Annotated in this window: 52 protein-coding genes (2 of these 52 cut by a window edge); 43 read left to right on the forward strand and 9 right to left on the reverse strand. The window is 70.8% G+C overall.

Translation table 11 applies throughout. The features are described 5' to 3' along the window. From ABZ635_RS13230 to ABZ635_RS13280, 11 genes are all read left to right on the forward strand, one after another. Positions 1-390, forward strand: the final stretch of a protein-coding gene (locus tag ABZ635_RS13230) for a DUF2520 domain-containing protein (protein ID WP_357763581.1). 495 nt of this gene lie to the left of the window's left edge; 390 of the gene's 885 nt are visible here — the last part of the coding sequence; the start codon falls outside the window, past its left edge; its stop codon occupies positions 388-390. 35 nt (positions 391-425) lie between these two features. Continuing rightward, a complete protein-coding gene (gene panC / locus ABZ635_RS13235; RefSeq protein WP_357763584.1) occupies positions 426-1,307 on the forward strand; it encodes a pantoate--beta-alanine ligase in 882 nt (293 codons plus the stop codon). Between the two features lie 58 nt (positions 1,308-1,365). Continuing rightward, positions 1,366-3,999, forward strand: a complete 2,634-nt coding sequence (locus tag ABZ635_RS13240) for an L-aspartate oxidase (protein WP_357763587.1) — start codon at positions 1,366-1,368, stop codon at positions 3,997-3,999. A 61-nt stretch (positions 4,000-4,060) separates the two neighbouring features. Further along, a complete protein-coding gene (locus ABZ635_RS13245; RefSeq protein ID WP_357763590.1) occupies positions 4,061-4,843 on the forward strand; it encodes a type III pantothenate kinase in 783 nt (260 codons plus the stop codon). A gap of 110 nt (positions 4,844-4,953) precedes the next feature. Beyond that, positions 4,954-6,453, forward strand: coding sequence for a bifunctional lysylphosphatidylglycerol synthetase/lysine--tRNA ligase LysX (gene lysX / locus ABZ635_RS13250; protein ID WP_357763593.1), 1,500 nt, complete (start codon positions 4,954-4,956; stop codon positions 6,451-6,453). Positions 6,454-7,153: 700 nt separating this feature from the next. Further along, a complete protein-coding gene (locus tag ABZ635_RS13255) occupies positions 7,154-7,477 on the forward strand; it encodes a LuxR C-terminal-related transcriptional regulator (RefSeq protein ID WP_357763595.1) in 324 nt (107 codons plus the stop codon). A 122-nt stretch (positions 7,478-7,599) separates the two neighbouring features. After that, complete coding sequence (locus ABZ635_RS13260; protein ID WP_357763598.1) at positions 7,600-8,178, forward strand: amino-acid N-acetyltransferase; 579 nt, start codon at positions 7,600-7,602, stop codon at positions 8,176-8,178. Positions 8,179-8,629: 451 nt separating this feature from the next. Continuing rightward, the gene (locus tag ABZ635_RS13265; RefSeq protein WP_357763601.1) at positions 8,630-8,911 is read left to right on the forward strand and encodes a hypothetical protein; all 282 of its coding nucleotides are present in this window, start codon (positions 8,630-8,632) and stop codon (positions 8,909-8,911) included. A 217-nt stretch (positions 8,912-9,128) separates the two neighbouring features. Then, the gene (locus tag ABZ635_RS13270) at positions 9,129-9,467 is read left to right on the forward strand and encodes an Lsr2 family protein (protein ID WP_357763604.1); all 339 of its coding nucleotides are present in this window, start codon (positions 9,129-9,131) and stop codon (positions 9,465-9,467) included. Positions 9,468-10,272: 805 nt separating this feature from the next. Then, positions 10,273-12,777, forward strand: a complete 2,505-nt coding sequence (locus tag ABZ635_RS13275) for an ATP-dependent Clp protease ATP-binding subunit (protein WP_357763607.1) — start codon at positions 10,273-10,275, stop codon at positions 12,775-12,777. A gap of 551 nt (positions 12,778-13,328) precedes the next feature. Next, a complete protein-coding gene (locus ABZ635_RS13280; RefSeq protein ID WP_357763610.1) occupies positions 13,329-13,868 on the forward strand; it encodes a DUF3105 domain-containing protein in 540 nt (179 codons plus the stop codon). A 40-nt stretch (positions 13,869-13,908) separates the two neighbouring features. On the opposite strand, the gene ABZ635_RS13285 is transcribed toward ABZ635_RS13280, so the two are convergent. Continuing rightward, on the reverse strand, positions 13,909-14,784 hold the full coding sequence (locus ABZ635_RS13285) for an A/G-specific adenine glycosylase (protein WP_357763613.1): 876 nt from the start codon (positions 14,782-14,784) through the stop codon (positions 13,909-13,911). A 144-nt stretch (positions 14,785-14,928) separates the two neighbouring features. Between ABZ635_RS13285 and ABZ635_RS13290 the strand changes: the two genes are divergently transcribed. Beyond that, positions 14,929-15,612, forward strand: a complete 684-nt coding sequence (locus tag ABZ635_RS13290; protein WP_357763734.1) for a hypothetical protein — start codon at positions 14,929-14,931, stop codon at positions 15,610-15,612. Between the two features lie 133 nt (positions 15,613-15,745). Further along, positions 15,746-16,129: an SSI family serine proteinase inhibitor gene (locus ABZ635_RS13295; protein ID WP_357763616.1), complete on the forward strand. Its 384-nt coding sequence runs from the start codon at positions 15,746-15,748 to the stop codon at positions 16,127-16,129. Here the strand turns inward: ABZ635_RS13295 and radA are convergent. Further along, positions 16,126-17,514 (reverse strand): DNA repair protein RadA, encoded by a 1,389-nt coding sequence (gene radA / locus ABZ635_RS13300; protein ID WP_357763618.1) that lies wholly within the window; start codon positions 17,512-17,514, stop codon positions 16,126-16,128. The two genes, ABZ635_RS13295 and radA, sit on opposite strands and share 4 nt — an antisense overlap. Before the next feature lie 191 nt (positions 17,515-17,705). Between radA and ABZ635_RS13305 the strand changes: the two genes are divergently transcribed. The 12 genes from ABZ635_RS13305 to ccsB all read left to right on the forward strand — a co-directional run bounded on the left by ABZ635_RS13305 (position 17,706) and on the right by ccsB (position 30,895). Continuing rightward, positions 17,706-18,650, forward strand: a complete 945-nt coding sequence (locus tag ABZ635_RS13305) for an SGNH/GDSL hydrolase family protein (protein WP_357763620.1) — start codon at positions 17,706-17,708, stop codon at positions 18,648-18,650. 231 nt (positions 18,651-18,881) lie between these two features. Next, positions 18,882-19,496 (forward strand): C40 family peptidase, encoded by a 615-nt coding sequence (locus tag ABZ635_RS13310; RefSeq protein ID WP_357763623.1) that lies wholly within the window; start codon positions 18,882-18,884, stop codon positions 19,494-19,496. A gap of 185 nt (positions 19,497-19,681) precedes the next feature. Next, entirely contained in the window at positions 19,682-20,617 is a 936-nt protein-coding gene (locus ABZ635_RS13315; RefSeq protein WP_357763626.1) for a sugar phosphate isomerase/epimerase, read from the forward strand. Positions 20,618-20,706: 89 nt separating this feature from the next. After that, entirely contained in the window at positions 20,707-21,525 is an 819-nt protein-coding gene (proC, locus tag ABZ635_RS13320; RefSeq protein ID WP_357763629.1) for a pyrroline-5-carboxylate reductase, read from the forward strand. Positions 21,526-22,092: 567 nt separating this feature from the next. Beyond that, positions 22,093-23,640 carry a DUF1109 domain-containing protein gene (locus tag ABZ635_RS13325; protein WP_357763632.1) on the forward strand — a complete coding sequence of 516 codons (1,548 nt, stop codon included), beginning with the start codon at positions 22,093-22,095 and terminating at the stop codon, positions 23,638-23,640. 227 nt (positions 23,641-23,867) lie between these two features. Further along, positions 23,868-25,028, forward strand: coding sequence for an acetoin utilization protein AcuC (locus ABZ635_RS13330; RefSeq protein ID WP_357763635.1), 1,161 nt, complete (start codon positions 23,868-23,870; stop codon positions 25,026-25,028). Between the two features lie 183 nt (positions 25,029-25,211). Then, positions 25,212-26,009 carry a phosphatase gene (locus ABZ635_RS13335; protein WP_357763638.1) on the forward strand — a complete coding sequence of 266 codons (798 nt, stop codon included), beginning with the start codon at positions 25,212-25,214 and terminating at the stop codon, positions 26,007-26,009. A gap of 258 nt (positions 26,010-26,267) precedes the next feature. Further along, on the forward strand, positions 26,268-26,471 hold the full coding sequence (locus tag ABZ635_RS13340; protein WP_013155995.1) for a helix-turn-helix domain-containing protein: 204 nt from the start codon (positions 26,268-26,270) through the stop codon (positions 26,469-26,471). Positions 26,472-26,672: 201 nt separating this feature from the next. Next, the gene (locus ABZ635_RS13345) at positions 26,673-27,446 is read left to right on the forward strand and encodes a TlpA disulfide reductase family protein (RefSeq protein WP_357763641.1); all 774 of its coding nucleotides are present in this window, start codon (positions 26,673-26,675) and stop codon (positions 27,444-27,446) included. Next, a complete protein-coding gene (locus ABZ635_RS13350; RefSeq protein WP_357763643.1) occupies positions 27,446-28,264 on the forward strand; it encodes a cytochrome c biogenesis protein CcdA in 819 nt (272 codons plus the stop codon). Before ABZ635_RS13345 ends, ABZ635_RS13350 begins: the two co-directional genes overlap by 1 nt. 136 nt (positions 28,265-28,400) lie before the next feature. Then, on the forward strand, positions 28,401-29,906 hold the full coding sequence (locus tag ABZ635_RS13355; RefSeq protein WP_357763737.1) for a cytochrome c biogenesis protein ResB: 1,506 nt from the start codon (positions 28,401-28,403) through the stop codon (positions 29,904-29,906). Further along, complete coding sequence (gene ccsB, locus ABZ635_RS13360; protein WP_357763646.1) at positions 29,903-30,895, forward strand: c-type cytochrome biogenesis protein CcsB; 993 nt, start codon at positions 29,903-29,905, stop codon at positions 30,893-30,895. Before ABZ635_RS13355 ends, ccsB begins: the two co-directional genes overlap by 4 nt. 113 nt (positions 30,896-31,008) lie before the next feature. Here the strand turns inward: ccsB and ABZ635_RS13365 are convergent, their stop codons facing one another. Continuing rightward, positions 31,009-31,365: a PLD nuclease N-terminal domain-containing protein gene (locus tag ABZ635_RS13365; protein WP_357763648.1), complete on the reverse strand. Its 357-nt coding sequence runs from the start codon at positions 31,363-31,365 to the stop codon at positions 31,009-31,011. A gap of 100 nt (positions 31,366-31,465) precedes the next feature. Next, positions 31,466-31,666, reverse strand: coding sequence for a BldC family transcriptional regulator (locus ABZ635_RS13370; protein WP_026116196.1), 201 nt, complete (start codon positions 31,664-31,666; stop codon positions 31,466-31,468). 406 nt (positions 31,667-32,072) lie between these two features. Between ABZ635_RS13370 and ABZ635_RS13375 the strand changes: the two genes are divergently transcribed. Continuing rightward, on the forward strand, positions 32,073-32,381 hold the full coding sequence (locus tag ABZ635_RS13375) for a DUF4229 domain-containing protein (protein WP_357763652.1): 309 nt from the start codon (positions 32,073-32,075) through the stop codon (positions 32,379-32,381). 60 nt (positions 32,382-32,441) lie between these two features. On the opposite strand, the gene ABZ635_RS13380 is transcribed toward ABZ635_RS13375, so the two are convergent. Then, entirely contained in the window at positions 32,442-33,710 is a 1,269-nt protein-coding gene (locus tag ABZ635_RS13380) for a hypothetical protein (protein ID WP_357763654.1), read from the reverse strand. A 162-nt stretch (positions 33,711-33,872) separates the two neighbouring features. Between ABZ635_RS13380 and ABZ635_RS13385 the strand changes: the two genes are divergently transcribed. From ABZ635_RS13385 to ABZ635_RS13465, 17 genes are all read left to right on the forward strand, one after another. Next, positions 33,873-34,583, forward strand: a complete 711-nt coding sequence (locus ABZ635_RS13385; protein ID WP_357763657.1) for a demethylmenaquinone methyltransferase — start codon at positions 33,873-33,875, stop codon at positions 34,581-34,583. A 420-nt stretch (positions 34,584-35,003) separates the two neighbouring features. After that, positions 35,004-36,308, forward strand: a complete 1,305-nt coding sequence (locus tag ABZ635_RS13390; RefSeq protein ID WP_357763660.1) for a geranylgeranyl reductase family protein — start codon at positions 35,004-35,006, stop codon at positions 36,306-36,308. A gap of 159 nt (positions 36,309-36,467) precedes the next feature. Continuing rightward, positions 36,468-36,827 (forward strand): NADH-quinone oxidoreductase subunit A, encoded by a 360-nt coding sequence (locus ABZ635_RS13395; RefSeq protein ID WP_017543079.1) that lies wholly within the window; start codon positions 36,468-36,470, stop codon positions 36,825-36,827. Positions 36,828-36,888: 61 nt separating this feature from the next. Continuing rightward, complete coding sequence (locus ABZ635_RS13400; protein ID WP_357763664.1) at positions 36,889-37,434, forward strand: NADH-quinone oxidoreductase subunit B family protein; 546 nt, start codon at positions 36,889-36,891, stop codon at positions 37,432-37,434. A gap of 1 nt (position 37,435) precedes the next feature. Next, positions 37,436-38,176: an NADH-quinone oxidoreductase subunit C gene (locus ABZ635_RS13405; RefSeq protein WP_357763666.1), complete on the forward strand. Its 741-nt coding sequence runs from the start codon at positions 37,436-37,438 to the stop codon at positions 38,174-38,176. A 55-nt stretch (positions 38,177-38,231) separates the two neighbouring features. Beyond that, the gene (locus ABZ635_RS13410; protein WP_357763670.1) at positions 38,232-39,527 is read left to right on the forward strand and encodes an NADH-quinone oxidoreductase subunit D; all 1,296 of its coding nucleotides are present in this window, start codon (positions 38,232-38,234) and stop codon (positions 39,525-39,527) included. Then, on the forward strand, positions 39,524-40,264 hold the full coding sequence (nuoE, locus tag ABZ635_RS13415) for an NADH-quinone oxidoreductase subunit NuoE (RefSeq protein WP_357763673.1): 741 nt from the start codon (positions 39,524-39,526) through the stop codon (positions 40,262-40,264). Before ABZ635_RS13410 ends, nuoE begins: the two co-directional genes overlap by 4 nt. After that, a complete protein-coding gene (nuoF, locus tag ABZ635_RS13420) occupies positions 40,261-41,583 on the forward strand; it encodes an NADH-quinone oxidoreductase subunit NuoF (RefSeq protein ID WP_357763675.1) in 1,323 nt (440 codons plus the stop codon). Before nuoE ends, nuoF begins: the two co-directional genes overlap by 4 nt. Then, complete coding sequence (locus ABZ635_RS13425) at positions 41,580-44,039, forward strand: NADH-quinone oxidoreductase subunit G (protein ID WP_357763678.1); 2,460 nt, start codon at positions 41,580-41,582, stop codon at positions 44,037-44,039. Before nuoF ends, ABZ635_RS13425 begins: the two co-directional genes overlap by 4 nt. Continuing rightward, positions 44,036-45,409 carry an NADH-quinone oxidoreductase subunit NuoH gene (gene nuoH / locus ABZ635_RS13430; RefSeq protein ID WP_357763680.1) on the forward strand — a complete coding sequence of 458 codons (1,374 nt, stop codon included), beginning with the start codon at positions 44,036-44,038 and terminating at the stop codon, positions 45,407-45,409. The genes ABZ635_RS13425 and nuoH overlap by 4 nt, the downstream gene beginning before the upstream one ends. After that, positions 45,402-45,950, forward strand: a complete 549-nt coding sequence (nuoI, locus tag ABZ635_RS13435) for an NADH-quinone oxidoreductase subunit NuoI (RefSeq protein ID WP_357763683.1) — start codon at positions 45,402-45,404, stop codon at positions 45,948-45,950. The genes nuoH and nuoI overlap by 8 nt, the downstream gene beginning before the upstream one ends. Then, positions 45,947-46,906, forward strand: a complete 960-nt coding sequence (locus ABZ635_RS13440) for an NADH-quinone oxidoreductase subunit J (protein ID WP_357763686.1) — start codon at positions 45,947-45,949, stop codon at positions 46,904-46,906. Before nuoI ends, ABZ635_RS13440 begins: the two co-directional genes overlap by 4 nt. Continuing rightward, positions 46,894-47,193, forward strand: coding sequence for an NADH-quinone oxidoreductase subunit NuoK (gene nuoK, locus ABZ635_RS13445; protein ID WP_017543069.1), 300 nt, complete (start codon positions 46,894-46,896; stop codon positions 47,191-47,193). Before ABZ635_RS13440 ends, nuoK begins: the two co-directional genes overlap by 13 nt. 14 nt (positions 47,194-47,207) lie before the next feature. Then, positions 47,208-49,151 carry an NADH-quinone oxidoreductase subunit L gene (gene nuoL / locus ABZ635_RS13450; protein WP_357763739.1) on the forward strand — a complete coding sequence of 648 codons (1,944 nt, stop codon included), beginning with the start codon at positions 47,208-47,210 and terminating at the stop codon, positions 49,149-49,151. After that, positions 49,152-50,795, forward strand: coding sequence for an NADH-quinone oxidoreductase subunit M (locus ABZ635_RS13455; protein ID WP_357763689.1), 1,644 nt, complete (start codon positions 49,152-49,154; stop codon positions 50,793-50,795). It abuts the gene before it with no gap. Beyond that, entirely contained in the window at positions 50,792-52,453 is a 1,662-nt protein-coding gene (gene nuoN, locus ABZ635_RS13460) for an NADH-quinone oxidoreductase subunit NuoN (RefSeq protein WP_357763692.1), read from the forward strand. Before ABZ635_RS13455 ends, nuoN begins: the two co-directional genes overlap by 4 nt. A gap of 140 nt (positions 52,454-52,593) precedes the next feature. After that, positions 52,594-53,598 carry a polyprenyl synthetase family protein gene (locus ABZ635_RS13465; protein WP_357763694.1) on the forward strand — a complete coding sequence of 335 codons (1,005 nt, stop codon included), beginning with the start codon at positions 52,594-52,596 and terminating at the stop codon, positions 53,596-53,598. A gap of 150 nt (positions 53,599-53,748) precedes the next feature. Here ABZ635_RS13465 and ABZ635_RS13470 read toward each other — a convergent pair whose 3' ends face one another. The 4 genes from ABZ635_RS13470 to rarD all read right to left on the reverse strand — a co-directional run. Next, positions 53,749-54,771, reverse strand: a complete 1,023-nt coding sequence (locus ABZ635_RS13470) for a hypothetical protein (RefSeq protein WP_357763697.1) — start codon at positions 54,769-54,771, stop codon at positions 53,749-53,751. A 132-nt stretch (positions 54,772-54,903) separates the two neighbouring features. Continuing rightward, on the reverse strand, positions 54,904-56,220 hold the full coding sequence (locus tag ABZ635_RS13475; RefSeq protein WP_357763699.1) for a hypothetical protein: 1,317 nt from the start codon (positions 56,218-56,220) through the stop codon (positions 54,904-54,906). A 199-nt stretch (positions 56,221-56,419) separates the two neighbouring features. Further along, complete coding sequence (locus ABZ635_RS13480; RefSeq protein WP_357763702.1) at positions 56,420-57,289, reverse strand: hypothetical protein; 870 nt, start codon at positions 57,287-57,289, stop codon at positions 56,420-56,422. Between the two features lie 124 nt (positions 57,290-57,413). Beyond that, positions 57,414-57,671, reverse strand: the final stretch of a protein-coding gene (gene rarD / locus ABZ635_RS13485) for an EamA family transporter RarD (protein ID WP_357763705.1). Its footprint extends 669 nt past the window's final position; 258 of the gene's 927 nt are visible here — the last part of the coding sequence; its start codon lies beyond the right edge, outside the window; its stop codon occupies positions 57,414-57,416.

Here is a 57,671-nt window from a genome sequence, read left to right on the forward strand (position 1 = left end):
GGCGCCGAACCGGTGTGGATCGCCGAGGACAAGCGCACCCTCTACCACGCGGCCCTGGCCGGCGGGGCGAACCACCTGGTCACGCTGGTCGCCGACAGCGCGTCCCTGCTCAGCGCCGCCGGGGTCCCCGAACCCGGACGGATGCTCGCCCCCATGCTGAGCGCGGCCCTGGACAACGCCCTGCGCCTGGGAATCCACGGTCTCAGCGGGCCGGTCCTGCGCGGCGACGCGGGGACCGTGGCCGGTCACGTCGAGCAGCTGCGCGAGCACGCCCCCGAGAGCGTGGCCAGCTACGTCGAGCTGGCCCGCCTCACCGCCGACCGCGCCATCAACGCCGGGATGCTCAGGCCCGAGGACGCCGTCCGACTGCTGGACGTCCTGCGCCGCTGACCCGTCGCGGCACCGGCACACCACGAAGGAGAAGCATGACCGACCCCGCTCCGCGCGCACGCGTCGGCGGCCCGCTCGTCGTTCGCACCCCCGAAGAGCTCCGCCGCGCCCTGGCCGACGCGGGCCGGGTGGGGCTGGTCCCCACCATGGGGGCCCTCCACGGCGGCCACCGCAGCCTCATGCGCCTGGCCCGCGAACGCGTCGACACCCTCGTGGTCAGCGTCTTCGTCAACCCGCTCCAGTTCGGTCCGGACGAGGACCTGGACCGGTACCCGCGCGACCTGCCCGGCGACACCCGCCTGTGCGGCGAGGAGGGCGTGGACGTGGTCTTCGCCCCCGAGACCGCCACCATGTACCCGCGCCCGCAGATGGTCACCGTGGACGCCGGGGCCATGGGCGACCGCCTGGAGGGCGCCTCCCGCCCCGGCCACTTCACCGGCGTCCTCACCGTGGTCACCAAGCTCTTCCAGCTGGTCCGCCCGGACCTCGCGGTCTTCGGGGCCAAGGACGCCCAGCAGATCGCCCTGGTCCGGCGCATGGTCGCCGATCTCGACCTCCCCGTGGAGATCGTCGGAGCCCCCACCCTGCGCGACCCCGACGGTCTGGCCTCCTCCAGCCGCAACGTCTACCTCTCGGAGCGGGACCGCGTCAGCGCCCTCTCCCTGTCGCGCGCGCTCGCGGCGGGAGCCGACGCGGCCCCCGAGGGAGCCGAAGCGGTCCGCGCGGCCGCCCAAGCCGTCCTGGACAAGGCCGCGGGGGCCGTCCCGCCGGTCGAGCTCGACTACCTCGCCCTGGTCGACCCGGCGACCTTCGCCGACGCCGCCGACGACCACCGGGGCGAGGCGGTCCTGGCCGTCGCCGCCCGGGTGGGCCCGACCCGGCTCATCGACAACGTGACGGTCACCCTCCGGCCGTGACCGCCCCCTCCCCGCCACGGTCCTCCCGGCCGTCCGCCGCCCTCGGAAGAGAAACCCGATGACTCCTGCCAGACAGACCCGGATCGAGGCCCCCGAACCGGGGTGGACCGTGCACGCCGACGTGGCCGTGGTGGGCTCGGGTATCGCCGGACTGAGCACCGCCCTGCGCTACGTGCGCGCGACCTCGGCGGGCCGGGTCGTCCTGGTCACCAAGGACCGGCTCTCCACCGGTTCCACGGCCTACGCCCAGGGCGGCATCGCCGCGGCCATGGCACCCGAGGACGGGCCGGTCGCCCACATGGTCGACACCCTCCTGGCCGGGGCGGGGATGTGCGACCCGCACGCGGTGCACGTCCTGGCCACCGAGGGGCCCGACGCGCTGCGCTGGCTCATCTCCCTCGGAGCCGAGTTCGACCGGGAGGACGACGGCGCTCTGTCCCTCACCCGTGAGGGCGGCCACCGGGCCGACCGGGTGGCCCACGCGGGCGGCGACGCCACCGGAGCCGAGATCCAGCGGGCGCTGGTCCAGGCGGTGCTGTCGGAGGAGCGGATCGAGGTCGTCGAACACGCCGTGGCACTGGACGCGCTGCGCGATCCGGTCGGCGGCGCGGTGTGCGGTGCCACCCTCCACGTCATGGGCGAGGGGGAGCGCGACGGGGTCGGCGCGGTCCTGGCCCCCGCCCTCGTGCTGGCCACCGGCGGCATGGGCCAGGTGTTCGCGGCCACCACCAACCCGACGGTGTCCACCGGTGACGGGCTCGCGCTGGCCGCCCGGGCCGGGGCCCGCCTGCGCGACCTGGAGTTCATCCAGTTCCACCCGACCGTCCTCTGGCTCGGCCCGCACGCGCGCGGCCGCCAGCCCCTGGTCTCCGAGGCCCTCAGGGGCGAGGGCGCCTACCTCGTGGACGCCGAGGGCCGACGGATCATGGAGGGCGTCCACGAGCTCGGCGACCTCGCCCCCCGCGACGTCGTCGCACGCACCATCGCCCGGACCATGGCCGAACAGGGCACCGACCACGTGTACCTGGAGACCCGCCACTTCGGCCGTAGCACCTGGGAACGCCGCTTCCCGACCATCCTGGCCTCCTGCCGCGACCACGGCATCGACCCGCTCTCCGAGGTCATCCCGGTGGCCCCGGCCGCGCACTACGCCTCCGGCGGGGTCGAGACCGACATCGACGGGCGCACCGGGGTCCCCGGCCTGTGGGCGGTGGGTGAGGTCGCCCGCACCGGCGTGCACGGCGCCAACCGCCTGGCCTCCAACTCCCTCCTGGAGGGGCTGGTCTACGCCGACCGGATCGCCGCCCGCCTGGCCGACCAGACCCGGGACCGCGAACAGACGCGGGCCGGCGAACAGACGCGGGCCGGACGGTCCGTCGCGGGGGCCATGACCACGGGTGCCACCGCGCCCCTGGCCGACCCGGACACCACCGCCACCGTCCGCGCCCTGATGTCCCGCGACGCCGGGGTCCTGCGCACCGGCGAGGGCCTGGCCGCGCTCGTCGACTGGCTCGACGCCCTGGCGGTGCCCGCCGAACCGGTCGCCCCCGGTGTCGCCGCCTGGGAGGCCACCAACCTGCTCACCGTGGCCCGCCTCGTGGCCGCGGCGGCGCTGCGCCGTACCGAGAGCCGCGGCGCGCACCAGCGCGCCGACACACCCGAACCCCGACCCGAGCTGCGTGTGCGGCCCGTGGTCGTCCGACTGGAAGGGGACACGATCGTGACCACCGACGAGATCCGGGAGCCCTCCCTGCCGCCCGCCCTCGTGTCCGAGCTCGACGCCATCGTCTTCCCGCTCGCCCAGCCCGACCCCTCTCCGGAGGCGCGCGCCGAGTTCGCGCTCCCGTGGACCGCCCCCCACCAGTCCCACGTCGACACCGTCCGCCGAGCCCTCGCCGAGGACCTCACCGCCGGTCCCCGGATCGACGTCACCACCGTGGCCACCATCCCCGCCGACCAGGTCCGCACCGCCCACGTCGTGGCCCGCGCGGACGGCACGGTCAGCGGGCTCGCGCTCGCCGAACTCGTGTTCTGGACGGTGGCCGAGGGCGCTGTGGAGGTCAGCCGGCAGGCCGAGGACGGGGACTCCGTCAAGCGCGGCGACGTGCTCATGACCGTCACCGCCCGCACCCGCGACCTGCTCACCGCCGAGCGCACCGCGCTCAACCTGCTCACCCACATGTCCGGTATCGCGACCGCCACCCGCGCCTGGGTGGACGCCGTCGCCGGTACCGGGGCGCGGATCAGGGACAGCCGCAAGACCACACCGGGGCTGCGCGCGCTCGACAAGTACGCGGTCCGCTGCGGGGGCGGGGTGAACCACCGCTACTGCCTCAGCGACGCCGGACTGGTCAAGGACAACCACGTGGTCGCCGCCGGGGGTGTGGGCGAGGCGGTCCGCGCCATCCGCTCGCGCTTCCCGGACCTGCCCCTGGAGGTCGAGGTCGACCGGGTCGACCAGATCGAGGACGCGCTGGCCGCGGGTGCGGAGGAGATCCTGCTGGACAACTTCTCCGTGGAGCGGCTGACCGAGGCCGTGGCCCTCGTGGACGGCCGGGCCCGCCTGGAGTCCAGCGGCGGCCTCACCCTCGACACGGCGGCCGACGTCGCCGCCACCGGGGTCGACTACCTGGCGGTGGGCGCGCTCACCCACTCCAGCCCCGCACTGGATATCGCGCTCGACCTGTCGTGAGGGGCGCGCTTGGTGGAAGATTCCTTGGGTACACACCAATTCGACCAGTGAGGCCCCCAGAATGCTGCTCGCGATCGACGTCGGCAACTCCGAGACGGTCTTCGGTCTGTTCGACTCCGAGGACCTCGTCGAACACTGGAGGGTGGGCACCGACACCCGGCGCACGGCCGACGAGTGGGCGGTGGTCCTGCGCGGGCTCATCGACGGCAGCTCCCTGAGAGACCCGGGCGAGGTCGACGGCATCGCGATGTGCTGCACGGTGCCGTCCGTCCAGCACGAGATGCGGGACATGTTCCGGCGCCACTTCGGCGACCTGCCCGCCGTGATCGTCGAGCCCGGGGTGAAGACGGGCGTCCCCATCCGCACGGACAACCCCAAGGAGGTCGGCAGCGACCGGATCATCAACACGCTGGCCGCCAGCCACCTCTACGGGGGTCCCAGTGTGGTGGTGGACTTCGGTACCGCGACCACCTTCGACGCGGTCAGCGTCAAGGGCGAGTACGTGGGCGGGGCGATCGCACCGGGCATCGACATCTCGGTGGACGCCCTCTCCCGGCGCGGGGCACAGCTGCACATGGTCGAGATCGTGCGGCCGCGCTCGGCCATCGCCAAGAACACCACCGAGGCGCTGCGCTCGGGCATCGTCTTCGGGTTCGCCGGACAGGTCGACGGGATCGTGGACCGCATGGTCACGGAGCTCACGGACCGCCCCGACGACGTGACGGTGGTGGCCACCGGCGGCCTGGCCCCGACGGTGGTCGGCGAGTGCGAGACGGTCGACGTCCACGAACCCTGGCTCACCCTCACCGGGCTGCGCCTGGTCTTCGAGCGCAACGCGGGCTGACCCCCGGGGTGGGCGGCCCCCGCGCCCACCCCGCCGAGCGGAGTCCGTACGTCGCGGGGGCGCCCGCTCGCGGTGCTTCCGGGCGCCCCGGCGCCGGTAGGATCGGGGCCGTGAATGACACGCACGACGACTATGACGACCTGCCCGAACAGATGCGGGTCCGGCGGCAGAAGCTGGACCGTCTCCGGGAGGAGGGCACCGACCCCTTCCCCGCGAACTACCCGCGGACGACGTCGATCGGTCCCGTGCGTGAGAAACACCAGGGACTCGAACCCGACACCCACACGGGGGCGCGGGTCGCCATCGCGGGCCGCGTCATGCTCTACCGCTCCGGCGGCAAGCTGTGCTTCGCGACCCTGCGCGACGAGACCGGTGACGTGCAGGTCATGCTGTCCCTGGACCAGGTGGGCAAGGAGAGCCTGGACGCCTGGAAGGCCGACGTCGACCTCGGCGACCACGTGGGCGTGGAGGGCGAGGTCATCACCTCCCGCCGGGGCGAGCTGTCCATCCTGGTGAGCGACTGGACGCTGACGGCCAAGTGCCTGCGTCCGCTCCCGGAGAAGCACAAGGGCCTCACCGACCCCGAGGCCCGGGTGCGCCAGCGCTACGTGGACCTCATCGTCAACCCCGAGTCGCAGCAGATGGTGCGCAGCCGTTCGGCCGCCATCCGGGCGATCCGGGAGGGGCTGAGCGCCCGCGACTACATCGAGGTCGAGACCCCGATGCTCATGCGCGTGCACGGCGGCGCCACCGCGCGCCCGTTCGTCACGCACATCAACGCCTACGACATGGACCTGTACCTGCGCATCGCGCCCGAGCTGTCGCTGAAGCGCCTGGTCGTGGGCGGCCTGGAGAAGGTCTTCGAGGTCAACCGGAACTTCCGGAACGAGGGCGCGGACTCCACGCACAACCCCGAGTTCACGATGCTGGAGTTCTACCAGGCCTACGCCGACTACGACGACGTGGCCCAGGTGACCCGCGAGCTCATCCAGGAGGCCGCCCGCGCGGTCTTCGGCTCCACCACGATCGAGCGCGACGGGGAGACCTTCGACCTCGGTGGCGAGTGGCCGCGGATCACCCTGTACGGCGCGGTCTCCGAGGCCCTTGGGGCCGAGGTGACCCCGAGGACGCCGGTCGAGGAGGTCCGTCTCCTGGCCGAGGCCAAGGGGGTCGAGTACAGCCACGAGTGGGGCCCGGGCAAGCTGGTCGAGCACGTCTTCGAGGAGCTGGTGGAGCACACGCTCGTCCAGCCCACGTTCGTGTGCGACTTCCCGCTGGAGACCAGCCCGCTCACCCGTCAGCATCGCGAGGACCCGCTGCTCACCGAGAAGTGGGACCTGATCGGATTCGGGATGGAGCTCGGCACGGGCTTCTCCGAGCTGGTGGACCCGGTCGAGCAGCGCCGTCGCCTGACCGAGCAGTCGCTGATGGCCGCCGACGGCGACCCCGAGGCGATGCAGCTCGACGAGGACTTCCTGCGGGCCCTGGAGTACGGGATGCCGCCGACCGGCGGTGTGGGGATCGGCATCGACCGCCTCCTGATGGCCTTCACGGGTAAGAACATTCGGGAAACGGTGCTCTTCCCCATCGTGAAGCCCTCCGGCGCGTAGCCGGAGGCCTCTGCGGAGGCGGTATCGGCTTCGGCCAGAATTTGACGATGGCATGACCGGAAGACCGGTTCGGGGGCCGTCGCACCACAGGTGCGGCGGCCCCGTCTCATGGGACCACCCGGGGCGGAAATGTGGCGGAGACCACGAGATTCGCCTCACTTAACGGTCAGACGACACAAACCGCCCGACAGGACGGGATGTCCCGCGAGGTAGAGACCAGTTTTTCCCGAGGAAGTCGAGTTACCGACGACCGGCCATTGTTGAAGATTGTTTACGCAGGTCAGGATGGGGAGGATATTTCCCGACCCGCGAAGGAGTGACTCTGGGGCTTTGCCTCATCACACATGGTCATTTATTGGGCCTTGACGGTATCATCCGCTCCGCCTAGCGTGCTGAGGGCGGACTTCGGTCCGCGAGTTTGCCGAAGTGTTCGAGAACGACGGTGAGCCGGGGCCCGGGTCGAGACACGATCCGCGGACCCGCCGCACGCGTACCCATGACGTGGCCTGTCCGTCCCAGGCCGCGACGCCCCCGGGTCCGTGCGTCTCGTGCTCCCCTCCGACCCCCACCCCTGTGCCAGAGGGGCCGCCGGGGGACGGTCGGGGTGTCTGGGACTCGCCCGCGCCGACAGCCAGTCGACGCACTCGACCCCTCGGTGACGAGTTGATGTTCCGCACTCACATGGATGAGGGAGGACGGAGTGGAACAGGCCACACTCGTACGACGTACCGTTGAGGACCCGAACACCCACGCGCCGCGGGAGCACAGGGAGAACGTGGTTCCCCTTCAGGCCCGGTCGAGGGAGAACGCGTTCAACGGTTCCTACACCCCGGTCGAGCTGAGCCACGAGGAACTCGAGCTGCTCGCCGAGATCGCCACCGGTGTCACCACCGAGGTGGCGGCACGGCACCTCGAACTCAGCGCCCGGACCCTACGGCGTCGCATCCGCAACATCTGCGACGTGCTGGGAGTGAACACACCCATCGAGGCGGTCGTGTGGGCCGCGCGGCGCCAGCTCATCTGATCTGACGCCACCCGGCCGACACCGGGAGACACCGCGGGCATACCGGCCCGGCAGGGCCCTGCCCTCCCACCCGACGAGGAGCGTTTCGGGGGGAGGCCGCATGGGCGTAGTCTGGTCCGGCTATGCCCGTTCGTCATGTCCGGGTACGTCGCGCCAGGACGCGCGACGTGACCCACATCCGCCGCCTCGTCGACACCTACTCCGTCGACCGCCGCGTGCTCTCCAAGAGCACCGTCAACCTCTACGAGGACATCCAGGAGTTCCGGGTGGCCGAGGCGGAGGACGTCCCCGACCCGCAGGCGGGCGACCCCGCTCCGGTGGGCGGTCCCCGCGTGGTCGGCTGCGGCGCCCTGCACGTCCTCTGGGAGGACCTGGCGGAGGTGCGCACCGTCGCCGTGGACCCCTCCCTGCGCGGTTTCGGCGTCGGACACCGAATCGTGACCGAACTGCTGGACACCGCCCGCGAGTTGGGCGTACGCCGTGTGTTCTGTCTGACATTCGAGACCGGTTTCTTCGCCAAACACGGCTTTGCCCCGATCCAGGGCACCCCGGTCCCGTTCCGCGTCTACGAGGAACTCCTGCGTTCCTATGACGAGGGCGTGGCCGAATTCCTCGACCTGGAGCGGGTCAAACCCAACACCCTGGGGAACACCCGGATGCTTGTGCACCTGGACGAGGCCCCGGCCGGCGCGCCCGGCTAAAGCTTTTGGGAGGCGGCTTAGGGTGGGCCTCGCCTTCGTAACGGATCTCCACATCGTCGCTGATGGTCGTAGGTCCTTAACCGCACCGGGTGGTATGGATGTGGAACAAGGCAGGTAATGTGTACCTGCGCCCGTCGGGATCACCGGTTCCCCGGTGAAGTGACGACGGGACGTTCGGCGCCCCGGATTAGTGGGACGCCGTCTGCGATGGGCCGACTCCGTGACGGAGGCCTTCCGCGCGGCGACGGAACAGTCGATCGGACATTGGCCACCATCCGGCTTTGCGGGGCCGTCTTCGGTACATCCGGTGTCATGCCGGGGGCAAACGATGTCTATGATGTCTGGTATGCGTTTGCCCGGCGGTGCCGGAGCGCCATCCCCCAGGGCAGTCCCGACACTGAGTCGGGTATTTGCTGCAATAAGTAACAACCAGGAAGGGTAGGCCGCTTCGATGGGTGACTTTTTGTCATCGGTGCTTCCCCCTGGACTGATCGACGTATTGTCCGCGCTCATCCCGCCCGTAGTTGTCGCGACCGTGTTCTGTGCCTTCGTCATCAAGCTGCTGCGCAAGGAGATGGCGCCGCGCAGGATGGACGGAAGCCTGGTCAGCGACGAGGCGAAGGATGAGGAGGCCGGGGCCGACAACGGCGCGGCCGGGGTCGACCAGACCAAAGCGGCGAACGAGACGCCGATTGCCCAGGGTGGGGAACGCGCCGAATCCGACGTTCGTTAGATACGGTGCCCCGCTGAACCCGGTCCCCGGTACCAACAGTGCTGGGGGGCCAGCGTGTGCGGGCCGACTCACAGGCCCCGCGCTGCTCCGGCGACCCCGAATCCGGCCGCCCCGGGCCGAGGTGATTTCTGGCACGCCGGGAATTGTCTTTCGCGTTCGCGCGAGATAGCTTTATATTCAGGTGTGGAGACACCGCTCTGCTGAAAGGTTTGATTCCATGGCACAGAAGGTCCAGGTTTTCCTGGTCGATGACCTCGACGGCGGCGAGGCCGAGGAGACGGTGACGTTCGGTCTCGATGGATCGACGTACGAAATCGACCTCAGCGCGGGTAATGCCGCCAAGCTCCGCGAGGCCCTTACTCCGTTCGTCGAGGCCTCCCGCAAGGCCCCCGCGAAGCAGGCTCGCGGTACCGCTCGTCGTGGTACCCGGAATGCTCCCAGCCGCGAGCGCAGCGCCGAGATTCGCGCCTGGGCGAAGGCCGCCGGGAAGCCCGTCAATGAGCGTGGCCGTATCCCCGCTGCCATCGTCGCCGAATACGAGGCCATCAAGGGTTAGGTTTACGCCGTCCGACCCGCCGGAATAGGGGTGGGTCCAGATCGACATTTCGCCCCGCGCGGCGCCGTATCGGCGTCCGCATCCCGTTCGTCCCGAGGCCCGTTCTCCGGGCCTGTGACACCGGGGCGGCAAGGGCAACCCCGGGGGCGTGAGGCCCTGCGGGGCGGACCCCGGCCCGACGCCGGGGAGGTGTCCGACCCGGATTCGCGATCCCCACCGCTGACGGCGAGGGGCGGTGCGGGTGGAGTGACACGCCCGGGACCCGCGTCCCGCGAGACGTTCGCGGTCGCGCCGGTGCGACGGCGCGCGGCACGGTCCGCGTCGCCGAGTGAGGGGCCCGCGAGCGCGAGGAGCCGACCCCGGCCCAACCGTCGGGGTGGGGCGCCCACGGGCCGACCCGGGAAGACCGGGTCACTCCGGGAGATGGTCCGGTCCATTTCCGCTTGAAGAACAACACGGCTTCCGCTTGTTCGCTAAGAGCCGATAATCGGGCTTACGCACGTGCGGCCCGGGCACTCTCGTGATGGAGGGGAGTCCCGGGCCGTTCGCCTTCGGCGTACAGGGAAATCTGACGCCCCAATTGGTAGTTGGATGTTGGGTGAACGCCCTATCGTCGGGGAAAGTCTCTGGCACGGACGGCTGCGGTCGGCCGTACGGAGACGTCCACCTTGTCGGCATCCGCCGTCGGGTGGGCGGGTGCGACAGTGCTCCCCGGGGCGGTTAATCCCTGTGGGGCCTATATGCGGAAGAGTCGGGTCGGTCGTCACCGTCCCTGCCTGACCGCTCTGTAGAGGAGCGACGAGACATGTTCGAGAGGTTTACCGACCGCGCGCGGCGAGTGGTGGTTCTGGCTCAGGAAGAGGCCAGGATGCTCAACCACAACTACATCGGTACGGAGCACATCCTGCTCGGCCTCATCCACGAGGGTGAGGGTGTCGCCGCCAAGGCTCTCGAGAGCCTTGGTATCAGCCTCGAAGCGGTTCGGCAGCAGGTCGAGGAGATCATCGGTCAGGGCCAGCAGGCGCCGTCGGGACACATTCCCTTCACCCCGCGCGCCAAGAAGGTCCTTGAGCTGTCGCTGCGCGAGGCGCTTCAGCTCGGCCACAACTACATCGGTACCGAGCACATACTGCTGGGCCTGATCCGCGAGGGCGAGGGCGTCGCCGCCCAGGTCCTCGTGAAGCTCGGGGCGGACCTCAACCGCGTCCGCCAGCAGGTCATCCAGCTGCTGCACGGGTACCAGGGCAAGGAGCCGCAGGCCACCGGCGCCTCCTCCGAGTCCACCCCCTCCACCTCGCTGGTGCTGGACCAGTTCGGCCGCAACCTGACGCAGGCCGCGCGCGAGTCCAAGCTCGACCCGGTCATCGGCCGGGACAAGGAAATCGAGCGCGTCATGCAGGTGCTCTCACGGCGCACCAAGAACAACCCGGTGCTCATCGGTGAGCCCGGTGTCGGTAAGACCGCCGTGGTCGAGGGCCTGGCCCAGAAGATCGTCAAGGGCGAGATCCCCGAGACGCTCAAGGACAAGCAGCTGTACACGCTGGACCTGGGCGCCCTGGTCGCGGGCAGCCGCTACCGCGGTGACTTCGAGGAGCGCCTGAAGAAGGTGCTCAAGGAGATCCGCACCCGCGGCGACATCATCCTGTTCATCGACGAGCTGCACACGCTGGTCGGAGCGGGCGCGGCGGAGGGTGCCATAGACGCCGCCTCCATCCTGAAGCCCATGCTGGCCCGGGGTGAGCTCCAGACCATCGGCGCGACCACGCTCGACGAGTACCGCAAGTACCTGGAGAAGGACGCCGCGCTGGAGCGCCGCTTCCAGCCGATCCAGGTGGACGAGCCGACGATCACGCACGCCATCGAGATCCTCAAGGGCCTGCGCGACCGTTACGAGGCGCACCACCGCGTGTCCATCACCGACAGCGCCCTGGTGGCCGCCGCGCAGTTGGCGGACCGCTACATCAGCGACCGCTTCCTGCCGGACAAGGCGATCGACCTCATCGACGAGGCCGGTTCGCGGATGCGCATCCGCCGGATGACCGCGCCGCCGGACCTGCGCGAGTTCGACGAGAAGATCGCCGGTGTGCGCCGCGACAAGGAGTCGGCGATCGACGAGCAGGACTTCGAGAAGGCCGCGTCCCTGCGCGACGACGAGAAGCAACTGCTCAACAAGAAGGCGCAGCGGGAGAAGGAGTGGAAGGCCGGCGACATGGACGTCGTGGCCGAGGTCGACGAGGAGCTCATCGCCGAGGTCCTGGCCGCCTCCACCGGTATCCCGGTCTTCAAGCTGACCGAGGAGGAGAGCTCGCGCCTGCTGCGCATGGAGGACGAGCTGCACCGCCGGGTCATCGGCCAGGAGGACGCCATCAAGGCGCTCTCCCAGGCGATCCGCCGTACCCGCGCCGGTCTGAAGGACCCCAAGCGCCCCGGCGGTTCGTTCATCTTCGCCGGCCCGTCCGGTGTGGGTAAGACCGAGCTGTCCAAGACCCTGGCCGAGTTCCTGTTCGGGGACGAGGACGCGCTGATCCAGCTCGACATGTCCGAGTTCATGGAGAAGCACACGGTCTCGCGGCTGTTCGGCTCGCCTCCCGGCTACGTCGGCTACGAGGAGGGCGGCCAGCTCACCGAGAAGGTGCGCCGCAAGCCGTTCTCCGTGGTCCTGTTCGACGAGATCGAGAAGGCCCACAACGACATCTTCAACTCCCTGCTCCAGGTGCTGGAGGAGGGTCGTCTCACCGACGCCCAGGGTCGCAACGTCGACTTCAAGAACACGGTCATCATCATGACGACCAACCTGGGTACGCGGGACATCTCCAAGGGCCAGGCCATGGGCTTCGCTAAGGAGGACGACGCCAACACCAACTACGAGCGGATGAAGGCCAAGGTCAGCGAGGAGCTCAAGACCAACTTCCGGCCGGAGTTCCTCAACCGTGTGGACGACGTCATCGTCTTCCACCAGCTGACGGAGAAGGAGATCTTCCAGATCGTCGACCTGATGATCACGAGCCTGGACAACCGGCTCAAGGAGAAGGACATGGGCATCGAGCTCCGCCCCAAGGCGAAGCAGATCCTGTCCGAGCGCGGGTTCGACCCGGTCCTGGGTGCGCGGCCGCTGCGTCGCACGATCCAGCGGGAGATCGAGGACCAGCTCTCCGAGAAGATCCTCTTCGGCGACCTCAAGGCGGGCCAGATCGTCGTGATCGACGCCGAGGGAGAGGGCACGGACGCCAAGTTCACCTTCAAGGGTGTGCCGAAGCCCTCCGCGGTGCCGGACACCCCCGAGGTGGAGTCCGCCGCCAAGGGCGAGTAGTGACGCCGACCGGTCGCCTGCCGGTGCCGGTCTGAGGACGGGGGCATCCCTTCGGGGGTGCCCCCGTCGTCGTCTCCGGAGGCGAGGGGAGGGGCCCGGGCGTTAGGGTGCCGTCCGTGGCCACTCCAAACGAACCCCGCCCGGACGGCTTTCCGCCGCCTCAGCCGGTGCCTCCCGGCGCCCCGACCCCTCAGGGCTCCCCGGGGCCCTACGACGCCCCTCAGGGGCCTCCGGCGGGCCACGTGCCGCCGGGGCCGCCCCCGGGCCAGGCCCCTCAGGGGCCGCCGCCCGGCTACGCGCCACCGGGGTGGTCTCACCCGGGGGCCCACGGACAGGGTCCGCCCCCCGGTGCCGGGTACCCGCACCAGGCGCCCCCGCCCGGAACCCCGTACCAGGGCCCGCCCCACCAGGGGCCCCCTCCCGGATATCCGCCGCAGGGCTACCCGGGTGCGCCCGGACCCCCTCCGGGGCCGCCGTCCGGCGGAGGGTCGGCCGCCCCGTGGCTGGTCGCGGGCGGTGTCGCCCTGGCGCTGGTCCTCGTGGGCGGAGCGGTGCTCGGTGGCGTCTGGTTGTACGGCGGGTTCGGGGGAGGCCAGCCCGCCTCCGGCGGGGTCGAGACCTTCGACGACCTGTCCAAGAACCACGTCGACACCGGCGTGAGCGTCGACTACGAGCAGCACCCGCCGGTGGGCGGCGAGCACTACGAGTTCTGGCAGAACTGCGGGGTGTACGACGAGCCGGTCCTCACCGAGGCGGCCGTGCACTCCCTGGAGCACGGGGCGGTGTGGATCACCCACGACCCGGGGCTGTCCCCGGACGAGGTGGCCGTGCTGGCCGCACACCACTCACCGGGTTCCTACGTGCTGCTCAGCCCGATGGACGACCTGCCCGCGCCGGTGGTGGCCTCGGCCTGGGGAGCCCGGATCGCCCTGGAGGACCCGGCCGACCCGCGACTGTCCGACTTCCTGCTGGAGTACGAGCAGAGCCCCGCCGCGCCCGAGCCGGGCGCGCCGTGCAGCGGAGCCTTCGGTGGCACCCAGGCGGAGTTCGACGCCGAGGGGGCCGGGGCGCTCGACGCCCGGACGAACTGAGCACGGCGGGACCGGGCGCTCCTCGGGGGAGGGCGCCCGGCTACCCGGGAAGGGCGTACCGGCCGTCGTCCAGGGGATCGACGAGGCCGTCGGAGACCAGGGCGTCGAGGGCGCGCTCGCGTTGGACGCCGTCGTCCCAGACCGCGTCGAGGGCGTCCTTGACCACCGGTTCACGCGAGGCGCGCAGCACGGCGAGGAGCTTGCCGCGCACCTGCCGGTCGGTGCCCGCGTAGGTCTGTCCCCGCCGGGGAGGGCCGTCGTGGGCGGGCTTCCCGGCGGCCTTCCAGGCGCACTGTCCGGCGATGGGGCAGTCGGCGCAGCGCGGTGAGCGGGCCGTGCAGACCAGGGCGCCCAGCTCCATCACGGCCACGCCCCAACGGGCCGCCACGGACGGGGTCGGGGGAAGGAGCCGTTCGGCCAGGGCGGTCTCCGCCTTGGTCTGGGCTTTCGGGGGGTACTGAATCCCGGTTTCGGTCCTGGCCAGGACCCGGCGCACGTTGGTGTCCAGAATGGCGTGCCGCTGTCCGTAGGCGAAGCTCGCGACCGCCGCCGCCGTGTAGGCGCCGACACCCGGGAGCGACAGCAGGGTCGCGTGGTCGTCGGGGACCTCGCCCCCGTGCTCCTCGGTGATGGCCACGGCGCAGGCGTGCAGGCGCAGCGCCCGGCGCGGGTAACCGAGCCGGTTCCACATGCGCACGGCTTCGCCCGACGGCTCCTTGGCCAGGTGGGCGGGGGTGGGCCAGCGCTCCATCCAGGCCTCCCACGCGGGCAGGACCCGCACGACGGGGGTCTGCTGGAGCATGATCTCGCTGACCAGGACGGACCACGCGGAAGCGTCGGGGTGGCGCCAGGGCAGATCCCTGGCGTTGGTCTCGTACCACGCCAGAACGGCGGTGCTGTAAGGGTTATCGCTCATCTTTAACGGGAAATCGGCGGGTTGAGTAGGTGGCTGGCACGCGGAACCGCAATACTACGGCCCATGGCGTCAAGTACCGGACAACCAGCACCTGTCAGCCGCGAGACCTACTGGAAGCGACGCGCCTTCGTGCTGGCCGGCGTGATGCTGGTACTCACCCTGGTGGCGCTCGCCTTCCGCAACACCTCCGACGGCGGTGAGACGACGGGCTCCCAGGCGGCCGTCGAGGAGCCCGAGGCCTCCGCCAGCGCCCCCGAGGACGAGCCCTCCGACGCCGCGAGCGACGAGGACGCGGACCCCTCGCCCTCACCCTCCCCGTCGGCCTCCGCCTCCGCCTCGCCGTCCGAGGGCGAGGAGGACGGGGACGACTCCGAGGACGGCTCCGGAGGGGGGTCGGCCGACGCCGCGGCGCCCGAGCGCCCCGAGGACCACTGCCGCCCCCAGGACGTCTTCGTCACCTTCGAGTTCGCGGAGAAGGAGCGGGAGGTCTACGGAGGCGGCGCCAAGCCCGAGTTCAAGGTGACCGTGGTCAACGTGGCCGAGCAGACCTGCACCGTGGACGTGGGCCCCGAGGCGATGGAGCTCCGGTTGGACTCCGGTGACGACCGCATCTACTCCTCCGCCGACTGCGTGGAGGGCAACAGCAAGGAGGAGCGCCAGCTCGCCCAGGGGCGTCCGCACGAGTACACCCTGACGTGGGACCTGGAGCGTTCCTTCACCGACTGCCGAAGCGGCGGGACCAAGGCCCAGCCCGGCTGGTACAAGGCCAACCTGCGCGGCGACCACGTCGGAAGCGTCGACCAGCTCGTGTTTCAGCTCAAGGCCTGACCCGCGCCGCCGGGGCCCGATCGGGCCCCGGACGGTATCGGTTCGCACAAAAAGCACCACTCTTGGTCACTAGGTGGCTACCATTCGTGTCGAAACGTCTTCTCGTCTCGTCTCGGGAGTTCCAGTGAATCGTATGGCCACCGCCCTGACCTGTGCCGCCGCCGTCGCCCTCTCCGTGGTCGCGGCCGCGCCCGCCTCCGCCGACGAGCGGAGCACCCGGTACACCCTGGAGGTCCTCGGCGGCGTCGAGCACCGGGGCGAGACCGCCATGAGCTGGGCCCGCGCGGCCACCCTAGAGTGCGACCCGGCCGGCGGCGACCACCCGCGCGCCGAGGAGGCCTGCGGCCTCATCGCGCAACACGGTGACATCGCCAGCGTGATGGCCAACCCCAACGGCGCCTGCACGATGGAGTACCGCCCGGTCACCGTCCGGGTCACCGGGGCCGAGGACTACGAGGAGACCTTCGGCAACGCGTGCCAGATGGCCAACGCCAAGGGCGCCATCTTCGACTTCTAGTCGTCCGAGGAGTCGGACGGGGAGTCCCGGCGGCGGCCGCGCCGCCGCACCCAGGACAGTGCCTCGCTGAGCTCCTCGACCTCGTGCACGCGGATGCCCCGCACCGGGTCGCCGAAGTTCTTGGGTACCACCGCCTGCGTGAAGCCCAGGCGCTGCGCCTCGGCGACCCGGCGGCGCACACCGTTCACACTGCGCACGTCACCGGCCAACCCCACCTCCCCGACCGCGATGAACCCGCTCGGAAGCGCGACGTCGTTGTTGGAGCTGGCGGCGGCCAGCGCCAGCGCCAGGTCCACGGACGGCTCGCCCAGCTTCACTCCGCCCACGGTGGAGGCGTACACGTCCATGCTCGCCAGCTTCATGCCGGTGCGCTTCTCCAACACGGCGAGGATCATGTTCACCCGTGAGGTGTCCAGGCCGGAGGTGGCGCGTCGGGGCGCGGGCAGAGGCGTCGGGGCGACCAGCGCCTGGACCTCGGTGATGAGGGGGCGCCGCCCCTCCAGGGTGACGGTCACACAGGTGCCCGGTACCGGATCGGTCCGTTCGGTGAGGAAGAGGCCGCTGGGGTCGGGCAGCCCGTGGATGCCCTTCTCGGTGAGCTCGAAGACGCCGATCTCGTCGGTCGGCCCGTAGCGGTTCTTGACCGCGCGCAGCAGGCGCAGCTGGGAGTGGCGTTCGCCCTCGAAGTGCAGGACGACGTCCACCAGGTGCTCCAGGAGGCGGGGACCGGCGATGGAACCGTCCTTGGTGACGTGGCCGACCAGCACGGTCGCGATGCCGCGCTCCTTGGCGATCTGGATGAGGGCGCCGGTGACCTGTCGGATCTGGGTGACGCCGCCCGGGACGCCGGCGGCCTCCGGGGAGACCATGGTCTGCACCGAGTCCACGATCAGCAGCTGGGGGGCCACCGCGTCGACGTGGCTGGCGAGCGTGGCGACCGAGGTCTCGGCGGCGAGGAACAGCTGGTCGGAGAGGGCGCCGAGGCGTTCGGCGCGCAGGCGCACCTGCCCCGCCGACTCCTCGCCGGTCACGTAGAGGACGGGCGCCTTGGCCGCGCGCATGGCCGCGACCTCCAGGAGGAGGGTCGACTTGCCCACGCCGGGCTCACCCGCGAGCAGGACGACGCCGCCGGGGACCGCGCCGCCGCCCAGGACCCGGTCGAGCTCGTCGACCCCGGTGGGAACCGCCTCGGCGCTCTCCACGCTGATCTCGGTGATGGGGCGGGCCCGGGAGGTCACCGGCGCGGCCGCGACCGCCATGGGGGCGGGTGCCCCGGCCTCCTCCACGGTGCCCCACGCCTGGCACTCGCCGCAGCGACCCACCCACTTGAGGGTGGTCCACCCGCACTCGGCGCACCGGAACGTCGTCTTCGCTGCTTTCGCCATGGTCGACACGCTAACGGCTGGGGGTGACAGGACCGCCTGGAACCGGAGCGGCCGCCGCGACACAAGAAAGTTACCTACCGGTTAGGTCAAGGGTTTCGTCAGTCATGTTAGAGAATGTGTGGGGAGAGTCACTCTCTCCCCACGGTCCGAACACTCCTGTGCCCCCGCTCCTTGGAGAGAGGAATCCCCTCGTGTTCCGTACGAACCGCACCCCCGCCGCCCCCCGCGCGGCCCGGGACGCCCACCGTCCCGGTACGCTGCGACGCCTCGCCCGGCTCACCGCCCCGCTGGCCCTGGCCACGCTGGGCCTGTCGCTGGCCACCGCGCCCGTCGCCGCCGAGACCGAGGCGGCCGAGACCGTCGAGGCGGCCGCCTTCGAGCACTACGTCGCCATCGGCGACTCCTTCGTCGCCGGGCCGCTGGTCCAGGCCCAGGCCAACATGCCGCTCCTGGGCTGCATGCAGTCCTCGGTCAACTACCCCAAGCGCCTCGCCGACGAGCTCGGGATCGCCGACCTCACCGACGTCAGCTGTTCCGGCGCCGTCATGCGCCACCTGTACGAGGCGCAGTTCGACGACACCCCGGCGCAGCTGGAGGCGCTCCGTCCGGAGACCGACCTGGTCACGGTGGGTATCGCCGGGAACGACTTCGGTTTCTCCGAGGTGCTCCTCGAGTGCGCCAAGCGCAGTCTGACCAACCCGCTGGGCAGCCCGTGCTCCGACTACTACGGTGACGAACTCGACCACCGGATCGAGGGGCTTCGGGGCGAGGTCTCGGGCGTGTACGCGGACATCGCGGAGCGCAGCCCGAACGCCACGGTGCTCAGCGTCGGCTACCTCCAGATCCTGCCGGCGAGCGGCGGATGCTGGCCCAGCACCCCGATCTCCCGGGGAGACGTCCCGTTCCTGGACGAGGCCCAGACCGCGCTGAACGCGATGCTCAAGGAGGAGGCCGAGGCGCAGGGCGCGGTCTTCGTCGACACCTTCGAGCGCGGGCACGACGTCTGCCAGGGCTCCAGCACCCGTTGGGTGGAGGGGCTGATCCCCGAGGACGGCGCGCCGATCCACCCGAACAACCTCGGCATGGCGGCGACGACCGACTTCGTCCGTTCCGCCCTGAACGTCCCGCAGCCGTAGCGGTTCGTCACTCGTGGTGACTGGCCTCGGCGGCAGTCGGTCGTTTGTTCGCACGACGACCGGTTTGCCCGCCGAGGTCAAGTGGTCTTTACCCTCTTTGGATGCTGATTAGGCTACGGAGAGTGATTTTCCCTGGGGTCTGTGTGACCAATGGTGGTGAGTCGTTGGCGACGAGACCCGCGTCACAGCGGTGCGGGCGGCCTCCGGCGCACCTTCAGGGAGCATCACGTCATGCGAGAACCCCGACACCACGAGCCAGCGCGGGCCTGTCGTTCCACCGCCAACCCGGGATGCCAGGCCGCAGCCGTCCAGGCGCGGCGCACGCCGCGCGCACTCGTCGTCACCGTCCTCGCGGCCGCCCTCGCCGCGGGGGGAGCCCCCGCGCTGGCCCAGCCCGCCGACCATCCCGCGTCCGGAGCCGCGGCCGCGGTCCCCCGGCAGAGCGCCGAGAGCGCCCCGGAACCCGAACGCGTCCACCAGTCCCTGTCTGCCAGCGCCGTGGACAAGGCCATCGCCGCGGCGGAGGAGCAGAAGGGCAAGCCCTACGCCTGGGGCGGGACCGGCCCGAACTCCTTCGACTGCTCCGGGCTCGTGCAGCACTCCTTCAAGCAGGCCGGGGTGAGCCTGCCCCGCGTGGCCCACGACCAGGTCCGGTCCGGGACCCGGGTGAGCTACTCCAAGGCCCGGCGCGGCGACGTCCTGTACTGGACCGACGGGGGCGGATACGCCTACCACGTCGCCATCTACCTCGGCGGCGATCGCATGATCGACGCCCCGAGCTCCGGCGGGAAGATCGCCGAGCGGGACGTGACCCGCTACAACCTGGCGGGCGCCGTGCGGCTGTGAGCCCGACCGCCGCGCCACCGCGCCACCGCGCGCGCCACTGAATCCGCCACGGCCGCTCCCGGTATCCCGGGGGCGGCCGTCCGCCGCGCACGACCTCCCCTTCCGCCGCCCGCGGGCGTCCTCGCCACGCCGGATTCGGGAGGCCGCACGCGCCAGATCGCCGCGAAGCGCATACCCTGGAACGCGTGAGCCCTATCCAGGTCCCAGACGCGCCCGTGGTCCTCTCGTCGGCGTCGGTCTACCCGGAGAAGACCCCGGCCGCGTTCGAGATCGCCGCGAAGCTGGGGTACGACGGCGTGGAGGTCCTCGTGTCCTCCGACCCGGCCAGCCAGGACACCGAACTCCTCCGGCGCCTCTCGGACTACCACCAGATGCCCGTGACCGCGATCCACTCGCCCTGTCTCGTGCTGACACAGCGCGTGTGGGGCCGCGAACCCTGGGGCAAGCTCGTCCGGTCCAAGGAGATGGCGGAGGCACTCGGGGCCAAGGCGATCGTGGTGCACCCGGCCTTCCGCTGGCAGCGCGAGTACGCCCGCGACTTCGAGAACGGCGTGGCCCGCATGCAGCAGGAGACCGACGTGGTCTTCGCCGTCGAGAACATGTACCCGGTGCGGGTGCGCGACCGCGAGGTCGTTCCGTACGCGCCGAGCTGGAACCCGCTGGACCGGGACTACCCGGACGTCACCCTCGACCTGTCGCACACCGCCATGTCCGGCTCCGACGCCATGGACATGGCCAGACGGCTGGGCGACCGGCTCTCCCACGTACACGTCGCGGACGGTTTCGGCGGCCAGAACCTGGACGAGCACCTGATCCCCGGGCGCGGGAGCCAGCCCGTCGCCGAACTGCTCGAACACCTCGCGGGCAGCGGCTACGAGGGGCAGCTGGTGCTGGAGGTCAGCACCCGCAAGGCCGTGGACCGGCAGGCGCGCCTGCGCGAGCTGGCCGAGGCGCTGGCCTTCACCCGGCTGCACTTCGCCCAGGGGCCGCCCGAGCCCGAACCCGCGCTGGGCCGCCGTGAGCGCATCGCACTGTTGCGCCGACGCCCGCAGACCCCGCCCCGGCGCTTCTCGGTGGACCAGGGCGGCACGGCCGACGACGAGGGCACGGCAGGGGGCTGAGACCGGCCGGTCGGCCGCCCCTCGGAGTGTGACCGTCCACCCTGTGGGACGACGGGTCCTCGCGGAGCCCTCCCAGGGGCTAGCGTGGAGTGAACGCGCAGAGAGGACCCCTAATGATCGCGATCATCGGTGCAGGGAAGATGGGCGAGGCGCTGCTCGCGGGTCTGCTGGCCCGCGGTCACGCACCGGCGGACGTGCTCGTCACGGAGCCGCGCGAGGAGCACGCGGCCGAGCTGCGCGCCCGTCACGGGGTCGAGACGGTCCCGGCGGTGGACGCGGCCAAGCGCGCGGACACCCTGCTGCTCGCCCTCAAACCGCAGGACATGTCGGCCCTGCTGGAGGAGCTGTCCCCGCACGTGTCGGACGGGCACCTGGTCATCTCGGTGGCGGCGGGGCTGACCACCGCCGTGATGGAGAACCACCTGGCCCCGGGGGTCCCCGTCGTGCGCGCGATGCCCAACACCCCCGCGCTCATGGGGCGGGGCATGACGGCCGTCTCCGGTGGTTCCTACGCCGGGGCCGGGCACCTGGACCGGGCCGAGGAGCTGCTCGGCGCGGTCGGCGAGGTGCTCCGGGTGGGGGAGCGGCACATGGACACGGTGACCGCCATCTCCGGCAGCGGACCGGCCTACTTCTACTTCATCGCCGAGACCATGATCGAGGCCGGAGTGGCCATGGGGATGCCCAGGGCCACGGCCCAGCGCCTCGTGGGGCAGACGATCACCGGGGCGGCGGCGATGCTCGACGGGTCGGGCGAACACCCCGTGGTCCTGCGCGAGGCCGTCACGTCTCCGGGTGGCACCACCGCCGCCGCCCTGCGCGAGCTGGAACGACACGGGGTGCGGACGGCGTTCACGGACGCGATCGAGGCGGCACGGGACCGCAGCAGGGACCTCTCGGAGAGCTGAGCGGGAGGGAACGTGACGCGAATCACTACGTGAAATGCTGGCTCTTCTGGTCATGAGGTGTCGGACATTGCGTCCTACCGGACGAATAAAGTCGGGATAAGAGGGCGCGCCCCTCTGCGATTCCGATCGCGTACGTCTTCCCCTCACTGATTTCGGGGCCCCATGACCACTCCTCCACCCCCTTCGGATTCGTCCAACTTCCCGGGTCAGCCCGGGTCCGTCCCCCCGCCCCCGGTCCCCGGCGGCGGTCCCGGGGGCGGTAACCCCGCGGCCCGGAACCCGTCCGGCGGTCAGCCGCCACCCGGCGGCCAACCGCCCGGCGGACCACCCTCCGGGCCGCCCTCCGGGGGCCAGCGCCCCCTGGGCTCCGGCCCGGGAGGACCTCCCCCCGGCGGCCCGGCGGGCCCCGGAGCCCCCAGCGGCCCCCAGCCCCCCGCGGGCCCGGGCGGCCCCGGCGGACCGGTCGGGCCCCCGCCCGGTCAGTTCGGCGGGCCCCCGCCCGCCGGAGCGCCCTCCGGCGGCAACCCGCCCCTCGGTCCGCCCCCGGGAGGACCGCCGCCCGGCGGGATGCCCCCCGGCGCGATGCCGCCCGGCGGACAGTTCGGCGGACCTCCACCGCCCCCGCCGCCCCTGCCCCCGCTGGGCCTCTTCAAGTCCAAGGCGGGCCTGCGCGCCGCGCTGCTGAACCTGTCCGGTGTCGGCGCGGGCTACTTCTACCTGCGCAGCTGGGTGTTCTTCGGGATCAACCTGGCCGTCACCATCGGCCTGCTGGTCACGGCCGCCCTCATGGGCGCCGCCGACAACCTGCTGACCTGGGCGCCCAGCCTGCTGGTCTGGATTCTGGTCACCGTCGTGCACGGTCTCTTCGCCGGGCGCAAGCACGACCGGAGGCTCATGGCCCGGGGCGAAGAGCCCACGGCCGGGTCCAAGCCGGTCGTCCTGGCAGCCTGCCTCGTGGTGGTCATGGCACTGTCCCTGGTGGGTGTCTGGCAGACCGGTGAGTGGCGGCTCCGGGTCGCCGACGCCGCCCACGCCAAGGGCGACTGCGACACCGCGATCGACGTCTACGGCCAGGTCGAGGGCGGGTTCCAGCTGTCCATGTCGCCGTCCCTCATGAACAGGGCGCGCGAGGGCAGTGAGGCCTGCCAGATCCTGCGCCGTGCGCAGTCCGACGTGAACAACGAGGCCTACGACCAGGCTCTGGAGTCCTACACCGACTACTTCGCGCACGCGGGCTCCCAGTGGGAGGACACGGACGGCAGCATCGCGGAGATCCACTTCGACTACGCCACCCAGCTCGCCGCCGAAGCGGACGAGATGTACGGCGGGACCGTCACCGAGGAGGTCAGCGAGGCCTTCCGGCAGGCGCAGGAGACCTACGCCTTCGTCGCCGAGGACTTCGCGGACACTCCGTCCGCCTCCCAGGTGCCCGACGCCCTCGTCGAGTTGTACGACCTGGCCACCGGCGACTACGAGGCGGAGAACTGGTGCTCGGCCTTCGACCAGATCGGGATGTTCGACGACCTCTCGTGGGACTCCGCCCCGGCGGTCGCCGAACGTATCGAGGAGGAGCGCCCCGACGCCGCCCTCAACTGCGGCTGGGCACAGGTCGACTCCGGTGACCTCGACGACGCCGACGAGACCGTCGAGTACCTGGAGGCCAGCTACCCCGACTACGAGACCGACGACGTCGAGAAGCTCACCAGGCACATCGGCGCAGGCCGCGTCGAACAGAAGATGGACGTCAAGACCCTCTTCGGCGACTCCCCGATCTCGGACATGAGCCCCACCAGCACCGGGAACGGCGACAAGGTCGTCATCGAGTTCACCAACAACTCGCCGGAGGAGATGCACTTCCTGTACGTGGGCCCGGACGGGGTCCACGGCGAGGAGTTCACCGACGCCTGTGACGACTGCAAGATCTACACGTCGCCGCCCACCGGCAACTCGTGCTTCGACGACGGCGACGTCATGAAGATCGAGCTCGACCCGGGCGAGTACCGGCTCATGATCACCTCCACCGAGGGCGGACTGAGCAAGCCACTCCACGGCACCAAGAACCTGAAGGCCGGGGAGACGTACCAGTCCTGCTACTACAAGATGGAGAACGACTAGGAGCGCGCGGCGGCGGAACCGCCGTCATGGGCCCCGCGGCCCCGGAGGGGACTCACCCCTTCCGGGGCCGTTCACGTTCCCGGCGTCCGCTCGCGCTGCCACGGCCCGGAAGCCGAGGCCGCCCCGGGGTTCAGCCCGAGCCGGTCCTTGCGTACTGTGTGCTTCGGAGCACGCACACCTGAAACGGGGGTCACCACATGGGAGGGCGCACGTCCTGCTCGCTTCGGGTGGCATGGGACGAGGGACTCACCACCTACGACTTCGGGCCGCAGCACCCGATGGCGCCGATCCGGGTCGAGCTGACCATGGCGCTCAGCCGGGCGTTCGGGGTCTTCGACGGAGCCGGGGTGGACCTCCTGGACGTGGAGCCCGCCTCGGACGAGCTTCTCTCCCTGGTGCACGATCCCGCCTACGTCGAGGCGGTCAAACGGGCGGGCCGGACCCTGGAACCCGACGACACCCACATGCTCGGCACCACCGACAACCCCGTGTTCCCGCACATGCACGAGGCCTCCGCGCTGATCGCCGGGGCCTCGGTGGCCGCCGCCAAGGCCGTGTGGACCGGGCAGAGCGCGCACGCCGCCAACATCGCGGGCGGCCTCCACCACGCCATGCACGGCAACGCGTGGGGGTTCTGCGTCTACAACGACCCCGCCCTGGCCATCGCCTGGCTCCTTGAGCAGGGCGCCAAGCGCGTGGCCTACGTCGATGTGGACGTGCACCACGGCGACGGCGTCCAGAACGCGTTCTACGACGACCCCCGGGTTCTCACGATCAGCCTGCACGAGTCCCCCGCGACCCTGTTCCCCGGCACGGGGCACGCCTCTGAGGTCGGCGGACCCCACGCGGAGGGGTACGCGGTCAACGTCGCCCTGCCCGCGGGCACCGGCGACACCGGCTGGCACCGCGCCTTCGACGCCGTGGTCCCGCCGCTGCTGCACGAGTTCCAGCCCGAGATCCTGGTGACCCAGCAGGGGTGCGACACCCACGCCCTCGACCCCCTGGCCAACCTCACCCTCAGTGTGGACGGCCAGCGCCGGGCCTACGAGGAGCTGCACAAGCTGGCCCGCAAGACCGCGGGCGGCCGCTGGCTGCTCTTCGGCGGCGGCGGCTACGGCCTGGTCCACGTCGTACCCAGGGCCTGGACCCACCTGCTCGCCGAGGCGGCGGGATCGCCCATCGACCCGGACCTCGAGACACCGCAGGGGTGGCGCGACTTCGTGCGCCAGCGCACCGGCGAGCTGGCTCCGCTCTACATGACGGACGGCCGGGGGGTCTCCTTCGCCCCCTTCGAGCAGGGGTACGACCCGGGTGACCCGGTCGACCGGGCCATCCACGCCACCCGCACCGCCGTCTTCCCCAGCCACGGGATCGATCCCACCCTCTGAACCCCGGCCCCCGCCGACCCCGTCGCGTCCTCGGGTCACACCACGGTGAAATCTGCTCGATCGCCGCGTGGCTGGCGTTCAGCGGGTAGGAAGGGGATGAATACCGGGCGAACAGGAGCCGACGCCGTGGTGGTCGCGCGGCGTTTCACCGTCTCGCCGCGCAGACGAGGAAGGGGAACGCAGGTGACGCCGCCGACACGCGCCGAACTCATCACCTATCTGGTTCGCACGGGGATCGCGGGGCACGTCGACACCCCACGGCAGAACAACCTGCGCCACTACCGGAGACTCGTGCAGAAGGACCCGTACCACCAGTTCGGGTTGACCTTCTCGCACGACTGGACCTACTCCGAGGTCCTGGCCCTGATGAACAAGCGCTGCGGTGTGGTGGGCGACGAGGAGTACGTGTGGGGGATCGACACGATCGACCCCGACCTGACGATCGACGCCCTGGAGGCCCTCGCCGACCGCCTGGCCCTGGCGGCCGAACGCCAGGAGAACGTGCTGTTCGCGACCGGGCATCCGCGCAACCTCCGGGAGACCTACCAGGCGTGGAAGGACGCGCTGGTCGGACGCGGCTGCAAGGTCCTCTCGGCGGCGGGCGGCTACTCCTACGAGGTCACCACCGAACGTCCGCCCCACCGCCGGATCGTGGTCTGGCGGGACGACGTGGCGCTGGTGACGGACGGGCACCTGCCCCGGCACAGCCACCACCCCTTCGCGATGCGGGCGATCCTGACGGAGCTCGCGGACCGGGGTGAGCCTTGGCCGCAGTTGGTCATCGCCGACCACGGGTTCGCGGGTGCCGCGGGGGAGGCGGGGGTGCCGACGGTGGGCTTCGCCGACTGCAACGACCCCGCGCTGTTCCTCGCCGAACACGAGGGGAAACTCCTGGTCACCGTGCCCCTCGACGACGGATATCTGCCCGAGGACTACGCGCCGTTGCGCGACTACGTGTTGGCGAGAGCGGGTCTGCTTTGAGCGGGGTCGGCCATTTATACCCACCGTTAAACCTCAACTGCCCCCCGGTCAACGCGTGGCTCCGAAGAGGGCACGAACGACCTTCCGCAGAGGGGAACTCGGCTCTACTCTGAAAACGGACGTGTCAGTAGTGACAGCATGACACGCTGGCGTGTCGGTGGGACGGGCACGAACGTGCCGGATCTCCCGACCACCGTCGGACACGCCAGGGCTGAACGGTAGACAAGTGCTCACGTCCGGGAATGAGGGCGGCGGAAGATGAACGGGAGCAAACCACCTCTCGAAGAGGTCAGGTTCCTGACCGTGGCGGAGGTCGCCACGATCATGCGTGTGTCCAAGATGACCGTTTACCGAATGGTGCATTCGGGAGTTCTCCCCGCGATTCGCGTGGGGCGTTCCTACCGGGTCCCCGAACGGGCCGTGCACGACTACCTCCGCGAGGCTTTCGTGGAGGCTGGTTGACAGGCCGGACCGGACCCGGGTGCGGGGCCCTGTGGCCCGGCGCCCGATCCGCAGACCGCTCAGGGGCGATGTTTCCCCAGCATCGCCCCTGACGTGTGTCCTCACTCCGGTCGGGGCGGCTGAGCGGGCCCCAGGGCATCTACTACACTTTGTCGTTGTTGTAGTCCGCCCTGTTCACACCCGGTTCGCGAGGTCCCCTCGATGCCCAGTACCAGCACAGGTACGCGACGCCGTCGTGCCGTGCCGTCCCTGTCGGCCGTAGCGCTGTCGGCTGTTCTCGTCCTGTCCGGTTGTGCCGGGGGAACGGAGATCGAGGCGGGGGGTGAGGAGGACCGGTTCATCTCGGGTGACGGTAGCGCGACGGTGTTCGAGGCCGGTGACCGCGCGGCGGCGCCGGAGGTGTCGGGGACCACGTTCGAGGGCGACGAGCTGTCGTTGTCGGAGTTCGAGGGTCGCATCCTGGTGGTGAACGTCTGGGCGAGCTGGTGTGGCCCGTGTCGGGCGGAGCAGCCGGTGTTGGACGAGGTGCACGCCGAGTACGGGGATCTGGGCGTGGACTTCCTGGGTGTGAACATCAAGGACAACGAGACGGCGGCCGCGGCCTACACCGAGAACAAGGGTGTGGAGTATCCGAGCCTGTTCGACCAGCCGGGCGAGGTGCCGCAGGCCTTTCGGGAGACGGTGCCGCCGCGGGCGATCCCGAGCACGCTGGTGATCGATCCGGACGGGAACATCGCGGCTCGGGTGATCGGTCCCACGACGTACGGGCAGTTGACGGGGCTGTTGAATCCGTTGGTGGTGGAGTTCGGCCTGGGTGATCCCGAGGAGCGGGTGCGGATCTCGGAGCTGGAGGGGTACGGCGAGGGCGCCGACTCCTCCGAGGAGCCCGGGGAGCCCGAACCCTCCGACGACGACTCCGCGGCCGACACCGACCAGGGCGCCGAAGAGGCCGACGCGGACGGGGACGGCACCTGATGGACGCGATCGTCCCCACCGTCCTGAGCGGCTCCCTCCTCCTGGCCGCCCCACTGGCCCTCGCCGCCGGACTGGTCTCCTTCCTCTCCCCCTGCGTGCTCCCGCTGGTCCCCGGCTACCTGTCGTACGTGTCCGGCATGAGCGGTTCGCACGTGCGCGAACGCCGGGCCGGGGCTGCCGCGTCCGGAGGCGAGGGGGCCACCGCCACCATCGTCGACGTCGACGCCGAACTCGCGCGGCGCCGTTGGACGATGGTCACCGGCAGCGTCCTGTTCATCGCCGGGTTCAGCCTGGTGTTCGTCGCCGTGGGCGGGTTCATCGGGTGGCTCGGCGACATCCTCATGGACTACACCGACCCGATCACCCGTGTGCTCGGCGCGCTCACGATCGTGCTCGGCCTGGCCTTCATGGGCGTTCTCCCCGGGATGGGGCGCGAGTTCCGCTTCCACCACCTGCCCCGTGCCGGGCTCGCGGGCGCTCCGCTGCTGGGCGTCCTGTTCGGCCTCGGCTGGACCCCCTGCATCGGCCCGACCCTGGCCGCCGTGCAGACCCTGGCCTTCGTCGAGGGCGGGGCCGGCCGCGGCATGCTCCTGTCCCTGATCTACTGCGTCGGCCTCGGCCTGCCGTTCATCGTGGCGTCGCTGCTCTACCGCCGGGCGCTCAACGCGTTCGGCTGGCTCAAGCGCCACACCCGAACCGTCACCGTGGTGGGCGGTGTCATGCTCGTCCTGGTCGGCCTGGCGATGGTGACGGGTCTGTGGACCCAGATGACCATCGCCATGCAGGGCTGGGCCGCCAACTTCCAGACGGTGATCTGACGTGAGTACACGTACTTCCGAGACGTCCGAACGGCCCGACGGGGCCGGGCCCCCGGAGGGCGGGACGGACCAGCCCGCCCCGAAGGGGTTGGGTCTGTCCGGGTGGGGCCGGTGGGTGTGGCGCACGCTCACCTCGATGCGGACCGCGCTGATCCTGCTGTTCCTGCTGGCGGTGGGCGCGATCCCGGGGTCGATCCTGCCGCAGAACGTGGTGAGCGTCGACGAGGTCGCCACCTACATGCGGGAGAACCCCGAGCTGTCGGTGTGGCTCGACCGTCTCTACCTGTTCGACGTGTTCTCCTCGCCCTGGTACGCGGCGATCTACCTGTTGCTGTTCGTGTCCTTGGCCGGGTGCGTGATCCCCAGGGCGCTGGTGCACGCCCGTGCGGTGCGGGCGAGGCCGGTGGCCACCCCGCGTCACCTGGGACGGATGCCGTACGTGGCCCGGTTCGACACCGGCGCCTCCCCGGAGACCGCCCTGGAGCAGGCCCGGTCGGTGTTGAAGGGGTACCGGGTCGAGCGGTACGGGGACTCGGTCTCGGCCGAGACCGGTTACCTGCGCGAGGCGGGCAACGTGCTGTTCCACTTCGCGCTGCTGGCCCTGCTGTTGGCGTTGGCGGCGGGCTCGTTCTTCGGTTACCGGGGCAACATGCTGCTGGTCGAGGGTGACGGGTTCGCCAACACGCTGCCCTCCTACGACGCGATCTACCCGGGTCACTGGACCGACACCGACGCCTTCGAGCCCTTCACCATCTACCTCGACAGCTTCGACGCCACCTTCATCGACGAGGGCGACCTGCGGGGACAGGCGGAGTCCTACGTGGCGGAGCTGACCTACAGGGAGTCCCCGGAGTCGGAGGACCGGCAGCACACCCTGGAGGTCAACCACCCGCTGAGTGTGGACGGGGTGCAGGTGTACCTGTTGGGGCACGGGTACGCGCCGCGGTTCGAGGTGCGCAACTCCGAGGGCGACCTGGTCTTCGACCAGGCGGTGCCCTTCCTGCACCGCGAGACCATGACCTACACCTCCGACGGTGTGGTGAAGGTGCCCGACACCGGTGGTGAGGAGCTCGGTTTCGTCGGGGTCTTCCTGCCCACCGCGGCCGAGGACTCCGAGGGCGAACTGGTCTCCACGTTCCCCGGAGCGGAGAACCCGATGGTGACCCTGGAGGGGTACCGGGGCGATCTCGGCATGGTCGATCCGCAGTCGGTCTACCAGCTCCAGACCGCCGGGATGGAGTCCCTGGGCGAGTCGCCCGTCCTCGGGGTCGGCGACACCTGGGAACTGCCGGACGAGGCGGGGTCGATCACCTTCACCGGTTACCAGGAGTACGCCACGCTCCAGAGCAACCGGGACGGCGCCCGCCTCCCGGCACTGGGGGCGGCCACGGCCGCCGTGGCGGGGCTGCTGCTCACCCTGTTCGTGCGCCCCCGCCGGGTGTGGGTGCGCGCCACCAGGGGCGCGGACGGCACCACCCGGGTGGAGCTGGCCGGGCTCGGCAAGACCGAGGTCGCCGGAGACAACGCCGAGTTCCACGAGATCACCAAACGACTTGCCGGACGACTCAGGAGCGAGTCCGACGACAACCCCCACACGACATCCGACCCGTCAGAGTCGACGACAAGAGGGAGTGACCGGTGACGTACACACTCGCCGGACCGGTGGACGAGACGATGGCGTCGGCCAGTGACACGTTGATCATCGCGATGATCGTCACGTACGCTGCCGCGCTGTTCCTCTTCGCCATCGAGGCCGCCTACGGACGACGCATCAAGCTCAGGGCGGGACGCCTCATGCCCGTGGGAGCGGGCTCCGTCGAGGGCGCCGACGACGACATCGAGGTCAGCGTCCGCACGCACGAGGGCGAGGCCGCGGCCTCCCAGAGCGTGCTCGGCCGGATCGCCCTGGGCGTGACGGCGCTGGGCTTCGTGTTCGGCCTCGCCCAGATCATCACCCGGGGACTGGCGGCGGGACGCTGGCCGTGGGGCAACATGTTCGAGTTCGTCGTGGCGATGTGCCTGGTGGCCGTCGGCGCGCTGCTCTACGCCGCCTGGCGGTACCAGGCCCGCTTCCTCGGCGCGTTCGTGCTGGTCCCCGTCCTGCTCCTGCTCGGTATCGGGGTGCGGTGGCTGTACGTGGACCCGGGCCCGCTCATTCCCGCCCTCCAGTCCTACTGGGTGCCGATCCACGTCTCCGCGGTCATCATCGCGGGCGGCGCGTTCATGGTCTCCGGCGCGGCGGGCATCACCTACCTGGTGGCGCACCGGGCCGAGGCCAAGCGGGCCCTGGGGGAGAAGGTGGTCGGGATCGCCGGTCGCCTGCCCAGCCCGGAGCTGCTGGACCGGATCTCGCACCGGTTCATCCTCTTCGCGTTCCCGCTGTGGACGTTCGGCGTCATCGCCGGTTCGGTGTGGGCGGACGAGGCCTGGGGCCGGTTCTGGGGGTGGGACCCCAAGGAGGTGTGGTCGTTCATCTCCTGGGTGATCTACGCCGCCTACCTGCACGCCCGCGCCACCGGCGGCTGGCGCGGCCCCAAGGCGACCTGGATCAATGTGATCGGGTTCCTCACCGTCATGTTCAACTTCTTCGCCGTGAACTACATGTTCAGCGGGCTCCACTCCTACGCCTGATCCGGGCCGGAGCGAGACGAAGGCGGGGCCGTACCCGGACGGGTACGGCCCCGCCTTCGTGGTGACGAGGACGCGCGGTGCGCGGTGGTGCTGGGTGCCGGTCCCGCGGAGCCTCAGTCCTCCGGGTCGATCCGACGGTTCAGGTTCCTGAGGAACTCCGGGTCGTCGTCGGGTCCGAGGGGGTGCGGGCTGTCCGAGGGCCGGGCGAAGTCTGACGGGTCAAGGTCGTCCACGGACTTGACGGCCTGCGCCGGGGAGGCCGCGTTGCCCAGGACGGAGACGGGTTTGGGCGGTCGGCCGAGGAAGAGCCACAGGATCGATCCCACCGGTAGGAACAGCGCGATGACGACCAGCCACAGGACCTTCGGGAGGTTGCGGACCTCCTGGGCAGGGGTGGTCAGCGCGTCGAAGAACGCGTACACCCATAGAACGATCGACACGAGCGTGATCAGGCCACCGAGCCACACCATGGTTCCAGCCTACTCGCGCTGTCGACCCCTCCCGGTCGGGGACACCGTCCGGGTGCGGGGAGGACCGCGTGGGTCGTCGGGGGAGTGCCTCGAACGTCGCTCAGGTGGTGCTCTCGCTCGGTTCGCCGAGCAGGAGGGCGCGTACCTCGGACTCCCGGAAGCGGCGGTGGCCGCCGGGGGTCCGGATGCTGCTGATGCGCCCGGAGGCGGCCCAGCGAGTCACGGTCTTGGGATCAACCCGGAAGAGTGAGGCCACTTCCCCGGGGGTCAACAGGCGTTCGCTTGCTCGTTCCACCTTCACATTCCCCCAATCGTGCCCGCCTGGACTGAGGGGGCGGCGGGCGTTTGATCCCCTAGTGTGCACGAGTTGGTCCGTTTCCTCCCTAGTTTTCGGAGAAATTGCGGCGTTCGGGGGAGAAGCAGGGGATATGTGATCGGAACGTGATGTTCCGACCCGGCTGTCGGGATTGGAAACATCCCATGACTATCTGAATCCAGCGCCGACCGCGTGCGGCCTGCGACGGGACACACCCCGCCCTGGTGCACGCCGGTGAAGACCCGCCCTTAACCTGGAGGCAGGGCTGCCTGATCCGGGACACCACCCCTTCGGCCTCGGTCGCATGACTCGGCCGTCCGCGTGTGTGATCTGCGCGGATGGGTGCGATGCCCAATGTAGCGAAGGCAAACGTCTGTTGTGAGGCTTTTTGATGCGTAGCTGGCTGACCTATACCGCCGCCCGCGTGGCGCTGTTCGCGGGCGCCTTCGGTGTCGTCTACCTCTTCGGCGCCCGTTCCTGGATCGCCCTGGTTCTCGCGTGGGTGATCAGCGGCTTCGCGTCCTACGTCCTCCTGTCCAAGTGGCGCGACCAGATGTCGGCCTCGGTCGACGCGTGGTCGCGCAGGCGCCGGGAGCAGGACAAGGCCGTGGGGGACCGCCTGGAGGGCGGAGCCGCCCGTGAGGACGAGATCCAGGACGAGATCCTGCGCGCCCAGGAAGCGGAGAAGACCCAGAAGTGACGGACGGGGCGGACCTCCGAGTTCTCGGAGACCACCCCGCGCGTTCGTCCCGGCCGTTCCTCAGGCGACCGGGAACATGCCCAGCCTGGCGTGGTACTCGTCGGCCAGGCGCTCGGTGTCGCTGCCGACGTACAGACCGTCGGTGGTCGCGTGCAGCGCCTCCACGCCGTGGCCCCGGGAGCGGCCCGGGTTCCAGGGCAGTGCCCGGCCCGTGGCGGGGTCGACCGCTGCGATGCCCTCGCGCGCGACCGAGCCCGGCCCGGGGTTCAGGGCCCCCTGCTCGTTGTCCATCCACCTCTGGTGGCCGCCCACGTAGACGGCGGACGAGGTGACCTCGACCGAGTACAGGGAGTCGCCGCCCGTCAGGTTGGTCCAGGTCGGCTCGGCGTTCGCGGTGTCGGTGTTCTCGAACCGCGCGGTGGACTTGCACAGCCCCGGCTTCATCTTCGGGCCGCCCGCCGTCACCACCGCGAAGTAGGAGCCGTCCGGGGCGAAGTCCATCTGCCGCATGTAGGTGTGGATGGAGGCGTAGTCGCACTCCGCCTCGTAGGCCGCCGTCGACCACGCGGTGGGCGTGCCCGAGCCGGTGTCGATCATGGCGATCTGGTAGCGGTCCAGCCCGTCCACCTTGGTGAAGGTCCCGTTGATGGCGAGCCTGCGCCCGTCCGGGCTCAGGGCCAGCTCCTGCACGCGGAGCCTGCCCCGGCGCTGGTCGGAGATGGTGGGGGTGAAGCCCGCGTCCGCCTTCCCAGTCGACGCGTCGATCCGGGCCAGCCCGGTGCGCTCCTCTCCGTTCACGGCGGTGAAGTTCCCGCCGAGGTAGACGCGGTTCCCGTCGCTGGCGATCCGGTAGACGCTGCCGTCGTCGACCGCGGCGCCGAACCCGGAGACGCTCCGGCCGGTGGCCAGGTCGACGCGCGCGACGCCTCGGCGGTCGGTTCCGTTGACCCTCGTGAACTGGCCTCCGATGATGACTGACCCGCCCGGGCCCTCCGCGAGGGAGGTGACGGTGTCGTCCACCTGCGGGGCGAAGCCGGACAGGACCTCGCCGGTGCCGTGCCGGAAGGCGAACAGGTTGCTCCGGTTGTGGGTGCGGCCGCCGTCGGCGTCCGAGACGCGGCCGAACTCCCCGGCCACCACGACGGTGTCGCCGATCCGGAGGATGTCCTTGATCGCGCCGTCCAGCACGTGCGGGGTCCACTGGACGGGCTGTTCGCTGACCACGCCCTGGTGGGGCGCGGCGAGGGCGGGCGCGGCGGTCGCGACCCCCAGGGGGAACAAGAGCAGGGTGCTCATCGTCAGGGCGACGAAGGAACGGGCCGGTTTCACGGGACTCCTCGGGCGCGCGTTAGGCGGTTTCGGCACCCTCATCATTGCACGTAGTAGAGGTTTAATTACTCGGAGTGACTGAATGTCCGCTTGTCCCGCGTCGTCCCCGGCTCCCGCCGCACCCGGTCCGCTCCGCTCGCCGGACCCCCTTAGTCTGGTGCCATGACCCGCGCGAAGCTCGACAAGAAGCCCCAGGACGTCGCCGCGATGTTCGACGGCATCGCTGAGAACTACGACCTCGTCAACGACGTCATCTCGCTCGGCCAGGACCGCGTCTGGCGACGCGCGGTGGTCGACGCGGTGGACGCCCACAGCGGCGAGCTGGTGCTGGACCTGGCCGCGGGTACCGGAACCTCCTCGGAGTCCTTCATCAAGAAGGGCGCCCGCGTGGTCGCCTGCGACTTCTCGCTGGGCATGCTCCAGAACGGGGCCCGGCGCCGTGGCGGCGCCTCGCGCGGCGGGGTCACCTTCGTGGCCGGGGACGCGCTCTCGCTGCCCTTCGCCGACGAGACCTTCGACGCGGTGACGATCTCCTTCGGGCTGCGCAACGTCGCCGACGTCGACCAGGCGCTGCGGGAGCTGCACCGGGTGACCAGGGTCGGCGGGCGGCTGGTCATCTGCGAGTTCAGCCACATCCCGGTGGAGTTCGTGGACCGGCTGTACTCGACGTACCTGATGGCGGCGCTGCCGAAGATCGCCGGGGCGTTCTCGGGCCGCAGCGAGGCCTACGACTACCTGTCCGAGTCGATCATGGCCTGGCCCGACCAGGCGGAGCTGTCCGCCTACCTCCAGGGCGCGGGGTGGTCGAGGGTCGCGTGGCGCAACCTCACGCTGGGCACCGTGGCCCTGCACCGCGGTTTCCGAGAGAAGTAAAAACAGACATAGCGCCCATAGGGTCGAAGTCTTCTCGTATAACACAAAAAGTCCGCACAACCCCAAGGAATGATCTGTTCCTTGGGGTTGTGTCGTGTCTCGAGGGGCCCTTGTTGGGAAGCGAGTATTGCTAGCTGCACTTTTGACGGCTTGTGACTGCTTTGGTGGGTGTGTGGAGTCTTGTGGGCCCAATATCCGATTTCCCGAAGAATGCCCCCCGGGGGTCGCCTCCTGGCTCCGGAGGGTCTAGACTGCGGAAAAGTGGCTTGTGAAGTGCTTCACAAGGCCACGAGGCTAAAGACACAAGTCCCATGTCAGACATGTCGGAAGTCCCAAGCATCCCCACAGCACCCCCCGTGAGCGGGTCGGACCCGCACTGACCCGCCACGGTGTACCGCGCGAGTAGTCGAGGACACATCCGTGAGCGAGACAGCCACCTCCACTCCGAGAGGCCGGGAGCGGATCGAGTACGACGCCGACGTCATCGTCGTCGGCGCTGGCCCTTCTGGCTCCACCACCGCCTACTACCTGGCCCAGGCCGGGCTCGACGTCCTCCTCCTGGAGAAGACCGCCTTCCCCCGGGAGAAGGTCTGCGGCGACGGCCTGACCCCGAGGGCGGTGAAACAGCTCACCGCCATGGGGATCACCTTCGAGGACGAGGGGTGGATCAGGAACCACGGGCTCCGCATCGTCGGCGCCGGCGTGCGCCTCGAACTGCCCTGGCCCGACCTGGCCGCCTACCCCGGTTTCGGTCTCGTGCGCACCCGCTTCGACTTCGACCAGATCCTGGTCAACCGGGCCGTGGCGGCCGGAGCCAAGCTCCTGGAGCGCACCAACGTCACCGGCCCGCTCATGGACGAGCGCAGCAACCGCATCATCGGAGTGCACGCGAAGAACGCCGACCGCGAACCCGTGACCTTCCGGGCGCCGCTGGTCGTGGCCGCCGACGGCAACTCCTCCCGCCTCTCCGTCGCCATGGGCGTCCGCAAGCGCGACGACCGCCCGCTGGGTGTGGCCGTGCGCACCTACTTCGAGAGCCCCCGCCACGAGGACGACTACCTGGAGTCCTGGCTGGAGCTGTGGGACCGCAGCGGCGACAAGGACGTCCTCCTGCCCGGCTACGGCTGGGTCTTCGGCGTCGGCGACGGCACCAGCAACGTCGGCCTCGGCATCCTCAACTCCACCTCCGCCTTCCAGGACGTGGACTACCGCAAGCTCCTGCGCCGGTGGACCGAGTCGATGCCCGAGGAGTGGGGCTTCACCGAGGAGAACCAGAAGGGCAAGATCCTCGGCGCGGCGCTGCCCATGGGCTTCAACCGGGTCCCCCACTACGCGCGCGGGCTGATGCTCGTCGGCGACGCGGGCGGCATGGTCAACCCCTTCAACGGGGAGGGCATCGCCTACGCGATGGAGGCCGGGCAGATCGCCGCCGACGTGATCGTGCAGGCGCACGGACGCCCCACCCAGCAGACGCGCGAGCGCGCGTTGCTGCGGTACCCGGAGGTCCTCGCCGACACCTACGGCGGCTACTACACGCTGGGCCGTTACTTCGTGAAGGTCATCGGCCAGCCCGAGTTCATGAAGTACGCGACCAAGTACGGGCTGCGTCAGCGCACGCTCATGAAGTTCGTACTGAAGATGCTCGCCAACCTCACCGAGCCCAGCAAGGGCGACGCCATGGACCGGGTCATCAACGGCCTGTCCAAGATGGCGCCCGCCGCCTAGCGGTCGACGGCGCGCACGCACGTACGGCCGGACCGCGGTGGTCCGTGGTCCGGCCCCACCACACGACATGTCGGGAAGAGCCGAGAGAAGCACGTGAAAACGTTCACAAGTCAGCCGGTCGCGCGCTCCGACCAGCCATTCAGCGGAGGAGGGTGAGCCGTGGAGCTGTACACACCGATATTCGTGCTCGGTGGGATCGGCGCCGCTTTCGTCGTCCTGTCGATGGTCGCCGGTGCGGTCATGGGACCCAAGCGGTACAACCGGGCCAAGATGCAGGCGTACGAGTGCGGAATCGAGCCCACTCCGCAGCCCGCGGGCGGTGGCCGCTTCACCGTCAAGTACTACATGACGGCGATGATGTTCATCGTCTTCGACATCGAGATCATCTTCCTCATCCCGTGGGCTGTGCACTTCGACGCCCTCGGCTGGTTCGGCGTCATCGCGATCATCCTCTTCCTGGTGAACGTCTCCATCGCCTACGCCTACGAATGGCGCCGCGGAGGCCTCGAATGGGACTGATCCCGAGCCCCCGCACCCCCGACCAGACCCAGCCGCCCACCCCGGAGGAGGTCCTCAGCTGATGGGTATCGAAGAGAAACTGCCGGCCGGAGTCGCGCTCACCACCGTCGAACAGGTCGTCGGCCTGGCCCGCAAGTCGTCGATGTGGCCCGCCACGTTCGGTCTGGCCTGCTGCGCCATCGAGATGATGGCCGTCGGCGGCCCCCACTACGACCTCGCCCGGTTCGGCATGGAGAAGTTCGGCGCCACCCCGCGCCAGGCCGACCTCATGGTCGTGGCCGGGCGGGTCAGCCAGAAGATGGCACCGGTCCTGCGCCAGATCTACGACCAGATGCCCGAACCCAAGTGGGTCATCGCCATGGGCGTCTGCGCCTCCAGCGGCGGCATGTTCAACAACTACGCGATCGTCCAGGGCGTGGACCACATCGTCCCGGTCGACATCTACCTGCCGGGCTGCCCGCCCAGGCCGGAGATGTTCCTGGACGCCGTGCTCAAGCTCCACGACAAGGTGCAGAACACCAAGCTCGGCGCCCACCGGGAGCAGGAGATCACCGAGACCGAGGAGCGCATGCTCCGCCGATCGCTCCCCCTGGTGACCAAGGACTGACATGAGCAACGAGAACGAGCGCGACGAGGCGGCGGAGAACCTTCCCGACCAGCTCGGACGCGAGCGCTTGGCCGCACCGGTCAGGCGCACCGGCATGTTCGGCGCCACCACCACGGGTGACACCTCCGGGTTCGGCGGCCTCCAGGTGCGGGGGAGCGCTCCCGTCCGGAGCCAGCGCCCCTTCACCGACCCCGACGACCCCCGCACCGCCGACTTCGACCGGGTCGCCGACGACCTGGAGGCGGCGCTCACGGCGGTCGGCCGGGAGTCCGACGTCGAGCGGGTCGAGGTCGGCCGGGGCGAGATCACCTTCCACGTGCGCCGCGAGGCGCTGCTGGATCTGGTCCGGCTCCTGCGCGACGACCCCGCGCTGCGCTACGAGCTGTGCACGGGTGTGGTCGGGGTCCACTACCCGGAGGACATCGGGCGCGAGCTGCACGCGGTCTACCACTTCAGGTCGATCACGCACAACAGCGAGATCCGGGTCGAGACCACCTGCCCCGACGCCGACCCGCACATCCCGTCGATCGTGTCGGCCTACCCGACCAACGACTGGCACGAGCGCGAGGCCTGGGACTTCTTCGGGATCGTCTTCGACGGCCACCCGGCGCTGACCCGCATCCAGATGCCCGACGACTGGCACGGCCACCCCCAGCGCAAGGACTACCCGCTGGGCGGGGTCCCGGTCGAGTACCGGGGTGCCACGGTGCCCCCGCCGGACGAGCGGCGGTCCTACACGTGATCCGCGCGGCCACCACACCAGCCACACGAAGGCCCCTCCGGAAGGGAGGCACGGCATGACCGTCACCGAGGACTACATCGACGCCTCCGGTGGGGACTGGGACGACGTCATCGAGAAGGCCCAGGGCACCAGCGCCGAGCGCCTGGTCGTCAACATGGGTCCGCAGCACCCGTCCACGCACGGCGTGCTCCGTCTGATCCTCACCCTCGACGGCGAGACCTGTACCGAGGCCCGCGTGGGCATCGGCTACCTGCACACCGGTATCGAGAAGAACATGGAGTACCGGACGTGGACGCAGGGCACCACGTTCGTGACCCGCATGGACTACCTCACGCCGCTCTTCAACGAGACGGCGTACTGCCTGGCGGTCGAGAAGCTGCTCGACATCACCGACCGGGTCCCCGAGCGCGCCAGCGTCATCCGCGTGATGCTCATGGAGCTCAACCGGATGGCCTCGCACTTCGTGGCCATGGCGACGTTCGGCATGGAGCTGGGCGCCACCACGGTCATGACCAACGGCTTCCGTGAGCGCGAGATGATCCTGGACATCTTCGAGCTCGTCACGGGCCTGAGGATGAACCACGCCTACGTCCGGCCCGGCGGGGTGGCGCAGGACCTGCCGCCCGGTGCCGTGGGCAAGGTGCGCGAGCTGCTCAAGGAGATGCCCAAGCGCATCCAGACCATGCGCAAGCTCCTCGACGAGAACCCCGTCTACCTGGCCCGCACCAGGGACGTCGCGTACCTGAACCTGCCCGGCTGCATGGCGCTCGGCGTCACCGGTCCGCTCGTGCGCGCCTCGGGCCTGGCCTGGGACCTGCGCAAGGCCAAGCCGTACTGCGGCTACGAGGACTACGAGTTCGACGTCCCGGTCTCCGACGGCGGCGACGTGTACGCCCGCTACCGGGTGCGCATCGCCGAGATGGAGGAGAGCCTCAAGATCGTCGAGCAGTGCCTGGACAAGCTCCAGCCCGGCCCGGTGATGATCGAGGACGCCAAGATCGGCTGGCCCGCCAAGCTGGCGCTGGGCCCCGACGGCATGGGCAACTCCCCGGACCACATCGCGCACATCATGAGCGGCTCGATGGAGGCGCTCATCCACCACTTCAAGCTGGTCACCGAGGGCTTCCGGGTCCCCTCCGGCCAGGCCTACGCGGCTGTGGAGAGCGCCAAGGGCGAGCTCGGCTGCTACGCCGTCAGCGACGGGGGCACCCGCCCCCACCGCGTGCACTTCCGCGACCCGTCGTTCACCCACCTCCAGGCCGTCGCCGCCATGTGCGAGGGCGGGACGGTGGCGGACGTCATCGCGGCCGTGGCCAGTATCGACCCGGTGATGGGAGGCGTGGACCGGTGAGCGAGACCAACGAGAACACCCCCGTGGAGACCCCCGGGGTCTTCACCGACGAGGTCGTGGCGCGCCTGGAACAGGACGCCAAGGAGATCATCAGCCGCTACCCGAAGCCGCGTTCGGCGCTGCTCCCCCTGCTGCACCTGGTGCAGGCCGAGGAGGGGCACGTCAGCGCGGAGGGCATGCGGTTCTGCGCCGACCAGCTCGACATCACCCTGGCCGAGGTCAGGGCGGTCGCCACGTTCTACACCATGTACCGCCGCCAGCCCGGCGGCGACTACCAGGTGGGCGTGTGCACCAACACCCTGTGCGCGGTGATGGGCGGGGACGAGATCTTCTCCGCCCTCAAGGAGCACCTGGACCTGGCCAACGGGGAGACCACCGGAGACGGCAGGGTCACCCTGGAGCACGTCGAGTGCAACGCGGCCTGCGACTTCGCGCCGGTCGTGATGGTCAACTGGGAGTTCTTCGACAACCAGACCCCGGCCACCGCCAAGCAGCTGGTCGACGACCTGCGCCTCGGCAAGGACGTCGCCCCCACGCGCGGTCCCGCCAGCCTGTGCACCTGGAAGCAGGCCTCGCGCGTGCTGGCCGGGTTCGACGACGGCCGCGCGGGCGAGGGCGTCCAGGCGTCCGGACCCTCGCTGGCCGGTCTCCGCGTCGCCGACCGCCACGGCTGGACGGCGCCGGACCCGAACAACCTGCCCTCCCGCCCCGAACAGAGTGAGGAGGGCGCCAAGTGACCACCCTGACCCCGATCCTGTCCCGCGACTGGGACCGCCCCGACTCCTTCACCATCGACGGCTACCGGGCCACCGGCGGCTACGAGGCCCTGCGCAGGTCGCTCACCATGGAGCCCGACTCCATCGTGGACCTGGTCAAGCAGTCCGGCCTGCGCGGTCGCGGCGGGGCGGGCTTCCCCACGGGGATGAAGTGGGGGTTCCTGCCCAAGGACAACCCCAACCCGCGCTACCTCGTCGTCAACGCCGACGAGTCCGAGCCGGGGACCTGCAAGGACATCCCGCTCATGCTCGCCAACCCCCACGTGCTGGTGGAGGGGGTGGCGATCGCCTCGTACGCGATCAGGTCCCACCAGGCCTTCATCTACGTGCGCGGTGAGGTCCTCCACGTCATCCGCCGCCTGCGCCAGGCGGTGGCCGACGCCTACGCGGCGGGGCTGCTCGGCAAGAACATCCTCGGCAGCGGCTTCGACCTCGACGTCGTCGTGCACGCCGGGGCGGGCGCCTACATCTGCGGTGAGGAGACCGCCCTCCTGGACTCCCTGGAGGGCTACCGGGGCCAGCCCCGCCTCAAGCCGCCCTTCCCCGCCGTGGCCGGGCTCTACGCCTCGCCCACCGTGGTGAACAACGTCGAGTCCATCGCCAGCGTCCCCGGGATCGTCGCCAACGGCGCCGAGTGGTTCACGTCCATGGGTACCGAGAAGTCCGCCGGGTTCGGCTTCTTCTCCCTGTCCGGGCACGTCACCAACCCCGGCCAGTACGAGGCGCCGCTCGGGATCACCCTGCGCGAGCTCCTGGACATGGCGGGCGGCATCCGCGAGGGGCACCGGCTCAAGTTCTGGACCCCGGGCGGCTCCTCCACACCGATCTTCACCGACGAACACCTGGACACCCCGCTCGACTTCGAGTCGGTGGGCGCCGCCGGGTCCATGCTCGGCACCCGCGCCCTCCAGATCTTCGACGAGACCACCTGCGTGGTCCGCGCCGTCGGCCGCTGGATCGCCTTCTACGCCCACGAGTCCTGCGGCAAGTGCACGCCCTGCCGCGAGGGCAACTTCTGGATGGTCCAGGTCCTGGACCGCCTGGAGCGGGGCGAGGGCACCGAGGCCGACATCGACAAGCTCCTCCAGATCTGCGACAACCTGCTCGGCCGCTCCTTCTGCGCGCTGGGCGACGGTGCCACCAGCCCCGTCATGTCGTCGATCAAGCACTTCCGCCAGGAGTACGTCGACCACTTCGAGAAGGGCGGCTGCCCCTTCGACCACTCCAGGTCCACCCTCTGGGCGGACCGGCCGACCACGGAAGAGGGAGGGAACCGGTGACCGTCACCTCCAACACCTCGGGCGGATCCTCGCCCGCCCCGCCCCCGGAGGACCTGATCACCGTCACCATCGACGGCTTCCAGATCAGCGTCCCCAAGGGCACCCTGCTGATCCGGGCCGCCGAGCTGCTCGGCATCCAGATCCCCCGGTTCTGCGACCACCCGCTGCTCGACCCGGTGGGGGCCTGCCGCCAGTGCCTGGTGGAGATCCCCGACATGGGCAACGGGCGCGGGATGCCCAAGCCGCAGGCGTCGTGCACCATCACCGTCATGGAGGGGATGGTGGTCAACACCCACCTCACCTCCGAGGTGGCGGAGCGGGCCCAGCGCGGGATCATGGAGTTCCTCCTGATCAACCACCCGCTGGACTGCCCGGTCTGTGACAAGGGCGGCGAGTGCCCCCTGCAGAACCAGGCCATGTCCACGGGGCAGGGGGAGACCGAGTTCGTCGACGTCAAGCGGACCTTCCCCAAGCCGATCGCGCTCTCCACCGGAGTGCTGCTGGACCGTGAGCGCTGCATCCAGTGCGCCCGCTGCACCCGCTTCGCGGCGCAGATCGCGGGAGACCCGCTGATCGAGCTGATGGAGCGCGGCGCACAGGAGCAGGTCGGCATCGCCGAGGGGGAGGCGTTCGACTCCTACTTCTCCGGCAACACCGTGCAGATCTGCCCCGTGGGCGCGCTCACCGGGTCGGCCTACCGGTTCCGGTCCCGCCCCTTCGACCTGGTCTCCACCCCCAGCGTGTGCGAGCACTGCGCGGGCGGCTGCGCGCAGCGCACCGACCACCGGCGGGGCAAGGTCACCCGCCGACTGGCCGGGGACGACCCGCAGGTCAACGAGGAGTGGAACTGCGACAAGGGGCGGTGGGCGTTCACCTACGCCACCCGGTCCGACCGCCTGTCCCGCCCCCTGGTCCGCGACGAGGACTCCGGCGCGCTGGAGTTCGCGTCCTGGCCGGAGGCGATCAGCCTCGCCGCCCAGGGGCTGGGCGCGGCGCGCGGCAACGTGGGCGTCCTGGTCGGCGGCCGCCTCACCTACGAGGACGCCTACGCCTACGCCAAGTTCGCCCGCGTGGCCCTGGCCACCAACGACGTGGACGCCCGCGCCCGCGAGCACTCCGAGGAGGAGGCCGCGTTCCTCGCCGCCCACGTGGCGGGGACCCCGGTGGGCGTGGACTTCACCGCCCTGGAGAAGGCGCCCGCCGTCCTGCTGGCCGGGTTCGAGCCCGAGGACGAGTCGCCGTCCGTGTTCCTGCGCCTGCGCAAGGGCGCCCGCAAGCGGGGACTGAAGGTCTACTCGATCGCCTCGCACGCCAGCCTCGGCCTCACCAAGACGTCGGGAACCCTGGTCCGGACCGTTCCGGGCGACGAGGCGCGCGTCCTCAACGCCCTGGACGCCGACCACCCCGACGTGGTCGAGGCGATCGGCCACGAGGGCTCCGTGATCCTGGTCGGCGAGCGGCTCGCCGCCGTCCCGGGAGCCCTCACCGCGGCCGCCGCCCTGGCCGAACGCACCGGGGCCCGGCTGGCCTGGGTGCCGCGCCGCGCCGGTGAGCGCGGAGCGGTCGACGCCGGGGCGCTGCCGGGCCTGCTGCCCGGGGGCCGTCCGGTCGCCGACGCCTCGGCCCGCGCCGAGGTGGCCCGCGTCTGGAACGTCGGTTCGCTGCCGGACGCCCCCGGACGCGACACGGACGCGATCATCGCGGCCGCCGCCTCCGGCGAGTTGGACGCCCTGGTCATCGCCGGGGTCGAGCTGGACGACCTGCCCGACCCGGACGCCGCCCGCGCGGCCCTGGCCCGGGTGCCGTTCGTCGTCAGCCTCGAACTGCGCGCCAGCGACGTCACCGACCGCGCCGACGTGGTGCTGCCGGTGGCCGCCGTGGCGGAGAAGTCCGGCACCTTCGTCAACTGGGAGGGCCGCCACCGGCCCTTCGGCGACGCGCTCAAGGTGCCCGGCGCCCTCTCCGACCTGCGGGTGCTGTCCGCGATCGCCAACGAGATGGACGTCCACCTGGGGCTGCCCGACGCCACCAGCGCCTACGACGAGCTCCTGGAACTGGGCGTGTGGGTGGGGGACCGGCCAGCCGGACCCTCGGTCCGTCCGGCCGCGCTCCCCGAGCCCGCCGCGGGCCAGGCCCTGCTCTCCACGTGGCGCCAGCTCCTGGGCACCGGCCGGATGGAGGACGGCGAGCCCTACCTCGCCGGTACCGCCCGCCCGCCGCGCGCCTACCTGTCCAAGGCCACGGCCGACGAGGTCGGCGTCCCCGACGGCGGCGCCCTCCGCGTCACGGGGGAGCGGGGCTCGGTCACCGTCCCCGTGGTCGTCACCGACATCGCCGACCGGGTCGTCTGGCTCCCGGCCAACGCCCACGGCTGCGACATCCGCCGTGACCTGGGCGGCACCGCCGGGCAGACGGTCATCCTGGCCGCGCCCACCACCAACGGGAGGCAGCAGTGACCCCCGCCGCTCTCGATCCGCGCGCGGCCGTCCTGGCCTCGGAGAGCACCCTGAACGCCTTCGGGAACGACCCGTGGTGGATCACCACCATCAAGGCGCTCGCGATCTTCGTCTTCCTGATGATCTGCGTGCTCATGATGATCATGGCCGACCGCAAGGTCATGGGCCGGATGCAGCAGCGCCACGGACCCAACCGGATGGGGCCCTTCGGCCTCCTCCAGTCCCTGTTCGACGGCATCAAGCTCTCCCTCAAGGAGGACCTGATCCCGCGCGGGGTGGACCGGTTCGTCTACATCGCGGCGCCGATGATCGCGGCGGTGCCCGCGTTCCTCGCGTTCTCGGTCATCCCGATCGGGCCCGAGGTGAACATGTTCGGGGTGCTCACCCCGCTCCAGCTCACCGACCTGCCGATCGCCGCCCTGCTGGTCCTGGCCACAGCCGCGCTCGGCGTCTACGGGTTCGTGCTCGGCGGCTGGGCCTCCCAGTCGCCGTACGCCCTGCTCGGCGGCCTGCGCGCCTCCGCACAGGTGATCAGCTACGAGATCGCGATGGGCCTGTCCTTCGTCGCGGTCTTCATCATGGCGGGCACGCTCACCACCTCCGGCATTGTCGCGGCCCAGGAGAACCTGTGGTTCGCGGTGCTGCTCCTGCCCTCCTTCCTCATCTACATCGTCACGATGATCGGCGAGACCAACCGTCTCCCGTTCGACCTGGCGGAGGGTGAGGGCGAGATCGTCGGCGGCTTCATGACCGAGTACGGGTCGATGAAGTTCACGATGTTCTTCCTCGCGGAGTACGTGAACATGTGCACCGTCGCGGCCGTGTCCGTGACGCTCTTCCTCGGCGGCTGGTACGCCCCGCCCGGGGTCACCGCGGTCCTGCCCGGCGCCAACGAGGGCTGGTGGCCCGCCCTGTGGTGGCTGCTCAAGTTCGTCGCCGTCATGTTCCTGTTCATCTGGGCCCGGGGCAGCCTCCCGCGCGTCCGGTACGACCAGCTCATGAAGCTCGGCTGGAAGGTCCTCATCCCGATCCAGCTCGTGTGGATCACCGGCGTGGCCGTCGTCCGCATGCTCGTCCTCGACGAGGCCCACCCGCTGGTGATCGCCGGTGTGGTCGCGGGCTTCTCCGCCGCCACGATCGCGGCCATCGCCGCCTGGGTCCGCTTCGTGCGCCGCGAGCGCGCGGAGGAGGCCCGCCAGCGCGCCGAGAACGCGCGCCGCGCACACAAGGAACCCTCCTTCGGCGGGTTCCCGGTGCCTCCGAGCACCGCCGCCCACTACGGCAGCAGCGTGCTCGCCGAACCGTCGCGGACGGCCCCGGCCGCCACCGCCGAACGCAACCAGAAGAAGGGGGAGGTTACCGGTGCTTGAGTGGCTCAACCCCGTCAAGGGTTTCGGTGTCACCTTCCACACGATGTTCAAGAAGGTGCCCACCGTCGAGTACCCGGAGGTCAAGCGCCCCACGGCGCCGCGCTTCCACGGTCGGCACCAGCTGAACCGGTGGGCCGACGGCCTGGAGAAGTGCATCGGGTGCGAACTGTGCGCCTGGGCCTGCCCGGCCGACGCCATCTACGTGGAGGCCGGAGACAACACCGAGGACGACCGGTACTCGCCCGGTGAGCGGTACGGGCGCGTCTACCAGATCAACTACCTGCGGTGCATCCTGTGCGGTCTGTGCGTGGAGGCGTGCCCGACCCGGGCCCTCACCATGACCAACGAGTACGAGCTGGCCGACGACAGCAGGCAGAGCCTGATCTGGACGAAGGAGCAGTTGCTGGCCCCGCTGCGCGAGGGCATGGAGCAGCCGCCCCACCCGATGCGTCTCGGCGACAGCGACCTCGACTACTACGCCACCGGGCGCGGTGAGCACGGGACCCAGGACCGGCCGGAGAACACGGGGGCGGTCCGTTGAACCCGCTCACCCCCGCCTCCCCCGCACAGCACCTCGCCGCGGCGCCGATCGGCTCCGGGGAGGCCACGGTCTTCTGGGTCCTCGGCACGATCGTCGTGCTCGGCGCCCTGGGAGTGGTCTTCTCCCGCAAGGCCGTGCACTCGGCCATGTCCATGGCGCTCGCCATGGTCGGCCTGGCGATCTTCTACGGCATCAACGAGGCGCCGTTCCTCATGGTCGTCCAGATCGTGGTCTACACCGGCGCCGTCCTGATGCTGTTCCTGTTCGTCCTGATGCTCGTGGGCGTCAGCTCCGCCGACTCCCTCGTGGAGACCCTGCGCGGCCAGCGGCTCATGACCGCGATCGTCGCGATCTGCTTCGTCGGCGCCCTCACCACCGGGATCACCCGGATCGTCGTGGGCGACCCGGCCGGGATCGCGGCCGCCGCCACCCCGGTCGGCGGCACGATCCCGTGGATCGCCAGCGAACTCCTGCTGCGCTACGTGGTGGCCTTCGAGGCCACCGCCGCGCTGCTCGTCACCTCGGTGCTCGGCGCCATGGTGCTCGCGCACACCGCCCGGACGGGTCGGCGCCGCACCCAGCGGGAGATCTCCGAGGACCGCATCCGCGGCGACCACCCCACCCCGCTGCCCGGGCCCGGTACCTACGCCCGGCACAACGCGATCGACATGCCCGCGCTGCTGCCCGACGGCACCGTCTCGAAGCTCTCGCTCAACCCGGTGCTGGTCGCCCGCGACCCCGAGTACCAGTCGGGCGTCCCGGTGGACGTCCGGGCCGGGCGGTCCGCGCTGCCCGGTGGCGCGTCGGACCCGGCCGCCGTCAAGGAGGCCGGGCCCGCCGACGACCCGCGGGAGCGCCCCGCCGACGACGGTGCGGACGCCCCGGCCGCCGACGGCGGAGAGAACGGCAACGGCAACGGCAATGGACAGGAGGTCGAGTCCTCGTGGACCCGATGAACTACATCGTCCTCGCGGCGCTTCTGTTCACCATCGGCGCGGTCGGCGTCCTCGTCCGACGCAACGCGATCATCGTCTTCATGTGCGTGGAGCTCATGCTCAACGCCTGCAACCTGGCGTTCGTCGCGTTCGCCCGGATGCACGGGGACATCGAGGGGCAGGTCGTCGCCTTCTTCGTGATGGTCGTGGCCGCCGCCGAGGTGGTCGTGGGCCTCGCGATCATCATGCAGATCTTCCGAACCCGCAGGTCCGCGTCGCTCGATGACGCGAACCTGCTCAAGCACTAGAAGGCGACGTGGCAGTGACACAACATCACGCGTACCTCGCCGCCGACCCCGTGGCGACCGCGGCCGACAGCGCGGTGCTGTCCAACGCCTGGCTGATGATCGCCCTGCCGCTCGTGGGCGCGGCGGTCCTGCTGCTGGGCGGGCGGCGCACCAACGGCTGGGGGCCGCTGCTGGCCACCGCCCTGCCGATCGGTTCCTTCGTCTGGGCGGTCCTGGCCCTGTTCGACCTCCTCGGCCGGGGCGCGGCCGAGCGGACCGTCTCCGTCCCCGTCTACGAGTGGTTCGCGGCCGGTGACCTCTCCGCCCGGATCAACCTCCTGGTGGACCCGCTCTCGATCAGCTTCGTCCTGCTGATCACCTTCGTGGGCTCGCTCATCCACGTGTACTCCCTCGGCTACATGGCCGAGGACCCGGGCAAACGGCGGTTCTTCGCCTACCTCAACCTGTTCGTCGCGGCCATGCTCGTGCTGGTCCTCGCGGACAACTTCGTCCTGCTCTTCCTCGGCTGGGAGGGTGTGGGTCTCGCGTCCTACCTGCTCATCGGGTTCTGGCAGTACAAGCCCACGGCGGCCACCGCCGCCAAGAAGGCCTTCCTGATCAACCGGGTCGGCGACCTGGGCCTCCTCGTGGCGATCATGATCATGTTCACCGTGCTCGGCGCGGTGAGCTTCAGCGACGTCTTCGCGGCCGTTCCGGGCGCGAGCGACGGCGTCCTGCTCGCCATCGGCCTCCTGCTGCTCCTGGGCGCCTGCGGCAAGTCCGCGCAGCTCCCGCTCCAGGCGTGGTTGCTGGACGCCATGGAGGGTCCGACCCCGGTGTCGGCGCTCATCCACGCCGCCACCATGGTCACCGCGGGCGTGTACCTGATCGTGCGCGCCGGACCGATCTTCGAGGGCGCGCCGGTCGCGCAGACGGTCGTCATGACGGTCGGTGCCGCCACCATGCTCGCGGGCGGCGTCATCGCCTCCGCCAAGGACGACATCAAGAAGTCCCTGGCGGGCTCCACCATGAGCCAGATCGGCATGATGGTGCTGGCCGCCGGGCTCGGCCCGGTCGGCTACGTCGCCGCCATCGCCCACCTGATCACGCACGGCTTCTTCAAGGCCGGGCTGTTCCTGGGCGCCGGTTCGGTCATGCACGGCATGAACGACGGCGTCGACATGCGCCGGTACGGCGGTCTGGCGTCGAAGATGCCGATCACCTTCGCCACCTTCGGCCTGGGCTACCTCGCCATCATCGGCGTCCCGTTCCTGTCCGGCTGGTGGACCAAGGAGAGCATCATCTCCGCCGCCTTCGGGATCGGCGGAACCGCCGGGGCGGTCTTCGGCACCGCGATCATCGTCGGCGCCGCGCTCACCGCCTTCTACATGTCGCGGATGGTCTTCATGACCTTCCTCGGCAAGAAGCGCTGGGACGACGGCGTGCACCCGCACGAGTCGCCGGTGAGCATGACCGCCCCCATGGTGGTGCTGTCGGTCGGGTCGGTCGCCCTCGGCGCCTTCCTGGTCTTCGGCGACCGGTTCGCGGGCTTCCTCGCCCCGGCCATCGGCGCCGAGCCGCACCACTTCACCGTGGGCCACGCCTTCACCGCGCCCTACGGCATCGCCGCCCTGGTCGTGCTCGTCCTGGGCGTCGCCCTGGCCTGGGCCCTGTACCTGCGCAAGCCCGTGGAGCGCACCGCTCCCAAGGGCAACCTCGTCACCGTCGCGGCCGCCAACGAGCTGTACGGCAACGAGATCAACGAGGGCCTGTTCATGCGACCCGGCCAGGTGCTCACCAAGGCGCTGGTCGTCATCGAGGACAAGGTCATCGACGGCGCGGTCAACGGGATCGGTGCCGGGGTCGGCGACTCCTCCACCGGACTCGGCAGGACGCAGACCGGGTTCGCCCGCACCTACGCGCTCACCATGCTCCTCGGCGCCGTGATCGTCGCCGCGACGCTGGTTGTGAGGTTCTAAATGATCCCCTGGCTCACTCTCGCGATCGCGCTCCCCGCGATCGGCGCGGTCGTTATCTGGGCGCTACCGCGCGTCAAGGCCCCCGCGGCACCGGACGGCGCCCAGGCCTCGGCACACGCGGGGGCCGGCTCCGGCTCCGCGACGGCCACGGCCACCCGGACCCGTCCGGCCACCGGCGGCGCGGCCCCGGCCGAAACCGCCAAGCGCGTCGCCCTGGGCTTCTCCGTCGCGACCCTGCTGCTCGTCGTGGCGATGGCCCTGAACTTCGACGTCTCGAAGGCGGGCGGGCTCCAGTTCGAGCAGGTCCACCCGTGGATTCCCTACTTCGGGGTGCACTTCGCGGTCGGCGTCGACGGCATCGCGCTCCTGCTCATCCTGATGTCCGTGGTCCTCGTGCCGCTCGTGGTGCTGGCCGCCTGGAACGAACACGACGACCGGGAGGACGGCGGGCGCGGCTACTTCGCCCTCGTCCTCGCCCTCGAAGCGATGATGATCGGTGTCTTCGCGGCCACCGACGTCTTCCTCTTCTACGTGTTCTTCGAGGCCATGCTCATCCCGGTCTACTTCATGATCGGGCGCTACGGGCGGGGCGCCGAACGCGCCAGGGCCGCCATGAAGTTCCTGCTGTACAGCCTCGCGGGCGGCCTCGTCATGCTGGTCGCGGTGATCGGTGTGTACGTCGTCGGCGGGACCTTCCTGTGGACCGACCTCACCGACCCGGGCGGCGCCCTCGCGGCCGTCGACCCGGCCACCGCGCGCTGGCTCTTCCTCGGGTTCTTCATCGCCTTCGCGATCAAGGCCCCGATGTGGCCCGTGCACACCTGGCTGCCCAGCGCGGCCGGGTCGTCCAGCCCCGGCACGGCCGTCCTGCTGGTCGGCGTGCTGGACAAGGTGGGCACCTACGGGATGCTCCGGTACTGCCTGGAGATGTTCCCCGCCGCCGTGTCGTGGTTCGTGTGGCCCGTGGTGGCGCTGAGCCTGGTGAGCATCGTCTACGGTGCGATCCTCGCCATCGGCCAGAGCGACATGATGCGCCTGGTGGCCTACACCTCGGTGTCCCACTTCGGCTTCATCACCCTGGGCATCTTCGCCCTGACCCAGCAGGCCCAGGCCGGGGCCGCCCTGTACATGGTCAACCACGGGTTCGCCACGGGCGCGCTCTTCCTCATCGTGGGCTTCCTCATCGCCCGCCGAGGCAGCGCGCGCATCGAGGACTTCGGAGGAGTCCAGAAGGTCGCGCCCCGGCTGGCGGCGGTCTTCCTGATCGCGGGCCTGGCCGGTCTGGCGCTGCCCGGGCTGGCCCCCTTCGTCAGCGAGTTCCTGGTGTTGGTCGGCGTCTACGCCTTCAGCCCGGTCGCGGCGATCATCGCCGCGGTCGGCGTGGTCCTCGCGGCGCTCTACATCCTGTGGATGTACCAGCGCACGATGACCGGCCCCACTCCGGAGAAGCTGTCCGCGCTCCCGGACCTGTCCGGCCGTGAGACCTGGGCGGTCGCCCCGCTGATCGCCCTGATCATCGCGTTCGGCGTCTACCCGCAACCCCTGCTCAACGTGATCAACCCCGCCGTCGAACGCACCGTGGAGGCCCCGGCCGACACCGAGGTGACGGTCGCGGACGGCGACGCGGAAGGAGACGAGGAGTGATCCCCCTCAATCTCGCGGACGGGGCGCCCCCGGCGCTCCACGGAGTCACCGAGGCTCCACCGGTCCTGGACTGGTGGCTGCTCTCCCCGTACCTGGTGCTCTTCGGCGCCGGTGTGCTGGGCGTGCTTCTGGAGGCCTTCTGGCCCAAGGGCTCGCGCCGCACCGTGCAGATCGTGCTGGCGGCGGGCGCGCTGCTGGTCGCGTTCGTCCTCATCCTCCTCCAGGTGGAGGCGGTCGGGGGCGGCACCACCATCGGCAGCGGAGTGCTGGCGGTCGACCGGACGGTGCTTTTCTTCCAGGGCACCATCACCGTGCTGGCCCTGGTCAGCCTCATGCTGATCGCCGAGCGGCGGGACGGCCGGGACGCGTTCTCGGCCCAGGCCGCGACGGTTCCGGGCAGCGAGGAGGAGCGCGCGCACATCCTCGCGGGCTCCCAGCACACCGAGGTCTACCCGCTGGTGCTGTTCGCGGTGCTGGGCATGCTGATGTTCCCGGCCTCGAACGACTTCCTGGTCATGTTCATCGCGCTGGAGGTCATGAGCCTCCCGCTGTACCTGCTGTGCGGGCTGGCCCGCAGGCGCCGCCTGTTCTCGCAGGAGGCCGCGGTCAAGTACTTCCTGCTCGGCGCGTTCTCCTCCGCGTTCTTCCTGTTCGGCATCGCCATGGTCTACGGCTACGCGGGCTCGGTGAACTTCGGCGTGATCCGCCAGGCCGTGGAGTCCGGCGGAGCCGAGATCTTCCAGGACGGCAACGGCGAGCCGCTGCTGCTCATGGGTGTGGGCCTGGTCGCGATCGGCCTGCTGTTCAAGGTCGGCGCCGTGCCGTTCCACAACTGGAAGCCGGACGTCTACCAGGGCGCCCCGACCCCGATCACCGCGCTGATGGCCTCCTGCACGCTGGTCGCCGCCTTCGGCGCCCTGCTGCGGGTGTTCTTCGTGCCGTTCGGAACCTCGGCGGCGGTCTGGGAGCCCATGCTGTGGACGGTGGCCATCCTGACGATGGTCGTCGCCGCGATCGTGGCGGTCACCCAGCGCGACGTCAAGCGGCTTCTGGCCTACTCCTCGGTGGTGCACGCCGGGTTCATCCTCACCGCGGTCGTCGCGGGCAGCGTCGAGGGCCTCGCGGGCGCCATGTTCTACCTGGCCGCCTACGGGTTCACCACTCTGGGCGCGTTCGCCGTCGTCACCCTGGTGCGCACCAGGGACGGCGGGCAGGAGCTCGGCGACCTCGACCGCTGGGCGGGGCTGGGGCGGCGCGCCCCGGGCCTGGCCCTGGCCCTGACACTGTTCCTGCTGGCCTTCGCGGGCATCCCGCTCACCAGCGGGTTCATCGGCAAGTTCGCCGTGTTCGAGGCCGCCGTGGCGGCCGGGGCGGCCCCGCTGGTCGTCATCGGTGTGCTGAGCAGTGCCGTCACCGCCTTCTTCTACGTGCGGATCATCGTTGTGATGTTCTTCCGGGATTCGGAGGGCGAGGGCCCCACCGTGGCCCGTGCCGGGGTGCTCACCGGCGGCGTGATCACGGTGGGCGTGGCCGCGACCCTGGTGCTCGGGATCTTCCCGGGGCCCGTCCTGGACACCCTTCTGCCGTCCGGGGAGCCCGGTCAGGAACCCGCCGCGGTGATGGTCGACCAGGTGACGGAGGTCCCCGCCGACGAGTGAGTACCGACCCGGGTGTGGCTTTGGACCTTCATTCCGGGTCGGATACCGTGGCAAGTCGGATCATGTTCGTGTGCTGAGCGTGTGGCGGTCCCCTTCCGAGGGGGCCGCCAGCACGCCCGTTCAACAGGTGGAGCCTTACGGTGAGCGGTGCTGTCCCGAGCGGTTTTCTCGCTCTGCCGAGAGTCGACCCGACCCTCGCCCGGGAGATCCAGGACGACCTGGAGAAGGTCGAGGAGCTGCTGAGGGAGTCGGTGCGGTCCAGCGACCCCATGCTGACCGAGGCCGCCTCCCACCTGCTGGCCGCCGGGGGCAAGCGCTTCCGCGCCATGCTGGTGCTGCTGTCGTCCCACTTCGGCGACCCCCGGGTCCCCGACCTCATCCCGGCGGCGGCCGTGGTCGAGCTGACCCACGTGGCGACGCTCTACCACGACGACGTCATGGACGAGGCGGAGCTGCGCCGGGGCGAGCCCAGCGCCAACCAGCGCTGGGGCAACACCATCGCCATCCTCACCGGCGACTACGTGTTCGCCAAGGCCTCGACGATGCTCGCCGACCTCGGCACCGAGGCGGTCCGGCTCCAGGCCGAGACCTTCGCGCGCCTGGTCCAGGGCCAGATCCTGGAGACCTCCGGCCCGCGTGACGGGATCGACCCGCTCGACCACTACCTCAACGTCATCGACGACAAGACGGCGTCGCTGATCGCCTCCTCGGCGGAGTTCGGCGGCATGTTCGGCAAGGTCGACCCGGAGACGGTGGGCACCCTGACCCGCGCCTGCGACGCGCTGGGCATGGCGTTCCAGCTGGCCGACGACATCCTGGACGTGGCCAGCGAGAGCGCCGATTCGGGCAAGGTCCCCGGGACGGATCTGCGCGAGGGCGTGCTGACGCTGCCGATGTTCTACGCGATGCGCTCGCAGGACCCGGCCGACGAACGGCTGAGGTCGCTGCTGGGCCGTCCGCTGGACGACACCGAGGCGGAGGAGGCCCTGGGCCTGCTGCGCCCGCACCCGGCGATGGCCGAGGCCGACGCCACCCTGCGCGGCTGGGCCGACAGGGCCCGCGCCGAGCTGGCAACGCTGCCCGACATCCCCGCCAGGGACGCCTTCCTGGCCCTGTGCGACTACGTGGTGGAACGCTCCGGCTGACCCGCCGCTCCGACACCACGAGGGCCCCGACGCGCATCCGTTCCCGTCGGGGCCCTCGTGTGTGTCCGGAGGGGGAGGGCCCGGGCCATGAGGGCGGGCCCGGGCGGCGGGGCGGTGGACGCGGCGTGCCCGGCGCTCCCGGCACGGCCCTCAGACCACGGGCAGCGGGACGCCCAGCCGCTTCCTGGCGCGCGCGTACGCGACGGCGGGGTGGGGGTCCAGGTACCCCCACAGGTTGCCCTGGCCCACCGGGACCGCGCTCCCGGCCCGTTCGAGCGCGGCGGCGGCCCGCTCGTCCTCGAAACACACCGACAGCGCGGAACCGAACGCGTGGGCGTCCCTGGCCACCAGCGGGTAGTCGGGGTCGCCCTCCAACCAGCGGTCGGCCGCCGCGACGATCTCCTCGGTCACGGCGGTCTCCGTGTAGTGGATCGTGAGTAGGTCGCGCGTCTGGCCGATCGTCTCGGCCTCCTGCTCCCTGATCCAGTACATGACCTTCTCGTAGTGCGCCTGGACGATCAGGACCAGCGAACGGTCGCCCGAGGGGGCCCGGCGTACCCGCTCGCGGGCGAAGGCGAACATCTGCTCCTCCGACCCCGACCACTTACGGCACAGCACCTGGAGCCGCGACTCCAGGGAGGCGTGGTGGTGCGGGTCGAGTTCGACGATCCGCTCCCACATCTGGTCCAGCTCCTCCCTCGGCATGCCGATTCCCAGCCCGAACCACTGGAGCTGGTCCAGGGCGGTCGGGGTGAGGCTCGTCTGGGCCGCGTACATGAGCGGCTCGAAGGCGGGAGCCAGGGTCTCGTGGAAGGTCGCGAAGCGCTCACGGCCGACGTCCTTGGCCCAACGGCCCGAACGCGCCTTCCAGGCGGCCCTGACGCGTGTGGCGCCGGCCCACATGAGCAGGTCGGGTTCGGGGTCGGGCTGGTCCATCCCCGCCTCCAGGGCGTCCAACAGCCCGGTGCCCTCCTTGGCGAGCACCTCCAGGCGCGAGGAGCGCAGCTGGGGGTCGTCGACGTCCAGGAGCGCCAGACCCGCGGCCAGGTCGCCGTCGAGGACGCCGGGGAGCGCATCGGTGAGTTCGGGGTCGTGCCAGGCGTCGCCGAGGGTCAGGCCGTGTCGGCGGATGAGCCGGTCGTCGCCCCGGCCGAAGAGCTTGCTGAGAACCATGACCTGATTCTTGTGCGTGGAGAGGGGGAGGAACCCGACTTATGGGATCGAAACGGCAACGGTTCGAGGGGGCCGGACACGACGGCGGCGCCGCCCCGGTGCGTGGGACGGCGCCGCGAGAAGGGTACGGGGTCAGCGCACGAGCGGGAGCGCCTCGGAACCCGGCAGGTCCGTGAAGGTGGGGTGCTGCACCATGCCCTCGGGGGTCTCGGCCTCGGCGGTACCGCCGTCGATCGAGACGAGGTCGCTCGTGTCCAGGTCGCCGAGCAGGTCGGTGCCCCGGCTCAGGCCGTTGACCAGGTCCTCGGCGGTGGTGGTGTCGATGCCCTCGGCGACCCGCGGCATCTGCGCGTCGGCCAGCGGGCCCTGGAGGGAGACCGGCTCGGCCGAACCCAGGTCGGCGGAGCCGAGGTCGGACACCCCGGTCAGCAGGGCGTCGGTCAGGTCCGTGACGCGCGGGGTCTCGAACTCGGGGGCCGCCACGCCCGGGGTCTGGGCCGCCAGGGTGCCGGGGGAGCTCTGCGGAACCGTGGTGAGGTCACGGCCCTCCCAGGCGCGGTTGCCCACCATGCCCAGGACCTCCTCCTCGCCCAGGCTCACGTAGTTGTCGGCGGTCAGCTCGGTGGACTCGACCACGTCCTGGAGCGCCTTGGGGGTCTCCAGGCCGAAGGCGGCCGCCAGGTCCCACATGTTGGGAGCGGTGAGGTCGGTGCCCTCCGCCGGGACGGCGGCGCTGGTGTGCACGGGCGTGGGACGGGGCTCGGACAGCGCGCCGACCGGGTTGAGGTCGTCCAGCACCAGCGAGTTGTCGCCGGTGAGGTCGGTGACGCCGCCGAGCCCGGTGACCTGCTCCAGGGTGGGGGCCTCGCTCAGCTCGGGCAGACGGCGGTCCTGGAGGTCGGGCAGCCGGGTGGTGTCCAGCTCGGGCAGCACCAGCATCTCGTCGCGCAGGTCGGCGGCGGCCTGGACCGTGTGCGGCAGCACCTCGGAGGCGGTCGACTCGGCGGAGGTCCCCGCCTCGCGGGCGGTGCCCTCCACAGCGGCCCCGGCGTCCTGGGCGGCGCTCTCCAGGCCGCGCCCCACCGTGTGGCCGACCGTGTCGTGCGGGTTCCCGTCCAGACCCGTGGCGTCCTGGGCCTGCGTCACGGCCTCCGACAGGGGGGAGTGGGGCAGCACGGCGCCCAGGTCCGGGGCGGGCTTCTCGGCGTTCGCGGTCTCCTGGAGCTCGCTCAGGGCGCGGTCGGCGATCGGGGTGACGCCCTCGGGGGCCAGCTTGTGCATCGTGGGGGCCACGCCCTCCACGAGCGCGCGCTCGACGGTGGGCGCGATCTCGTGCATCGGGGTGGCCAGCGTCTCGGCCCCGGCGACACCGGCGCCGAGGGCCACGAAGCCCGCGGTGCCCGTGGCGAGGAGGACGGCTCGGGCGGAGAAGCGCTTGGTCTGCGTCATGGTTTTCCTTCCCTGGTGAAGCTCTGGATGAACGGGACGACCGCGACGCCGTGGACGGCGGTCGTGCGGAGCCGGGGCGGACCACCGGCTGACGTGAATCACGTGAACGAGGGCACGGGACTCAGGTCAGCTCCCAGGGAGAACGTGCTGGGAACGGTCCGGGGGCGCGCACTCGGCGCGCCCGGGGCGGGACCGTTCGCTAGTCCGGCGAGACCGTGGGGTCGTCGGCCGGGTCGGCGGGCACGGTGTGCAGCCGGTGCGCGGCCAGGAGCACGGCGTCGGCGGCGGGCGCGGGCAGCGGCGCGGCCGAGAGGTACCCGGCGACGGAGGGCACGGGGGCCGGTCCGTTGGAGGTGGGCGCGGGCGAACCGGTCGCGGGCTGCACGCGCTGGTGTTCCGGGAAACGGTCGGCGTCGTCCGGCTCGGCTCCGCCGTGCCCCTCGCCCGCGCCCGGGGTGGCCTGCTGGACGGCGGCCGGGGCGAACAGGAGGGCGTCCGGCTGCGCGGGACGCTCGGGGTCGGCGGCGGCCCGGTCCTCCTCGGAGCCCCGGTCCTCACCGGTCTCCTCGGGGGCGTCGGCGTCGGTGACGGCGGTGCGGGGCGCCCGGTCCTCGGAGACGGGCAGCGCGCGGACCAGTCCGCCGTCCACCGTCTCCTCGCGGGTGCGGTCGATCTCCGCCACGAACCCGCGCACCTCGGCCACGGCGGGCTCGGGCAGGGCCACGGCCGCCTCCGCGGCCTCGGTGGTGCGCCGCTCCAGTCGCTGGTGCACGGTGCCGAGGGTGGCGGTCACCGGCTCGGTGACCTCCCCGGGCACGACCGTGTCGAGCGAGGGCGCCCGGTCCAGCCCGAGCGCCTCGCCGGTGGCGGAGGCGGCCTCGGAGACGGGTGTGCCCAGGGGGCCGGAGCCCGGCGCGGAGGTGTCGGCCTGGGCCGGTGCGGCGCACAGCAGCCACAGCACGGCCAGGAAGGCGCACAACAGGAGCGGGAGGCCGATCGCGGAGGGCACCGCCGCGCACGCGGCCGGCGCGGCACGAAGCGTGCCGGTACGGCTGGTGCGAGGAATCAAGGGGACCCTCCGGGACGTGTGGCCAGGTCGGGGCGGGACGGAGCCCGACACCCACGACTCGACGTTAGCACAATGTCACCGAGGGTAGTTTCGCATGGCCGAAACCGGGAACGCCCGGTTCCGGTCAGGGTCTGGGGTCGGCCGGGGCCGCCGCCTCGCGGGCCCGGGCCGACCGCGCGAGCGAACTGCGGACCTGGTCGAACGCGAACACGCACACCGCCAGCCAGACGAACACGAAGCCGATCCAGCGGCTCGGCGGCATCTCCTCGCCCTGCACCAACCACCCGATCACGAACATCATGGTCGGCGCGATGAACTGGAGCATGCCGATCACGCTCAGCGGCACCCTGCGGGCGGCCATCCCGAAGAGCAGCAGCGGCAG

Origin of the sequence: Nocardiopsis sp. NPDC007018 (genome assembly GCF_040635075.1) — a bacterium.
Taxonomy (GTDB): domain Bacteria; phylum Actinomycetota; class Actinomycetes; order Streptosporangiales; family Streptosporangiaceae; genus Nocardiopsis.

What these genes read in the sequence shown, in the direction of transcription:
- panC (WP_357763584.1), top strand. Translation starts at nt 426, where the DNA reads ATGACCGACCCCGCTCCGCGCGCACGCGTCGGCGGCCCGCTCGTCGTT.
- ABZ635_RS13270 (WP_357763604.1), top strand. Translation starts at nt 9,129, where the DNA reads ATGGCACAGAAGGTCCAGGTTTTCCTGGTCGATGACCTCGACGGCGGC.
- ABZ635_RS13385 (WP_357763657.1), top strand. Translation starts at nt 33,873, where the DNA reads ATGACCCGCGCGAAGCTCGACAAGAAGCCCCAGGACGTCGCCGCGATG.
- ABZ635_RS13310 (WP_357763623.1), top strand. Translation starts at nt 18,882, where the DNA reads ATGCGAGAACCCCGACACCACGAGCCAGCGCGGGCCTGTCGTTCCACC.
- ABZ635_RS13290 (WP_357763734.1), top strand. Translation starts at nt 14,929, where the DNA reads ATGCTGGTACTCACCCTGGTGGCGCTCGCCTTCCGCAACACCTCCGAC.
- ABZ635_RS13240 (WP_357763587.1), top strand. Translation starts at nt 1,366, where the DNA reads ATGACTCCTGCCAGACAGACCCGGATCGAGGCCCCCGAACCGGGGTGG.
- ABZ635_RS13455 (WP_357763689.1), top strand. Translation starts at nt 49,152, where the DNA reads ATGATCCCCTGGCTCACTCTCGCGATCGCGCTCCCCGCGATCGGCGCG.
- ABZ635_RS13340 (WP_013155995.1), top strand. Translation starts at nt 26,268, where the DNA reads ATGAACGGGAGCAAACCACCTCTCGAAGAGGTCAGGTTCCTGACCGTG.
- ABZ635_RS13350 (WP_357763643.1), top strand. Translation starts at nt 27,446, where the DNA reads ATGGACGCGATCGTCCCCACCGTCCTGAGCGGCTCCCTCCTCCTGGCC.
- ABZ635_RS13325 (WP_357763632.1), top strand. Translation starts at nt 22,093, where the DNA reads ATGCCCCCCGGCGCGATGCCGCCCGGCGGACAGTTCGGCGGACCTCCA.
- ABZ635_RS13345 (WP_357763641.1), top strand. Translation starts at nt 26,673, where the DNA reads ATGCCCAGTACCAGCACAGGTACGCGACGCCGTCGTGCCGTGCCGTCC.
- ABZ635_RS13365 (WP_357763648.1), bottom strand. Translation starts at nt 31,365, where the DNA reads ATGGTGTGGCTCGGTGGCCTGATCACGCTCGTGTCGATCGTTCTATGG.
- ABZ635_RS13375 (WP_357763652.1), top strand. Translation starts at nt 32,073, where the DNA reads ATGCGTAGCTGGCTGACCTATACCGCCGCCCGCGTGGCGCTGTTCGCG.
- ABZ635_RS13470 (WP_357763697.1), bottom strand. Translation starts at nt 54,771, where the DNA reads ATGGTTCTCAGCAAGCTCTTCGGCCGGGGCGACGACCGGCTCATCCGC.
- ABZ635_RS13405 (WP_357763666.1), top strand. Translation starts at nt 37,436, where the DNA reads ATGAGCAACGAGAACGAGCGCGACGAGGCGGCGGAGAACCTTCCCGAC.
- ABZ635_RS13355 (WP_357763737.1), top strand. Translation starts at nt 28,401, where the DNA reads ATGCGGACCGCGCTGATCCTGCTGTTCCTGCTGGCGGTGGGCGCGATC.
- ABZ635_RS13410 (WP_357763670.1), top strand. Translation starts at nt 38,232, where the DNA reads ATGACCGTCACCGAGGACTACATCGACGCCTCCGGTGGGGACTGGGAC.
- radA (WP_357763618.1), bottom strand. Translation starts at nt 17,514, where the DNA reads ATGGCGAAAGCAGCGAAGACGACGTTCCGGTGCGCCGAGTGCGGGTGG.
- ABZ635_RS13260 (WP_357763598.1), top strand. Translation starts at nt 7,600, where the DNA reads ATGCCCGTTCGTCATGTCCGGGTACGTCGCGCCAGGACGCGCGACGTG.
- ABZ635_RS13285 (WP_357763613.1), bottom strand. Translation starts at nt 14,784, where the DNA reads ATGAGCGATAACCCTTACAGCACCGCCGTTCTGGCGTGGTACGAGACC.
- ABZ635_RS13245 (WP_357763590.1), top strand. Translation starts at nt 4,061, where the DNA reads ATGCTGCTCGCGATCGACGTCGGCAACTCCGAGACGGTCTTCGGTCTG.
- ABZ635_RS13295 (WP_357763616.1), top strand. Translation starts at nt 15,746, where the DNA reads ATGGCCACCGCCCTGACCTGTGCCGCCGCCGTCGCCCTCTCCGTGGTC.
- ABZ635_RS13400 (WP_357763664.1), top strand. Translation starts at nt 36,889, where the DNA reads ATGGGTATCGAAGAGAAACTGCCGGCCGGAGTCGCGCTCACCACCGTC.
- ABZ635_RS13275 (WP_357763607.1), top strand. Translation starts at nt 10,273, where the DNA reads ATGTTCGAGAGGTTTACCGACCGCGCGCGGCGAGTGGTGGTTCTGGCT.
- ABZ635_RS13475 (WP_357763699.1), bottom strand. Translation starts at nt 56,220, where the DNA reads ATGACGCAGACCAAGCGCTTCTCCGCCCGAGCCGTCCTCCTCGCCACG.
- ABZ635_RS13265 (WP_357763601.1), top strand. Translation starts at nt 8,630, where the DNA reads ATGGGTGACTTTTTGTCATCGGTGCTTCCCCCTGGACTGATCGACGTA.